The following is a 57,671-nucleotide window of genomic DNA, read 5'->3' on the forward strand; positions in this document are numbered from 1 at the left end:
GGAGATCGCCATCAAAGCCGCGCAGACAGGTCATCTGGTGCTCTCGACGCTGCATACCAACTCCACCGTCGAAACGCTGGTACGCCTCGAGCAAATGGGCGTGGCGCGCTGGATGGTGTCATCGGCACTCTTAATGGTCGTCGCACAGAGACTGGTTCGGCGACTCTGCCCACACTGCCGCCAGACATTGCCCGGTGAACAGCCGCTCCCACGGTCGCTATGGCCACGCCCGCTGCCGCACTGGACGGCACCAGGCTGCCCGCACTGTTACCATGGTTATCAGGGCCGTCTCGCGCTGTTTGAACTGCTGCCGCTCACGCCCACACTACGACAGGGGATCGTTAATGGACACAGTCCGGCGGAACTGATGCTACATGCTCGGGAAGCGGGTATGAAAACGCTGTTTGAAAATGGCTGCCGGGCCGTCGAGCAAGGGCTAACCACGCAGGAAGAATTACTGCGCGTGCTAGGGCTCCCACAGGATGCGTGAACAGCTTTGGTACTGGCGTGGGCTTGACCCCAACGGCATCGAGCATCGCGGTACGCTCTGGGCCAACCATCGGCCTGGCGCGCTGATGGCGCTCACGCAACAGAACATTATCGCCCTCTCGTTGAAGCGCCGTGCGATAAACCCGTCACTCTGGCGGGCACAGCACAGCTGTGCGGTGATCAGCCAGTTGGCAACCCTGTTGCAGGCTGGGCTCACGTTATCAGACAGCCTGGCGCTCCTCAGCCAGCAGCACCCGGCACCGCAATGGCGTGCCCTTCTCGACTCCCTGGCTAGCCGTCTGGCGCAAGGTGTCACGTTATCGGAAGGATTGAAACCGTGGCCGCAGGCTTTTCCCCCACTCTACCTGACGATGATTCGCACCGGTGAAATCACCGGTAAGCTGGAACAATGCTGTCTGGCGCTCTCTCAGCAACAGAAAGCGCAACTGCTGCTGACGGCAAAGGTGAAAAAGGCGCTGCGCTATCCGCTGATTATTTTATCGCTGGCCGTACTGGTGGTGGTGGCGATGGTCAGCTTTGTACTACCTGAATTTACCGCCATCTATCGCACCTTCAACACGCCGTTGCCCGCGTTGACACAGGCCGTCATGGCAAGCGCCGCCTTTATTGAGAGGTGGTACCTTCCTCTTTTGGTTTTTCTGCTGTTGCCTGTGATGCTAAGCGCCGCGTTAAAAAACCACCCGCCATGGCAGCGTATTCGTCAGCGGATATTGCTCGCGCTGCCGATCATGGGCAAGCTCAGGCGTGGCCAGATGCTCAGCCAGATTTTTACCGTCCTTTCGCTGACGCAGCGCGCAGGCATTGCCTTTTTGCAGGGGCTGGAGACCGTTGAGGAAACGCTTAGTTGCCCGTGGTGGCGTGAGGTTATCACCCGGCTACATCACGACGTGGCGCAGGGTTGCACTATCTGGCAGGCCATGGAAAACAGTGGCGTGTTTACACCTTTATGCTTACAGCTGGTAAGGACCGGAGAAGCGTCCGGGGCGCTGGATGAAATGCTGGAGAATCTGGCCCGGCATCACAATGAGAGCACTCAGAATCTGGCAGAAAACCTGACGTCGATGCTGGAACCGTTGCTGCTTATCGTCACGGGGTTAATTATCGGAACGCTGGTCGTCGCGATGTATCTGCCCATTTTTCATCTGGGAGACGCCATCAGCGGAGCGGGATAACGCTGGCGCATACGGCGCCAGCGTTAAAGGGGTTACAGGCTGTTGAACACGCGGTTCTCTTGTTCCTGTACCCGGATAAAGGTGGTGCGTTTAGTCAGCTCTTTCAGGCGAGAGGCCCCAACGTAGGTACAGGCTGAACGCAGGCCGCCAAGGATATCACGCGCGGTGTTATCGACCGGGCCACGCAGCGGCAGCTTCACGGTTTTGCCTTCTGCCGCGCGGTACTGAGCAACGCCGCCCACGTGGCGCTTCATCGCAGACTCAGAGCTCATGCCGTAGAACAGCATAAATTTCTCGCCATTCTCTTCGACAATCACGCCGCCGCTTTCATCGTGACCAGCCAGCATGCCGCCCAACATCACGAAGTCGGCGCCGCCGCCAAAAGCTTTGGCTACGTCGCCCGGCATGGTGCAGCCGCCATCGCTGACGATCTGGCCGCCAAGTCCATGCGCCGCATCAGCACATTCAATCACTGCGGACAGTTGCGGATAACCGACGCCAGTTTTCACGCGGGTTGTGCAGACGGAACCCGGACCGATACCCACTTTCACAATGTCTGCGCCAGACAGAATCAGCTCTTCACACATCTCGCCGGTCACCACGTTGCCTGCGCAGATAGTTTTCGTCGGCCATGCTTCACGCGCTTTCGCTACAAACTGTACAAAGTGCTCAGAGTAACCATTAGCCACATCAATACAGACAAAGTTCAGCGCTGAGTTCAGCTTGAGGATCTGCTGCGTTTTTTCGAAGTCGGCGTCGGAGGTCCCGGTAGAGACCATCACGTGCTTGAGCACGTCTTCAGACTCGGCCTGCACAAAGGCTTTCCACTCTTCAACGGAGTAGTGCTTATGTACGGCGGTCAGGATATCGAAAGAGGCAAGCGCTTTTGCCATCCCGAAAGTCCCCACGGAGTCCATATTCGCAGCAATAATCGGTACGCCTGACCAGCGTTGGCCTGAATGTTTAAAGGTGAATTCGCGTTCCAGTTCAACATCGGAACGGCTTTTAAGAGTAGAGCGTTTAGGGCGGATAAGAACGTCTTTGAAACCTAACTTCAGATCTTCTTCGATACGCATGTGCGAATTCCTGGGGTTAATGGCAATTAAATTGAGAGCACAACTCCAGTAATGCAATCATACGCACTAATCAGGTCTTCGCAAGACTGCGATTTTCACTTTTTTTAAGCTACAATCCCATAAATTTACCTGGCGAATAGTACCGTGCATCTTTGATTCGCACACTTCAGGCGTCAGTTTTTTAACCAAATGATTTTCATACTAAAATTCCAGGGCTAAGCGGTATGACTTACACAGTGGCGTTAACGGGCGGCATCGGCAGCGGCAAAAGCACGGTCGCAGATGCGTTTTCTTGCCTGGGAATTAACGTGATTGATGCCGATATTCTTGCCCGTCAGGTTGTCGAACCCGGCACGCCGGCGCTAGCAGCCATTACCGAACATTTCGGCCACCACATTCTGACCCCGGAAGGGGCGCTAAACCGCCGGGAGCTACGCGAACGTATTTTCGCCAACCCGGAGGAAAAAGCCTGGCTCAACGCCCTCCTGCATCCTTTGATTCAGCAGGAAACACAGCGTCAGCTTCGTCAGGCCACCTCGCCTTACGTGCTTTGGGTCGTTCCTCTGCTGGTGGAAAACAAACTCTATGAGCGGGCCGATCGCGTACTGGTCGTTGACGTATCACGCGAGACCCAGCTTCTTCGTACCATGCAGCGCGACAACGTGTCGCGAGAGCATGCGGAAAATATTCTTGCAGCCCAGGCCACGCGCGAAGCGCGTCTGGCCGTGGCTGACGACGTTATTAATAACAACGGCACACCAGATGCCATTGCATCGGATGTTGCTCGCCTTCACGCGCACTATCTTGAGCTCGCGGCACAGGCTGTATCACAGGAAAAATCGTAATGCACACCCACATCCTTTTTGAGCATCCGCTAAACGAAAAAATGCGTACCTGGCTGCGTATTGAATTTCTGACTGAGCAATTGAATGCCAATTTACCCATCAGAGATCACGCCAGCGCGCTGCACTTTTTTCGCAACGTCGGGGATTTACTGGATGTGTTCGAACGCGGCGATATCCGCACAGAACTGCTCAAAGAGCTGGAACGCCAACAGCGTAAACTGAACGCCTGGAGCGAAGTCCCGGGTGTTGATCTCAGCCGTATCGACGCCCTGCGTCAGCAATTGAAAAATAGCAGCAGTATCCTGATGGCGGCACCGCGTATCGGGCAGTTCCTGCGTGAAGATCGCCTGATTGCGCTGGTGCGTCAGCGTCTGAGTATTCCGGGAGGTTGCTGCAGCTTCGACCTGCCGACGCTGCATATCTGGCTACACGCTAAACAGCATCAGCGCGATGCGCTGGTGGAAACCTGGCTGGCAAGCCTGGAGCCGCTCAATCAGGCGTTGACGTTAATTCTCGATCTGGTACGCAATTCAGCGCAGTTCCGCAAGCAAACCAGCCTGAACGGTTTCTACCAGGACAACGGTGAAGATGCCGACCTGCTGCGTCTGAAGCTTGAACTGACCTCGCAGCTTTACCCGCAGATCTCCGGCCACAAGAGCCGCTTTGCTATCCGCTTTATGCCGCTGGACAGCGAGCACGGCGTGGTACCGGAGCGTCTGGATTTTGAACTGGCGTGCTGCTAAGGAGAGAAGATGTCTGACGTCACCACCGTAAACTGCCCCACCTGCAACAAACCGGTTGTCTGGGGCGAACAAAGCCCCTATCGCCCTTTTTGCTCCAAGCGCTGCCAGCTGATTGACCTTGGCGAATGGGCGGCGGAGGAGAAGCGAATCCCGAGCAGCGGCGATCTCTCCGATAGCGATGACTGGAGCGAAGAGCAGCAGTAAATCCGACGCCGGGAACGGCCCGGCGTCATCACATATCAACCCGCGATCAGCTTTTCAATCACCGGCACGTTCGCTGGCGGGAATTCGTCCGCCACCAAATCCTGTTGCGCAACCCAGCGTCCCGGCTGCCCTTCTTTGCCCCACGGCTCGCCTTCCCAGCTGTCAACCAGCCAGAACCACAGCGTAATGTGGCGATCGGGGAACTGATATTCCAGCTTATCAAACGGCTGCAGCGAGGTGGTCACGATCCCAACCTCTTCCTGCAGTTCACGGATAACCGCTTCCTGCGGTGACTCCCCCGCTTCAATTTTACCGCCCGGAAACTCCCATTTATGCGCCATGTGCGCATCGGCGGCACGCTGGGTGATATAAATTTCGCCTGCGGCATTGCGAATGATGCCGACGGATATTTGCAGTATTTTCATTTTGTCTTATCCATAAAAAAGGCGCAGAACTCTGCGCCTTTTGTTTTCTTATTATGGCCTTAGCTCAGACGACCATGGCACTGTTTGTATTTTTTACCGGAACCGCAAGGGCACGGATCGTTACGACCCACTTTGCGATCGCCGGTTTGTGCGGCCAGATCTTCCGCGACGGCTTCGTCATCGCTCTTATGGCTCAGCTGCTGCATCTGCGCCAGACGCTCGGCTTCTTCACGACGCTGCTGTTCCATGGCTTCAACTTCTTCCGGCATGCGTACCTGCACCTTGCTCAGGGTGCTGATCACTTCATACTTCAGAGATTCCAGCATTGCAGCAAACATGGAGAAGGATTCGCGCTTGTACTCTTGCTTCGGATCTTTCTGCGCATAGCCACGCAGGTGGATACCCTGACGCAGGTAGTCCATCGCCGCGAGGTGCTCTTTCCACAGGGAGTCGAGAGTTTGCAGCATCACGCCTTTTTCGAAGTGACGCATCATTTCAGCGCCAACCACTTCTTCTTTACGCTTGTAGACTTCAACCGCGCTTTCCAGAATACGCTCACGCAGCGTCTCTTCGTGCAGCTCAGGCTCTTTATCCAGCCATTCAGCAATCGGCAGTTCGAGATCGAAGTCATTTTTCAGACGTTCCTGCAGACCCGGAATATCCCACATTTCTTCCAGCGACTGTGGCGGAATGTGGGCATCGATAGTCGCTTTAAACACGTCTTCACGAATGCTGTTGATGGTTTCACTGACGTCAGTTACATCCAGCAGTTCGTTACGCTGGGTGTAGATAGCGCGACGCTGATCGTTGGCAACGTCATCGTATTCCAGCAGTTGCTTACGGATGTCAAAGTTGCGGCTTTCCACTTTACGCTGCGCGTTAGCAATCGCTTTGGTGACCCACGGGTGCTCAATGGCTTCGCCCGGTTTCATCCCCAGCTTACGCATCATGCCGGACACACGGTCAGAGGCGAAGATACGCATCAGGGCATCTTCCATCGACAGGTAGAAACGAGAAGAACCCGCATCACCCTGACGACCGGAACGGCCGCGCAGCTGGTTATCGATACGACGAGATTCGTGACGTTCGGTACCAATAATGTGCAGACCACCTGCCGCCAGTACCGCGTCGTGACGTACCTGCCAGTCAGCTTTGATTTGCGCAATTTGTTCTGGGGTTGGATCTTCCAGCTGTGCAACCTCAGCCTGCCAGCTACCGCCGAGCATAATATCGGTACCACGTCCCGCCATGTTGGTGGCGATGGTGACCGCTGCCGGGTAGCCCGCCTGCGCAACGATGTCTGCTTCGCTGGCGTGGAATTTGGCGTTCAGGACGTTATGTTTGATGCCCGCTTTGGTCAGCTCGTGGGAAACCACTTCAGATTTCTCGATGGAGATGGTCCCCACCAGCACCGGCTGGCCTTTCGCGGTACGCTCTTTGATATCTTCGATAATCGCCTGAATTTTTTCCGCTTCGGTCATGTAGACCAGGTCCGGCATATCTTTACGGATCATCGGACGGTTGGTTGGCACGACCACGGTATCCAGCTTGTAGATCGAGCTGAATTCAAACGCTTCGGTGTCCGCCGTACCGGTCATACCGGCCAGTTTTTCATACAAACGGAAGTAGTTCTGGAAGGTAATGGACGCCAGCGTCTGGTTTTCGTTCTGAATTTCAACGCCTTCTTTGGCTTCTACGGCCTGGTGCAGACCATCAGACCAGCGACGGCCCTGCATGGTACGACCGGTATGTTCGTCGACGATAATAACTTCGCCATCTTTGACGATGTAATCAACGTCGCGGGTGAACAGCACGTGGGCGCGCAGCGCGGCGGTCACGTGGTGCATCAGCATAATGTTGCCCGGAGAGTACAGCGACTCGCCCTCTTCCATAATACCTTCTTTCACCAGCAGCTCTTCAATCAGCACCAGACCGCGTTCGGTCAGGTTAACCTGACGCGCTTTTTCATCCACAGAGAAGTGACCTTCACCCTGGAAGGTGTCGGAATCTTCCTTCTCCTGGCGGACCAGGTGAGGAATGATTTTGTTCACTCTTTTGTACATTTCCGAGCTGTCTTCAGCCGGGCCGGAAATGATAAGCGGCGTACGCGCCTCATCGATCAGGATGGAGTCGACTTCATCGACCAGCGCATAGTGCAGTTTACGCTGTACGCGCTCTTCCGGGCTGAACGCCATGTTGTCGCGCAGGTAGTCAAAACCGTATTCGTTGTTGGTACCGTAGGTGATGTCGGCATTGTAGGCTTCACGCTTCGCAGGCGCTGGCAGGCCAGACATGTTAATACCAACGGTCATGCCGAGGAATTCGAACAGCGGACGGTTGTTTTCGGCGTCACGCTGGGCCAGATAGTCGTTGACGGTCACCACGTGCACGCCCTTGCCGGACAGCGCGTTCAGGTAAGCAGGAAGCGTTGCGGTCAGAGTTTTACCTTCACCGGTACGCATTTCCGCGATGCAGCGGTCGTTAAGCACCATACCGCCGAGCAGCTGGACGTCAAAGTGACGCATCCCAAACACACGCTTACTGGCTTCACGCACCACGGCAAACGCTTCAGGAATCAGGCTCTCAACGGTTTCGCCTTTTTCAATGCGCGCGCGGAATTCATTGGTTTTCGCTTTCAGCTCTTCATCGGAGAGTTTTTCCATCTCCGGTTCCATCGCGTTAATAATAGCGACAACTTTGCGCATGCGGCGCAGGGTACGATCGTTACGACTACCAAAAACTTTGGTCAATAATTTGATTAACATAATAAAATCTCAAACGCCCCGACATTTCGGAGTCAGAAAAATAAAGGAAATAAAGCGGTTATTTTCAGACGAGGCGCTGCGGCCCGGCGCGGATGCCCTGCACCTGGCTCACCCAGGCTGGGATACTAAAGACGTGAGGTGAGAGCGCAGGTAACGCTGCGTCCTGAGCAATAATAAGGGACGGCTGACTTTCAACGTTCAGCAACGCATTTAGCGTATCCAGCAGCGCCAGATGCTGCGCGGCCTGCAACGGAGATGTTGACTCAGCAACCGGTGACGCCGTCGGCGCCATGGCAAAAGAAAGGTGACGAATAACGGTGCGAATGGCGTGCTGATGCCAGTAGTCGACGCTGAATGAGGGACGACGGTTATTTTCCAGCCGCGCCAGTTGAGAGAAGTCGATTCTCTGCGTCGGATTATGATTACTGGTTGTTGCGCGGGCGGGAGAAGCTGGCTCGGTATTATTCGCAAGCGCAGGCAGGCCAAAACCGGCAGCAACCATCCCCAACAGGAGATGCGGCCAGAAGTAGCGTCTACCAAACTGTCGCCAACGCGTCAGCATTCCACTCACGTAAAGTTCCACCTTCGGTTTCAGTACCGTTATTCTATTTTAGCCCGGGAATATTACCATTAATGCCGCGCTACAGCAGCAGGAATGACGAAAACAGCAACGAAAAACGGGTTAAGAAAGCAGCGGTTGCACTGGAGTGTGATCTTTAAGCGGGCAACGGCAGGAAAACGGATTGACGGGGATAAAAAGAAAAAACGACTGGTTCCCTGACCGGAGAGAGTGCCAGGTTGCCAGTCGAATTTACGAAATGGTCAGGCTTATGCCAGAACCATTGTCGGTGCTTTGAACGCCAGAGGCAGTTCTGCGTCGTCTTCGAAGGTCACAAATTCCCAAGCTTCCTGTTTTGCCAGGACCGCCTGCAGAAGTTTGTTATTCAGTGCATGACCGGATTTGTACGCGGTAAATGCACCAATAATGTTGTGACCACACATGAACAAGTCACCGATGGCATCGAGCATTTTGTGACGAACGAATTCATCTTCAAAACGCAGGCCGTCTTCGTTCAGTACGCGATAATCGTCAACAACGATGGCACAATCGAAGCTACCGCCCAGGCACAGGCCGCGGGACTGCAGATATTCGATATCACGCATGAAACCGAAGGTACGTGCACGGCTGATCTGGCGCATAAAGGCGTCTGCGGAGAAATTCATCGCATAACGCTGGGTGCTGGAGTCAATCGCCGGATGGTTAAAGTCGATGGTGAAATCCAACGAGAAACCATTGTACGGTTTGAATTCAGCCCATTTGTCGCCATCTTCAACGCGAACGGTGTCTTTAATACGGACAAATTTCTTCGCACAGTTCAGTTCATCGATGCCGGCATCCAGCAACAGATAAACGAATGGCGCAGCACTACCGTCCATAATCGGGATTTCTGGCGCATCGACTTCAACAACGATGTTGTCGATACCCAGACCCGCCAGCGCGGCGTTCAGGTGCTCTACGGTAGAAATCCGCACGTCATGCTCGTTGACCAGGCAAGTACAGAGCATAGTATCACGCACAGATTTGGCATCAGCCGGAAAATCTACCGGTGGATTCAAGTCGGTGCGACGATAGATGACCCCGGTATTTGCCGGCGCAGGGCGTAGCGTCAGTGTGACCTTTTTGCCGGTGTGTAAACCGACGCCAGTCGCCTGAACGATACGTTTAAGTGTCCTTTGTTTGATCATCGTATAATCTCGCCAAATTAACTATCCAACCGAAGTGTACTACACATTCGGTGGGCCAGTTTAGCACAAAGAGCGCAGATTCCCAACTTCCAGCTAATTCTTAATCAGCTTGCTTACGCAGGAACGCCGGGATATCCAGATAATCCGGTTCTTTAGTGGTCTGCGGCGTATTGTCGTTTACCACTTTAGCTGCCGGTTTCTGCTCTTGCGTCAACGGTGCCATACCGTGCTGCTGATAACGATCCAGCGCCGGTTGCTGCGTCTGCTTGTTGGTCACCAGGGTAATCTCAGGACGTTTGTCCATGCCGATACCGGTGGCAACGACGGTAACACGCAGTTCGTCGTTCATATCCGGGTCAAGTGAAGTACCGATAACCACGGTCGCGTTATCCGATGCAAACGCACGGATGGTGTTACCCACGGTTTCGAACTCATCCAGACGCAGGTCGAAGCCCGCAGTAATGTTGACCAGAACGCCACGCGCGCCGGACAGGTCGATATCTTCCAGCAGCGGGGAAGAGATAGCCATTTCAGCCGCTTCTTCCGCACGGTCTTCACCACTTGCTACGCCAGAGCCCATCATCGCGTAGCCCATTTCAGACATCACGGTGCGCACGTCTGCAAAGTCGACGTTCATCAGGCCCGGACGGGTGATCAGCTCAGCGATACCCTGGACTGCACCTTTCAGTACGTCGTTCGCTGCGCCAAACGCGTCGAGCAGGGAAATACCGCGGCCCAATACTTTCAGCAGCTTGTCGTTCGGGATGGTGATCAATGAGTCAACGTGCTTGGACAGCTCGGTGATCCCCTGCTCCGCAAATGCCATACGCTTTTTGCCTTCAAAGTTGAAAGGCTTGGTCACGACGGCAACGGTCAGGATACCTAAATCTTTGGCCACTTCCGCAACCACTGGCGCTGCACCGGTCCCGGTACCGCCGCCCATACCGGCTGCGATAAACACCATGTCTGCACCGTCAAGTGCTGCACGCAGCGCTTCACGGTCTTCGTCAGCCGCATTACGGCCTACTTCCGGGTTGGCACCCGCACCCAGACCTTTGGTAATACCGCTACCGATCTGGATAGTCTGGCCAACAGCCGTTTTACGCAGTGCCTGCGCGTCGGTGTTAACTGCGAAGAATTCAACGCCTTCGATGCGCTCGCGCACCATGTGTTCAACGGCATTACCGCCGCCGCCACCGACGCCGATGACTTTAATCACCGCGTCGTTGGTCAGTTCCATAGGTTCAAACATAGTTTCTCTCTCCGTTGTGCCTGTCGCCTGAGACCATTAATGTGCGTTGGTCTCTTTAAAAAATTAAAACTCTTTGCGTAACCAGCTATTCAGTCGTTTGATCCACGAACCAACCGATGCAGTTACGCGCTTTTCTACTTCCGCTTCACCACTCAAATGGGACTCTTTCCCGTAGTGCAGCAGGCCCACTGCCGTGGAATAATACGGCTCCTGGGCATAGTCCGTCAGACCGGTAATGTTCAACGGCGCACCAATACGCACCTGCGTATGGAACACCCGCTGCGCGCAGGCCGCTAAGCCTTCAATTTGCGCCGCGCCGCCGGTCAACACAATCCCCGCCGCCAGGTGGTGTTTGACCCCTTGCTGACGAAGCTGTTCCTGTAACTGTAAAATCTCTTCATTGACGAGATTTAAGAGCTCGGTGTAACGCGGCTCAATGACCTCGGCCAATGTCTGGCGCTGCAGGCTGCGCGGCGGACGTCCACCCACGCTCGGCACTTCAACGCTCTCATCTTTGCCCACTATGGAGCCTAATGCGCAACCGTGGCGCACTTTGATCGCTTCGGCATCGCTTGGCGGCGTACCAAACGCATAGGCGATATCGCTGGTCACCACGTTCCCCGCGTATGGGATCACCTTGGTGTGGCGCAATGCACCGCCAGTATACACGGCGATATCCATTGTACCGCCACCGATATCCACCACGCAGACGCCCAGCTCACGTTCGTCTTCGGTCAGAACCGAATAACTTGACGCCAACCCGGCGAAAATCAGCTGATCGACCTTCAGACCACAGCGTTCAACCGCTTTGACGATGTTCTTCGCCATGTCGTTGTGGCAGGTAATCAGATGTACCTTGGCCTGCATTCGCACGCCGGACAAGCCGACCGGGTTTTTGATCCCTTCCTGGTAATCAATCGCGTATTCCTGCGGAATCACATGAAGAACACGGTGCTCATCACGCACGCGTACGGACTTCGCCGTATGCACCACGTTCTCAACGTCTTCCTGCGTGACCTCTTCTTCAGAGATAGGCACCATGCCTATCTCATTTTGACAGCTAATGTGTTTGCCGGAAAGCGCCAGATATACAGAAGAGATCTGGCAATCCGCCATCAGTTCCGCCTGATCGATAGCGCGCTGTACGCATTTGACTACCGACTCCAGGTCGTTAACCCCGCCTTTATCCATACCTCGGGATGGGCAACTGCCGACCCCAATGATATTAATCACTCCGTCGGGCAGAACTTCCCCTACTAAAGCGGCTACTTTTGCAGTGCCGATCTCCAGTCCAACTACCAGTTTTCTGTCCGTCGCCTTGATCATTGTTGTTCTGCCTGTGCCTGATTCTGTTGTTGATTAGTGTCCGCCGCAGGAGCAGGTTCCCAGCCTACTGCCGCCCCCGAGTCATAACGCAAATCAACATAGCTAATCCGATTACCCTCAGTTTGCGCCTGCTGTTCCAGAACCGGATACAGTTCCAGAAAACGCGCCAGCCGCTTCATCGTATCGCCCCGCCCCAGATTCAGCTTGATACCGTTATCAAGCGTCAGCTGCCACGAACGGCGCGCGGTCATCGCCGCAACCTTCAACGTGAACTTCCCTTTCGCGAGCACCGCGCCCATGTCGTGATAACCCTGCAAGACTTCGCTTGCGCTGCCTTCCGGGCCATAGAGCATAGGCAAATTCTGCTTGCTGGTTCGATCGGCCGGAATGCTGAAGGCCGTACCTTCCGCATCCACCATGTGCTGATCATTCCAACGCGCAATTGGCACATATTCAACCAGATGAATCTTCAATTCGTCCGGCCACTGCTTTCTTACGCTTGCCTGTTTAATCCACGGCAGGCGTTCAATCTGACTCTGAACGATGTTGACATCCTGAGTCATAAAGGTTCCCGGCGAGCCCAATGCCAGTATGGACTGGCGGATATCATCATTACGCGTGTAATGACGATCGCCGGTGACGACCAGTTTTGAGATGGGCAAACGCTGCGCATCTTCCATCCAGCCAAGCACGACCCAGCCGCTCACAAACACGGTACACAACACCGCCAGCAGGAACAAAATCCCCGCTAAATGCGTTCCATTATTGCGCCGTGAAGCCGCATACTCTTCTTCTTCACGGTTCCGCGTATTCAGCGCAGCCTGCGACATATCACCCCGCCAGGTCCAGAATTCGTACTACCAGCTGCGAGAAACTGATTCCCGCCTGACGCGCCGCCATCGGCACCAGACTGTGGCTGGTCATCCCCGGAGACGTATTCGCCTCCAGCAGATAATACTGCCCGTCGCTGTCCTGCATGACGTCGATACGACCCCACCCCTGACAACCTAAAACTTTCCAGGCTTTCAGCACCAGAGATTGCATTGCCGCTTCCTGGGCTGATTCTTCACAACCAGGGCAGAAATATTTTGTCTCATCAGACAGATACTTCGCCTCATAATCATAGAAGGTTCCGGCCGGTTGGATGCGAACTGACGGTAAAATTTCTTCACCAAGCACCGCGACCGTAAACTCAGGGCCACTGAGCCATTTCTCAATCAGAACTTCATCATCATGTTGAAACGCCTGCGCTAACGCAGGTGCCAGCTCTGCAATCTCGGTCACTTTCGACATGCCGACGCTGGAACCTTCACGGCTCGGCTTGACGATCAGCGGCAATCCCAGCCCGGCAATCTGCGCCTGAACATCCTCAGACAGCCCATTTTCAAAGGCCTGGCGCTCAATAGCGACCCACGGCGCGACCGGTAATCCGGCCCCCTGCCACAGCAATTTACTGCGCAGTTTATCCATCGAGATGGCCGATGCCATCACACCGCTGCCGGTGTAAGGCAGTTGAATCAGCTCCAGCAGCCCCTGCAACGTGCCATCTTCCCCGCCTCGACCGTGCAGCGCAATAAACGCTTTCTGAAAACCCATATTTTTCAACTGGGTAACATCGGTCTCTTTTGGGTCGACCGCATGGGCGTCAACACCAGCCTCACGCAGGCCGGCCAGCACCGCCGCGCCGGAGTTGAGCGACACATCGCGCTCGGCGGAAGTGCCGCCGAGAAGAACCGCGATTTTATCAGCCATGACGCGGTTCCTCCTGAGTTTGCGGCTTCAGTTTGATTTCAGCTAAGTTACGCGCGATTTTACCAATATTTCCCGCGCCTTGAATTAGAACAAGATCATTACCCGTCAGTACTGATGCCAGCATTTCAGCGACTTGCGCCGGGTCGGAGACCAGAATCGGGTCCACTTTTCCACGCCCGCGAATAGTACGGCACAGCGAACGGCTGTCCGCGCCCGGAATCGGCGCTTCGCCAGCCGGGTAAACGTCGAGCATCAGCAGCGCGTCGACCTGAGTCAGCACGTGCGCAAAATCGTCATACAGATCGCGCGTACGGGTATAACGGTGCGGCTGGAAGACCATCACCAGTTTTTTCTCCGGCCAGCCAGCGCGCGCGGCTTTAATCGTCGCGTCCACTTCCGTCGGGTGATGACCGTAATCATCCACCAGCATCGCCGAGCCTTCTTTACCATTCACTTCCGCCAGTGGGAATTCGCCCAGGAAATCGAAGCGACGACCGGTGCCCTGGAAGCTCTCAAGCGCGCGTAGAATCGCGTCATCTTCAATGCCCTCTTCCGTGGCCACTGCAACCGCCGCCGCCGCGTTTAACGCGTTATGGCGGCCCGGCGCGTTCAGCGTCACGCGCAGATCCTCTTTGTCCTGACGCACCAGCGTGAAGTGTCCCTGCGGGCCTATTTGCTGGTAGCCTTCGACGCGCACGTCGGCATCGTCGCTAAAACCGTAGGTAGTAATCTGACGACCCACGCGCGGCAACAGCTCGCGAATAACGGGATCGTCCACACACATCACGGCACGACCATAAAACGGCAAATTGTGCAGGAAATTAATGAACGTCTGCTTTAAATTTTCGAAGTCGCCCTGGTAGGTATCCATGTGGTCGGCTTCGATGTTGGTGACAATGGCCACCATCGGCTGCAAATGCAGGAACGACGCGTCGCTCTCATCGGCTTCCGCAATCAGATAACGGCTGTGACCGAGACGCGCATGTACACCTGCCGCTTTCACCAGGCCGCCGTTAACGAAGGTCGGGTCCAGCCCCGCTTCCGCGTAAATACTGGCCACCATTGCGGTGGTGGTGGTTTTGCCGTGCGTACCGGCAATGGCGATGCCATGACGAAAACGCATCAGTTCTGCCAGCATCTCTGCGCGGCGAATCACCGGAATGCGCGCTTCATGCGCCGCCACGATTTCCGGGTTATCGGCAGAAATCGCCGTCGACACCACAACAACGCTCGCATCGCGCACGTTTTCCGGGCGATGGTTGAAATAGATGGTGGCGCCCAGCTTGCTCAGCTGCTGCGTTACCGGGTTTGGCGCCAGGTCGGAACCGCTGATCTGATACCCTTCGTTGGCCAGTACTTCGGCAATACCGCCCATCCCGGCGCCGCCGATGCCAACAAAGTGAATGTGCCGGACGCGACGCATCTCGGGCACGATAGAACGCAGTTTCGCCAGTTGTTGTGTATTCATTCTTTAAACGCCATCACTTCTAAAATTCGGGCGACGCCAGCGCGCCGCAATGATTAAGCCTTTGCTGCCAGGCTCACTTCTTTTGCTACCCGCTCGGTAGCATCCGGGATCGCCGCCGCGCGCGCGCGTTCAGCCATCTCTAACAAGGTGTTGCGATCCCAGCTTGCCAGCGTGTCCGCGACCGCTTGTGCCGTAAACTGCGGCTGCTCGTAGATCTTTGCCGCGCCCGCTTTTTCCAGCGGCAACGCGTTCCAGTACTGCTGGCGGTCTTTATGCTGGAACGGCACGAAAATCGCCGGCAGCCCCGCCGCCGCAATCTCGCTCACCGTCAGCGCGCCGGAGCGACACACCACCACGTCAGCCCACGCATAGGCCGCCGCCATATCGTCAATAAACTCGGTCACTTTATGCTGAGCCTGACCGACATCGGCATAGGCTTGCTCCACGGTCTGTTGACCGCCTTTACCGCTCTGGTGCCAGATAGTCACCGCATCGCCCAGACGTTGCGCCACCTGCGGCATCGTCTGGTTCAGGATGCGCGCGCCCTGTGAACCGCCAACCACCAGCACGCGAATGGGGCCATCGCGCCCGACCAGACGCTGTTCCGGCAGTGGCAGCGCCAGCACGTCAACGCGTACCGGGTTGCCCACGACTTCAGCATTCGGGAATGCGCCAGGGAAGGCCTGCATCACTTTGCTGGCAATCTTCGCCAGCCATTTATTGGTCAGCCCGGCAATACCGTTCTGCTCGTGCAGTACCACCGGAATGCCCAGTGACCACGCCGCCAAACCGCCGGGGCCAGAGACGTAACCTCCCATTCCGAGCACCACGTCCGGCTTAAAACGTTTCATGATCGCCCGCGCCTGCCGCCAGGCGTTGAAGATACGCATCGGCGCCAGCAGCAGCGCCTTCACGCCTTTGCCACGCAGCCCGGAAATATGAATGAAATCAATCTCAATGCCGTGTTTCGGTACGAGGTCGGCTTCCATACGATCCGCGGTTCCCAGCCAGCGCACCTGCCAGCCCTGATCCATTAAATGGTGCGCAACCGCCAGCCCCGGGAACACATGTCCGCCGGTACCGCCCGCCATCACCATTAAACGCTTTGTTTGACCGCTCATCGAGAACCTCGGGTAAACGCCTGCGCTTTCTCCAGGCGTGTTTCATAATCAATTCGTAACAAGAACATAATGGCAGTCGACATAATCAGAAGACTGGAGCCACCGTAGCTGATCAGAGGCAGCGTCAGGCCTTTCGTCGGCAGCATACCGGCTGCCGCCCCTACGTTCACCAACGCCTGGAAACTGAACCATACGCCGATTGCGCAAGCCAGGAAGCCAGAAAAACGTTGGTTAATCTCCAGCGCTTTGCGACCGATGGACATGGCGCGGAAAGCGACGAAGAATACCATTAAAAGTGCCAGTACCACACCGATATAACCCAATTCCTCACCGATGATGGCGAAGATGAAGTCGGTGTGCGCTTCCGGCAGGTACTCCAGTTTCTGTACCGAGTTGCCTAAGCCCTGACCCCACATCTCACCGCGGCCAAAGGCCATCAGCGACTGGGTTAACTGGTAGCCGCTGCCGAACGGGTCTTCCCACGGGTTCCAGAAGGAGGTCACGCGGCGAATACGATACGGTTCGGCGAGGATCAGCAGCACCACCGCTGAAATGCCCATGCCGATAATGGCGATGAACTGCCACAGCTTGGCGCCAGCGAGGAACAGCATCGCCAGCGTCGTGACGAACAGCACCACCACGGTACCGAGGTCAGGCTGCGCCAGCAGTAAAATCGCCAGCACGAAAATCACGCCCATCGGCTTTAAGAAGCCGCGCAGGTTGTTGCGCACCTCGTCCGCTTTACGCACCAGATAGTTGGCGATATAGCAAAACAGCGAGAGCTTGGTCAGCTCGGCGGGCTGAATACGCAGCGGACCGAGCGCAATCCAGCGCGACGCCCCGTTAACCGAACTCCCCACCACCAGTACAATCAGCAGCATGCAGATGGACGCAATCAGCATAAAGGTACTGTGGCGCTGCCAGAACGACATCGGCAGACGCAGCGTGATCAGCGCCAGACAGAAGGCCAGAATCAGATACAAGCCATCACGTTTGGCGAACAGGAACGGATCGTTCGCCAGACGTTGCCCGACGGGCATGGACGCCGAAGTCACCATAATAAAACCAATCGCCGCGAGGCCGAGCGTCAGCCACAGCAGCGTGCGGTCGTACATAATCAGGCTATCGGTATCTTTTTCCCGCGAGCCCATCACCCAGCCCTTCAGCGCGGCGAACATCCAACCAAACAGCCATGCGAAAATGCGCATGCCCGGCAAACGCGGCAGCCTCAGTTGAGGCAGTCTCAGGCGCGGGAGCGATAAACGCATCAACCTAACTCCTTCGCCAGACGAGCAAACACGTCGCCGCGCTGCTCAAAGCTTTTGAACTGGTCAAGGCTGGCGCAGGCCGGAGACAGCAGCACCATATCGCCCGCCTTTACCTGCGGCGCAATCAGGCGCATCGCTTCTTCCATCGTTTCGGTCTGGGTGGCGATTTCCGGACGCAGCGCGGCCAGTTCACCGCCGTCGCGGCCAAAGCAGTACAGACGAATGTTGTCGCCGGTCAGATAACGCTGCAGCGGCGCAAAGTCGGCAGATTTGCCGTCGCCGCCTAGCAGCAGATACAGCGAACCCGCCACATGCAGGCCATTTAACGCCGCTTCCGTGCTGCCAACGTTGGTGGCTTTAGAATCGTTAATCCAGCGCACGCCGTTGTGCTCAAGCACAATCTGGAAGCGGTGAGCCAACCCGCTAAAGGTGGTCAACGCTTTCAGGCTGGTCGCGCGCGGCAGGCTGACGGCGTCTGCCAGCGCCAGCGCCGCCAGAGCGTTACTGTAGTTATGCTGCCCGGTAAGCGGCATCTCTTTGACGTTCAATACTTTTTCACCTTTTACACGCAGCCAGGTTTCGCCCTGCTGGCGGTTCAGGTGATAGTCGCCAACGTCAACGCCAAAGCTGACGCAGCGTTCGTCGGCACCGCGCACTGGCATGGTCAGGCCGTCGTCGGCGTTTACCACACATACTTTAGCGTTCTCATAGACCTTCAACTTGGCCGCGCGATATTGCTGCAGGCCCAGCGGGTAGCGGTCCATATGATCTTCGGTAACGTTAAGGATCGTGGCCGCCGCCGCGTGCAGGCTGGAGGTGGTTTCCAGCTGGAAGCTGGAAAGTTCCAGTACATACAGTTCGCGAGCCGGATCCAGCAGCATCAGCGCGGGCAGGCCGATATTGCCGCCCACGCCGACATTCACACCTGCCGCCTTCGCCATTTCGCCAACCAGCGTTGTGACGGTGCTTTTGCCGTTGGAACCGGTGATGGCGACAATCGGCGCCTGCGCTTCACGGCAGAACAGCTCGATATCGCCTACGATTTCAATGCCAGCGTCCGCGGCGCGGCTTAGCGCCGGATTCGCCAGCGCGATACCAGGGCTGGCGACGATCAGATCGGCCGCCATCAGCCAGTCTTCATTTAGCCCACCCACATAACGCTCTACCGCTTCCGGCAACTTATCCAGGCCGGGTGGGGTCGCTCGGGTATCCATCACGCGCGGCGTCACGTTCTGCGCGAGGAAGAAATCCACGCAGGACAGCCCGGTCAGTCCAAGACCAATGATGACGACGTTTTTACCCTGGTAATCTGCCATGATTAACGTACCTTCAGCGTTGCCAGGCCAATCAGCACCAGCATCAGCGAAATAATCCAGAAGCGCACAATGACGCGCGGCTCCGGCCAACCTTTCAATTCATAGTGGTGGTGAATCGGCGCCATACGGAAGATGCGCTGACCGCGCAGCTTGAAGGAGCCTACCTGCAGGATCACCGACAGGGTTTCCACCACGAAGACGCCGCCCATGATCACCAGCAGGAACTCCTGACGCAGCAGCACGGCGATAATGCCCAGCGCGCCGCCCAATGCCAGGGAACCCACGTCGCCCATGAAGACCTGCGCCGGATAGGTGTTGAACCACAAGAAGCCTAAGCCCGCGCCGACAATCGCCGTACAGACGATCACCAGCTCGCCCGCATGACGCAGGTAAGGAATGTGCAAATAGCTGGCAAAGTTCATGTTACCGGTCGCCCACGCCACCAGCGCAAAGCCAGCCGCCACGAATACCGTTGGCATGATCGCCAGGCCATCGAGCCCATCGGTCAGGTTCACCGCGTTGCCGGTGCCAACGATAACGAAGTAGGCCAGCAGGATGTAGAACAGACCCAGTTGCGGCATCACGTCTTTAAAGAACGGCACCACCAGCTCGGTGGCTGGCGTATCTTTACCGGCCAGATACAGCGCAAAGGCCACACCCAGTGCAATCACCGACATCCAGAAGTACTTCCAGCGGGCGATCAGACCCTTGGTATCTTTGCGCACCACTTTGCGGTAGTCATCGACAAAACCGATAATGCCGTAGCCGATCAGCACCGTCAGCACGCACCATACATATGGGTTAGACGGATAAGCCCACAGCAGTACAGACACCGTAATCGCGGTGAGGATCATGATCCCGCCCATCGTCGGCGTACCGCGTTTACTGAAGTGAGATTCCGGACCATCGTTACGTACGACCTGGCCGAACGACATTTTTTGCAAGCGGGCGATCATCCGCGGGCCCATCCACAGTGAGATGAACAGCGCGGTCAGCAGGCTGACGATGGCGCGAAACGTCAGATAGGAAAAGACGTTAAAGCCGGAATAATATTTGACCAGATGTTCGGCCAGCCACACTAACATGTCCCGTTCTCCTGTACAGCGCGTACGACCTGTTCCATGGCGGCACTGCGTGATCCTTTCACCAGAATGGTGATCGTTTTATGTTCATTAATGAGCGATTTCAGACGCGCAATCGCCGAATCTTTCTCGGTGAAGTGCTCCCCTGCCCCGCTCGCCGCGCTAATCGCCTGGCTTAATTTGCCAACGCTCAGCACACGGTCGATACCCGCCGCTTTCGCTGCTTCACCGACCTGGATGTGGCACGCTTCACTCTCAGCGCCCAGTTCCGCCATATCGCCCACCACCAGCACGCGGTAGCCCGGCATTTCAGACAGCACCTGCACCGCGGCGGTCATGGAACCGACGTTCGCATTGTAGGAGTCGTCCAGCAGCAGCTGGCTATCCGTCAGGTGAATCGGGAACAGACGCCCCGGCACCGCTTTCAACTGCGCCAGCCCGGCTTTTACCGCACTCAGGTCTGCGCCCACCGCCGTCGCCAGCGCGGTCGCCGCCAGCGCATTAGCGATGTTGTGACGGCCCGGCAGCGGCAGCAGCACATCCACGCTGCCCTTCGGCGTATTTAGCGTGAACTCAGTGCCTTGCGAGGTAATGCGCACGTTCGCGGCGCTAAAATCGCTACCCGCCGCATTTGGCGAAAAGCGCCATACGGTACGATCGCCAATCACCTGCTGCCAGTTGGCCCAGTCGTTGTTATCCGCGTTCAGAATTGCGATACCGTTTTCCGGCAGTCCGGTAAAAATCTCGCCCTTGGCTTTCGCTACGCCTGCCAGCGAGCCGAAGCCCTCAAGGTGCGCAGCCGCCAGGTTGTTCACCAGCGCCGCTTCCGGACGGGTCAGGCTGACGGTCCAGGCGATTTCGCCCTGATGGTTGGCGCCCAGTTCAATCACCGCATACTGATGCTCTGCCGTCAGACGCAGTAATGTCATCGGCACGCCGATGTCATTATTTAGGTTGCCCGCGGTATAAAGCGTGTTGCCGCACTGGCTAAGAATCGCCGCGGTCATCTCTTTAACCGAGGTTTTACCGGAAGAACCGGTCAGCGCCACCACGCGCGCTGGCACCTGCTGACGTACCCAGGCTGCCAGTTCGCCAAAGGCGAGGCGGGTATCGGCGACCACCAGCTGCGGCAGGTCGATATCCAGCTTGCGGCTGACCAGCAGCGCGCCCGCGCCGCCATCTTTCGCCGTTTGCGCAAAGTCGTGCGCGTCAAAACGTTCACCCTTCAGCGCCACAAACAGGCAACCCGGGGTTAATTTACGCGTGTCGGTCGTGACATCGGCAATCAGACGATCGTCGCCATGCAGTTCGCCGCGCAGAATGTCGGCCAGTTGCTTCAACGTGACGTTAATCATGCCACCACTCCCAGCAGACGGGCTGCGGTCACGCGGTCGGAATAGTCGAGACGACGGTTACCAACGATTTGATAATCTTCGTGGCCTTTACCGGCCAGCAGCACCACGTCGTTCTCTTTAGCCTGCATGATGGCGTTGGTCACCGCTTCCGCGCGGCCTTCCATCACTTTCGCATGCCCGGCATCGACCATCCCGGCCAGAATATCGTTGATAATCGCGCGCGGCTCTTCGGTGCGCGGATTGTCATCGGTGACAACGGCGACGTCGGCGAACTCTTCGGCAATCGCCCCCATCAGCGGACGTTTGCCCTTATCGCGATCGCCGCCGCAACCAAAGACGCACCACAGTTTGCCCGCGCAGTGCAGGCGTGCGGCTTGTAACGCTTTCTCCAGCGCATCCGGAGTGTGAGCGTAATCGACCACCACAGTCGGCTTGCCCGGCGCGCTAAACACTTCCATACGACCGCAAACCGGCTGTAAGCGCGCGGCGGTTTTCAGCAGATCGCTCAGGGAATAGTCCAGCGCCAGCAGCGTTGCCAGCGCCAGCAGCAGGTTGCTGACGTTAAAGGCGCCCATCAGACGGCTTTCAATTTCGCCTTCGCCCCAGCTGGAGTCAAAGCGGATGGTCGCGCCGCTGTCGTGGTAGTTTACGGCGGTGGCTTTCAGCCAGCGACCATGACAATTCGGATTAATATGGTCTTCCATCGACACCGCCACCGCATCCGGCAGACGGCTGAGCCAGCGACGGCCCACCTCGTCATCGGCGTTAACAATCGCCTGGCCGCAGTGATGCGTGGAGTACAGCAGCCATTTCGCTGCTTCGTAGTGCTCCATATCACCATGATAATCAAGGTGATCGCGACTCAGGTTGGTGAACACGGAAGCGGCAAACTTGAGCGCCGCGACGCGATGCTGTACCAGACCATGGGACGACACTTCCATCGCCGCCATCGTTGCGCCTTCGGCCACCAGGCCGGAGAGCACGTGCTGAACATCAACCGCCGAACCGGTGGTGTTTTCCGTCGGGATCACTTTGCCCAGCAGGCCATTGCCTACCGTGCCCATCACCGCGCTGGTTTCGCCCAGCAGCTGGCACCACTGTGCGATTAGCTGCGTCGTGGTGGTTTTACCGTTGGTACCGGTCACGCCCACCAGACGCAGGCTGTCGGACGGTTCATGATAGAAACGCCCGGCCAGCGCCGATAAACGTTCGTTTAACTGGCTGAGGTAAATAACCGGCACGCCGTGCATTTCACGGATTTCACCGTCGGTCGCTTCATCTTTTGCCTCGGCGACAATGGCAGCAACACCCTGCGCAATTGCCTGCGGGATATAACGACGCCCGTCCGCCTGATGACCCACTACCGCTACGAACAGATCGCCCGATGCAGCCACACGGCTGTCGAGCGTCATCTCTCGCAGTACTCGCTCCGGTGCATTCGGCACCCACGGAGCAAGAAGGTCGCGCAAATTACGATCTGCCACCTGATCCCTCGCCTTGATTTGTCACAAATTCACTCTTGTCGCCCGTTGCCAGCGCATCCGGCTCAATGTTCATCGTGCGCAGTACGCCGCCCATGATGGCACCAAACACCGGCGCGGAAACGGCGCCACCGTAGTATTTACCCGCCTGCGGGTCGTTAATCACCACCACCAGCGCAAAGCGCGGCTGGCTGGCTGGCGCGACGCCCGCGGTGTAAGCAATGTATTTGTTGATATAGCGCCCGTCCGGACCGACTTTTTTCGCCGTACCGGTTTTAATCGCAATACGGTAGCCTTTGATCGCCGCCTTCACGCCGCCGCCGCCAGGCAGCGCCACGCTTTCCATCATATGGACGACGGTGCGAACGATCGATTCCGGGAACACGCGCTCGCCGGGAACCGGCGGGTCAACTTTGGTTATCGACAGCGGACGGTAGATCCCATAGCTGCCAATCGTTGCGTAGACTCGCGCTAACTGTAACGGCGTTACCATTAGCCCGTAGCCGAAAGAGAAGGTGGCCCTCTCTATGTCAGACCACCGTTGTTTTTGAGGATATAAGCCACTGCGTTCTCCGACCAACCCCAAATTGGTCGCTTTTCCCAGCCCAAAACGTGAGTAAGTATCTACTAACGCTGAGGACGGCATCGCTAACGCCAGCTTGGAAACACCGACGTTACTCGACTTCTGTAGTACCCCGGTCAGGGTCAATTCGCTGTAGCGCGCCACGTCTTTGATTTCGTGGCCGTTAATACGGTATGGAATGGTATTCAGCACGGTGTTTTCACGCACCACGCCGCGCTGAAGCGCGGTCATCACCACCATCGGTTTGACGGTTGAACCCGGTTCGAAAACGTCGGTGATCGCCCGGTTACGCATGGTGTCTTTCGCCGTGCCGGTGAAGTTGTTCGGGTTGTAAGACGGGCTGTTGGCCATCGCCAGCACTTCACCCGTGCTCACGTCGACCAGCACGGCACTACCGGATTCCGCTTTGTTAAACGCCACGGCGTTATTCAGTTCACGGTAAACCAGCGCCTGCAGACGTTCATCAATGCTCAACGCCAGGTTGTGCGCGGCCTGGCTATCGGTGGAGGAGATATCTTCAATCACCCGGCCATAGCGGTCTTTACGCACGATACGCTCGCCCGGCTGGCCGGTGAGCCATTTATCGAAACTCTTCTCAACCCCTTCAATCCCCTGGCTATCGACGTTGGTGAAGCCAATGAGGTGAGCAGTCACTTCCCCTGACGGGTAGTAACGGCGCGACTCTTCACGCAGATAAATCCCCGGCAGCTTCAGCTTTTTGATGTAATCGGCCATATCAGGGTTTACCTGACGGGCCAGATAGATAAAGCGCATGCGCGGGTTGGTGTTGATGCGGTTAGCCAGCTGATCGAGCGGCATATTCAGCGCGTCGGCCAGCGCCTTCCAGCGGTTGTTCAGCACCACGCCACCCGCTTCGTGCAGCTCTTTCGGGTCGGCCCAGATGGCTTTTACCGGCACGCTCACCGCCAGCGGACGCCCGGAGCGGTCAGTAATCAAGCCGCGGGAAGTGGAGACCTGCTGGACGCGTAAAGAGCGCATGTCGCCCTCGCGCACCAGCTTATCAGGGGCAATAATTTGCAACCAGGCCGCGCGTCCCAGCAGGAACGCGAGCGCCATAAAAATACAGCCGCAAAGCAACGCAAAACGCCAACTGATAAAGTTGGCCTGTTCTTCCTGACGTTTTGGCTTAAGCGTTTTTGCCGCCGGTTTCATGCGTTGCAATAATCCTTATTTCTGAACAACAATGTTTTCTTTTGATGGATCAACATGTTGCATCTGCAACTTTTCAGTAGCGATACGTTCGACTCGGCTATGATCGCCAAGAGCATTCTCTTCGAGGATCAGGTTTCGCCATTCAATGTCTAACGCATCGCGCTCCAGCACCAACTGTTCGCGTTGGGCCGTTAACAGACGGGTATGGTGGGCGGTTGTCACCACCGTCACCGCCGTCACAATAATGCAAATGAACAGACAGAGTGGCAGCTTCCCAAACTGCAAAAGGTCGTCGCGAATTACGCCAGGCAAGGCATGACGTTCGCCATTTCCTAACGACCCGGTTACTTTGCTCAGGGCCTCTGTCACTCTGCTGATCATGCGTTCGTCCTCTCTGCAATACGCAGAACTGAACTACGAGCTCGTGGATTTTCAGCCACTTCTTCTTCGCCCGGCATCAACTTGCCTAATGCTCGTAAATGACGGCCGCCCAGTTTCCTGAGTTGCTCTTCGGTCATCGGGATCCCCGCCGGAACCTGTGGACCGCGGCTCTGCTCACGCATAAAGCGTTTCACGATGCGGTCTTCCAGCGAATGGAAGCTGATAATGGAAAGCCGCCCACCCGGGGCCAGCACGCCAAGCGAGCTTTTTAGCGCCTGCTCTATCTCCTCCAGCTCACTATTCACCCAAATGCGCACCGCCTGGAAGGTACGGGTTGCGGGGTGTTTGAATTTGTCTTTCACCGGCATCGCGGCGGAAATGACTTCCGCCAGCTCTTTAGTACGGGTCATCGGTTCCACGCGGTTGCGCTCAACGATGGCGCGGGCGATACGTTTACCAAAGCGCTCTTCACCGAAGGTTTTAATCACCCAGGCGATATCGGCTTCTTCAGCCGTTTGCAGCCATTCAGCGGCAGACTGGCCGCGAGTTGGGTCCATACGCATGTCCAGCGGGCCATCGCGCATAAACGAAAAACCGCGCTCGGCATCGTCAAGTTGCGGTGAAGAAACGCCAAGATCGAGAAGAATCCCGTCGATCTTACCAACGAGATCGCGCTCGGCGACGTAGTCCGCCAGCGCAGAGAAAGGGCCATGCACGATGGAAAAGCGTGGATCATCGATGGTCTTCGCCACCGCAATCGCTTCTGGATCGCGATCGATCGCAATCAAACGCCCCTGCTCGCCAAGCTGCGAGAGGATCAGGCGCGAGTGACCACCGCGACCAAAGGTGCCATCAATATAGATACCGTCCGGACGAATATTCAGGCCGTTAACCGCTTCGTCCAGCAGTACCGTGGTGTGTTTAAAGTTTTCCATCATATTTATAAGGACAAATCCTGCAATCGCTCCGACAGCGCCCCTGAAGCAGATTGCTCAGCGTCGATATCTTCCTTGACCCGTTGATACCAGGCCGTCTCATCCCACAGTTCAAACTTGTTGAACTGCCCGACCAGCATCACTTCTTTGGTCAATCCGGCGTGTTGCCGTAAAACCGGCGCGATTAACAACCGCCCGGCATTATCCATCTGACATTCGCTGGCATGCCCTAACAGCAGCCGCTGCACGCGGCGCTCAACGGGATTCATGCTCGACAAACGCGATAGCTTTTGCTCGATAATTTCCCATTCGGGCAGAGGATAAAGCAGCAGGCAGGGGTGATGGATGTCAATGGTACAAACCATTTGACCGGTAGCGCTCTCGATCAACGTGTCCCGATATCGGACAGGGACGGCTAAACGCCCTTTGTTGTCGAGATTGACTAACGTTGCCCCTCGGAACATGCCAGCCTCACCCCTTATTACCACTTTAACCCACAAATTCCCACTCAAAGGAGTTTACGGAGCAGAGGAAAAGCTTGTCAAGCCAGCATGAATGCCAACAGAGTCCAAAATACCGCTATTTAAGGCCGACAATAGCTCTGATTAAAAATTATCCAACAGACGAGGCAAATTAACGTCATGAATACCCGCAAGAAAAATACAAAGGGATTCACATCACGTTAACGCGACTAAATATCATCAAAAGAATATATAAAGTGTCAGTTTGCGACGCGAGCGGCATTTTAGGACATTATGATGCGCGTTAACAGTCCCCTGTGGCGCGCCCCGGAGGGGAATGACGTCCCCTGGGCTCGCCCATTCTGGTAGGAGAGTTGAGAAGTGTTTGTTATTTCGGCAATCCGCACGGCGAATGTAACAAAATAATACACAAATAATATATTTTTACTTTGTGTTCACAATAATAAGCGCGGAAGGGGGACAAATGAGGCGTATTAAATAGAGTGCTAACCAAAAATGAGGAATAATCTGAATATCCACATAAGAATAATGTTTTATGCAATGAAGGCGACATTCCGCCGCCTCCATCATGAAAAGCTTATCGACGGCTCAGGCTACCACGACGATACAGATTACGGCGAATACGGCTCAAACCTGGTTTTGGCTTGCGCGGTTCATCAAGGCTTGCCAGCACAATCTCCAGCACGCGTTCAGCCACATCACGGTGACGCTGGGCAACCGCCAGCACCGGACACTGCAGGAAATCGAGCAGCTCGTTATCGCCAAAGGTGGCAATGGCCAGATCGGTCGGCAACTTACCCTCACGGCGCAGCGTCACATCCATCACGCCCTGTAACAGCGCAAACGACGTGGTAAACAACGCCTGCGGCATTGGGTGCGTCTCAAGCCATTTCTCGAACAGCTGCGCCGAGGCTTCACGTTCATAGCTATTGGCATAGAGGAAGTGCACTTCGCGCGGATCGTCTTTCCAGGCGGTACGGAACCCCTGCTCGCGCAGATAGCTGACCGACAGTTCCGGCAGCGCGCCGAGATAAAGTACGGTTTCAGCCGGGAAGGTACGCAGCTCGGCGGCAAGCATTTCAGCGTCATCCTGGTCGGCGCCCACGACGCTGGTGAAGTGTTCGCGGTCAAGGGCACGGTCAAGGGCAACAATCGGGAACGCATCGTTCGCCCAGCGCTGATAGAACGGATGCTCCGGCGGCAATGAGGTAGAAACAATGATCGCATCAACCTGACGCTGCAACAGATGCTCAATGCAGCGCATCTCATTATCTGGCTGATCTTCCGAGCAGGCAATCAGCAGTTGATAGCCGCGCTGGCGCGCCTGACGCTCAAGATAGTTGGCGATGCGGGTATAGCTGGTGTTTTCCAGATCCGGGATGACTAACCCGATAGAACGCGTGCGTCCTGCACGCAGCCCAGCGGCGACCGCGTTAGGATGGTAGTTGTGCTCGCGCACGACCGCCATCACCTTTTCGACAGTTTTATCACTGACGCGGTACTGCTTCGCTTTGCCGTTAATCACATAGCTGGCGGTGGTTCGGGAAACACCGGCAAGCCGGGCGATCTCATCCAGTTTCACAATTGCCCCTTGCTTTATAAGTATAATCCGTAACATCTAAACGCAGAATGATCCGATCGGCAATAGGTTTTGTTCGCACTTATTGCTGATTTCGCAAAAAAAAGCCCGACTTCAGGCCGGGCTACGATTAAGCGATGAGTTGTAGACCGGATAAGCAAAGCGCCATCCGGCGAAACCGCGCAAGTTGCCGGATGGCGGCGTAAACGCCTTATCCGGACTACCGTTGCTGGTTACGGCTTCAGCACAACACAATTAACGCATAATCTTGTCGCCACGCGACAGGCCAACTACACCCGAACGCGCCACTTCAACGATTCGCGCCACGTCGCGCAGCGATGCCAGGAAGGCATCCAGCTTATCGCTGGTGCCCGCCAGTTGGACGGTATAGAGCGACGGCGTAACGTCGATAATCTGTCCACGGAATATCTCCGTGTTCCGTTTCACTTCGTCACGACCATAGCCGCTGGCCTGTACCTTCACCAGCATGATTTCACGCTCGACGTGCGCCCCCTGCCCCAGCTCGTTGACCCGCAGCACGTCCACCAGCTTATGCAGCTGTTTTTCGATCTGTTCAATGGTCTTCTCGTCGCCGACCGTCTGAATGGTCATGCGCGACAGCGTCGGATCGTCGGTAGGCGCAACGGTCAGGCTCTCAATGTTGTAGCCGCGTTGTGAGAAAAGCCCAATCACGCGCGACAGCGCCCCGGACTCGTTTTCCAGCAGTACAGATAATATCCGGCGCATAATCAGGTTCTCTCCGTTTTGCTCAGCCACATCTCGTCCATCGCCCCGCCGCGAATCTGCATCGGGTAGACGTGCTCGCTACCGTCGACGGCGACGTCGACAAACACCAGGCGGTTATTGCGCACCTGCTCCAGCGCCTCAGCGAGCTTACTCTCCAGCTCGTCCGGGCGGGTAATGCGAATGCCCACATGACCATAAGCTTCCGCCAGGCGCACGAAGTCCGGCAGCGATTGCATATAGGACTGGGAGTGACGGCCGGAGTAAATCATGTCCTGCCACTGTTTCACCATCCCCAGATAGCCGTTGTTCAGATTCAGCACCAGCACCGGTAGTTCGTATTGCAGCGCAGTCGACAGCTCCTGAATGTTCATCTGGATGCTGCCATCGCCGGTCACACAAATGACGGTTTCTTCCGGAAGCGCCATTTTGACGCCCAGTGCAGCGGGAAGGCCAAAGCCCATGGTGCCAAGACCGCCGGAGTTGATCCAACGACGCGGCTTATCAAACGGGTAGTACAGCGCGGCAAACATCTGATGTTGGCCCACGTCGGATGTCACGTAGGCGTCGCCCTGGGTCAGTTTCCAGACGGTTTCGACCACCGCCTGGGGCTTAATTTGTTCGCTCTTGTCGTCATACTTCAGGCAGTGACGGGCGCGCCACTGTTCAATCTGCTGCCACCAGTCGCGAATGTCATCCAGCGGCTGGGCGACGCTTTCTTGATCCAGCAACTCGAGCATTTGATCGAGCACCAGACCCGCGTCACCGACGATCGGAATATCCGCCGGTACCGTTTTGGAGATCGACGTCGGATCGATATCAATGTGCAGCACCGTGGCATCCGGGCAGTACTTCGCGAGATTGTTGGTGGTACGGTCATCAAAGCGCACCCCAACAGCGAAAATCACGTCGGAATGATGCATGGTCATGTTGGCTTCATAGGTACCGTGCATACCCAACATGCCTAGCGCCTGACGATGGGTCGCCGGGAAGCCGCCGAGCCCCATTAATGAGGAAGCGACCGGCAGGTTGAGTTTTTCTATCAACGTCCGCAGTTGCGTGTGGCACTCGGCATTAACCACCCCGCCACCGACGTATACCACCGGCTTTTTCGCTGCAATCAGCGTTTGCAGCGCGCGCTTGATCTGCCCTTTATGGCCAGTCGTGGTTGGATTGTAAGAACGCATACTGACCGCGTCCGGCCACACGTACGGTAGTTTGTTCGCCGGGCTAAGAATATCTTTCGGCAGATCGACCACCACCGGGCCAGGACGACCGCTGGCCGCCAGCCAGAACGCCTTCTTCAATACCGTGGGAATATCTTCAGTCTGTTTCACCAGGAAGCTGTGCTTCACCACCGGACGGGAGATCCCGACCATGTCGCACTCCTGAAATGCGTCATAACCAATCAGAGAGGTTGCCACCTGGCCAGAAAGTACCACCAGCGGGATGGAATCCATGTAGGCAGTGGCAATCCCGGTGATGGCGTTCGTCGCCCCCGGACCAGAAGTGACCAGCACCACCCCCACTTCACCGGTGGCGCGCGCCAGACCGTCAGCCATGTGCACCGCCGCCTGTTCGTGGCGCACCAGCACGTGGTCAATGCCGCCTACCGTGTGTAGCGCGTCATAAATATCGAGGACCGCGCCCCCCGGGTAGCCAAATACCTGCTTTACGCCCTGATCGATCAACGATCGGACGACCATCTCGGCTCCTGACAACATCTCCATGATTTGCCTCCAGGCTTTACTTTCTTGATGACCGGGGAAGTCATTTTCCGACGGTCATGCGTCGACGGCGCGTCAGCCATCCACCGGCGCTGAATTAAGGTCACGACCTAACATAACCGCTCGCCACCAGGCAGGCAATTCACCCATCCGGCGTAGATGCAGTACCCAGAAGATAAAAAATAAAGAGAAAGGGGAAAATGATGGTGGATTACTTCAGCGATAAGAAAAGGAGAGCGTAGATACTCGGACGAATGGCGGCATTACAGCAAAACCTGCATTTTTCACTTTATCGATGCCAATACTACCGGAAGACAACAGAATAATATTTTAATTTTTTAATCACTGACAAGATAAACAGGATGCCAATGCATCCTGTTTATCGCGACGACATTATTGCTGGCGACAGGCATTAACCAGCAGTTCTTCCATCCACTGGTGGCCCTTATCCCGCCCGGCCGCTTCATGCCAGGAAAGATAGCAGGTACGGCTATTTAACTTCAACGGCAGCGGTAATACCTGCAGGTTCAGCTGTTCGGAAAACTCTTCCGCTAAACGGCGCGGCGCAATGGCGACCAGATGAGTTTGGGACACCACATTTAATACGCTGACCAGCGCCATCCCCTGATAGGCAATACGGCTTTGTTTATCCACCGAGTCGTACCACGGTTGACTAAAGGACGCATAGCGATCCAGAGAAACCACCGCATGTTCTTCCTGATAAAGCTCAGATTCCGAAACCGGACCATTAATACGTGGGTGTTTCTTGCTGACCACCAACACCATTTCGTCATTAAATAACGGAACACAAGCAAATTCAGGGCGACGGAACTCTTCATAACCCAGAACAAACTCAATTTCCTGATAACGCAGTTGATGTTCAGTATTTTGATTTAAGGATGATTTAAACACCATATGAATATGTGGCGCGACTTCATTCACCTTATTTAAGATAATAGAGGTCAGATAATTATCCAGCGGGCTGCACACGCACAGATTAAATACGCGTTCGCTGCTCAGTGGCTCAAAACCGGAACCCGGCAGTTCATTCTGCACCAGTTGCAGCGCCTGACGGATAGAGCCGAAGAGCTGAAAAGCGCGCGCCGTCGGCTGAATGCCGCGACCATAGCGAACAAAAAGCTCGTCGTTAAACATGACCTTCAAACGGGCGACAGCATTACTTACCGCCGGTTGCGACATACCCAGCATATGCGCAGCGCGGGTAATATTTTGCTCCTGCATCACCGCATCGAAAACCGTCAGTAAATTTAAATCGACCATTCGCAGTTGTGGTTTCGTTCCTTCGTTTGTCGATACACGCGGCTTCTCCGGCGCGTTAATTACGTTATCAGACTCCATGATCATACAAAACTCCCTTTGCGGAAACGCAATAATATGTTGAGGCTATATGATTTACCATGCATATAAGATCCAAGAAAGAGAATTAAATAAAAATAGGAATATATAAAGATACAAAGAGCGCCTTTAACTCAATAAAGTCTCTCTTATTTATATCACCAAACGAATGACACTTAGTTTACCAATAGATACCGCGAATACACAACAGACAGAAAAGGACTGTAAAAAATGAGGCTTTATTAAATTGTTTTATTTTTTCTACTATCAGAATTAACAATTATGTATCAGCATAAGCTGCTTTACCTTCACAGATATACGTATACACAAATTTAAATTCAATATTATCATAATGATAGAACCCGCACAGAGAAGTAACAGAGCCATGAGCGGTTGCGAATATTGGTATGCAAATGCGACAAAATATTAAAATCATGAATAACCATAACGGATCATTCACTATAAAGTGAGACATCCATCAGCACAATTAGCTAATTCCACTCACTGAAATTCTTCCCCGGTGCCCCCTCTTTTCACGATTCAGGGTTGACATCAGAAAGCATATCCAGTACCACTAAAAGCATATCGAATTCATCTGGAGAATGATGACATGTTCCGCACCACTCGTTTCAACGGCCTACTACTACTAAACGCCTCTTCTGTGCGCGGTAGGCTGGTGTGCGACGTTCAGCGTTAGTCATCATCAGTAAAACTATAAACCCGCGCCGCTGCGCGGGTTTTTTTATGCTCGTAGCAAGGCGCCCAAGTTAACCAAGGACCTAAACCATGAGCCAGCAAGTCATTATTTTTGATACGACCTTACGTGATGGTGAACAGGCATTACAGGCAAGCCTGAGCGTGAAAGAGAAGCTGCAAATTGCTTTTGCCCTCGAGCGTATGGGCGTTGACGTGATGGAAGTCGGGTTTCCGGTCTCTTCTCCGGGCGATTTCGAATCCGTCCAGACCATCGCCCGCAACATTAAAAACAGCCGCGTCTGCGCGCTGGCCCGCTGCGTAGAGGCGGATATTGATGTTGCCGCCGAGTCATTAAAAGTCGCTGAAGCATTCCGTATTCATACTTTTATCGCCACCTCACCGATGCACATCGCCACCAAGCTGCGCAGCACCCTGGACGAAGTCATCGAGCGCGCGGTCTACATGGTGAAACGGGCGCGTAACTACACCGACGACGTTGAGTTTTCCTGTGAAGATGCTGGCCGTACTCCAATTGACCAACTGGCGCGCGTCGTCGAAGCGGCGATTAATGCCGGTGCCACTACGATCAACATTCCAGACACCGTCGGTTACACCCTGCCATTTGAATTCTCCAACATTATTACCGGCCTGTACGAACGCGTACCAAACATCGATAAAGCGATTATCTCCGTTCACACCCACGACGACCTGGGCATGGCGGTAGGTAACTCTCTGGCCGCGGTCCATGCCGGTGCTCGTCAGGTTGAGGGCGCAATGAACGGCATCGGCGAGCGCGCGGGCAACTGTTCGCTGGAAGAAGTCATCATGGCGATCAAAGTGCGCAAAGACATCATGAATGTGCACACCCGCATCAACCACAACGAAATCTGGCGCACCAGCCAGACCGTCAGCCAGATCTGCAATATGCCGATTCCGGCCAACAAAGCCATCGTCGGCACCGGCGCCTTCGCCCACTCCTCTGGTATCCACCAGGACGGCGTGCTGAAGAACCGCGAAAACTACGAAATCATGACCCCGGAATCCATCGGTCTGAACCAGGTACAGCTGAACCTGACCTCCCGCTCTGGCCGCGCTGCCGTGAAGCACCGCATGGAAGAGATGGGTTACAAAGATACCGATTACAACATGGACCATCTGTACGACGCGTTCCTGAAGCTGGCGGACAAAAAAGGCCAGGTCTTCGATTACGACCTGGAAGCGCTGGCGTTCATCAACAAGCAGCAGGAAGAGCCAGAACATTTCCGCCTGGACTACTTCAGCGTGCAGTCCGGCTCCAGCGATATCGCCACTGCATCGGTGAAGCTGGCCTGTGGTGAAGAGACTAAAGCCGAAGCGGCGAACGGTAACGGTCCGGTTGACGCCATTTACCAGGCGATTAACCGTATCACCGGCTACGACGTCGAGCTGGTCAAATACGATCTGAACGCCAAAGGCCAGGGTAAAGACGCGTTGGGCCAGGTGGATATCGTGGTGAACTACAACGGTCGCCGCTTCCACGGCGTGGGCCTGGCGACGGATATCGTCGAATCCTCCGCCAAAGCGATGGTGCACGTACTGAACAATATCTGGCGTGCCGCCGAAGTTGAAAAAGAATTGCAACGCAAGATCAAGAATAAAGAAAACAACAAGGAAACCGTGTGATGTCGAAGAATTATCATATTGCTGTGTTACCAGGTGACGGAATTGGCCCGGAAGTGATGGCACAGGCATTGAAAGTCCTGGAAGCCGTGCGTCAACGTTTTGACATGCGCATTACCACCAGCCACTACGACGTCGGCGGCATCGCCATTGACCGCCATGGCGAACCACTGCCGCAGGCAACGGTGGACGGCTGCGACCAGGCCGACGCCATTCTGTTTGGTTCCGTGGGGGGGCCGAAATGGGAAAACCTGCCGCCGAACCAGCAGCCGGAGCGTGGTGCACTGCTGCCGCTGCGTAAGCACTTCAAACTGTTCAGCAACCTGCGCCCTGCGAAGCTGTATCAGGGGCTGGAAGAGTTCTGCCCGCTGCGTGCCGACATCGCCGCTAACGGCTTCGACATCCTGTGCGTGCGCGAACTGACCGGCGGCATTTACTTCGGCCAGCCGAAGGGTCGCGAAGGCAGCGGCCAGCACGAGAAGGCATTCGATACCGAGGTGTATCACCGCTTTGAGATCGAACGTATCGCTCGCATCGCCTTTGAGTCCGCGCGCAAACGTCGTCACAAAGTGACCTCGATTGATAAATCTAACGTGCTGCAGTCTTCCATTCTGTGGCGTGAAATCGTCAGCGAAATCGGTAAAGAGTATGCGGACGTTGAGCTGGCGCACATGTACATCGACAACGCCACCATGCAGTTGATTAAAGACCCGTCGCAGTTTGACGTCGTGCTGTGCTCTAACCTGTTCGGCGACATCCTCTCCGACGAGTGCGCGATGATCACCGGCTCCATGGGCATGCTGCCGTCCGCCAGCCTGAACGAAGAAGGCTTTGGCCTGTATGAACCTGCGGGCGGCTCCGCGCCGGATATCGCCGGCAAGAACATCGCCAACCCGGTGGCGCAGATCCTGTCGCTGGCGCTGCTGCTGCGCTACAGCCTGGACGCCAACGACGCGGCCACCGCCATTGAAAGCGCCATCAATCGCGCGCTGGAAGAAGGCGTACGTACCAGTGATTTAGCCCGCGGCGGCGCGGCGGTCAGCACCGATGAAATGGGCGATATCATTGCCCGCTATGTTGCCGAAGGGGTGTAACCATGGCGAAGACCTTATACGAGAAGTTGTTTGATGCCCACGTGGTCTATGAAGCGCCGAACGAAACGCCGCTGCTGTATATCGACCGCCATCTGGTGCACGAAGTGACCTCGCCGCAGGCGTTTGACGGCCTGCGTGCGCACAACCGCCCGGTGCGTCAGCCGGGCAAAACTTTCGCCACCATGGATCACAACGTCTCCACGCAGACCAAAGACATCAACGCCTCCGGCGAGATGGCGCGTATCCAGATGCAGGAGCTGATTAAGAACTGCAACGAGTTCGGCGTCGAGCTGTATGACCTGAACCATCCGTACCAGGGCATCGTGCACGTAATGGGGCCGGAACAGGGCGTTACCCTGCCGGGTATGACCATTGTCTGCGGCGACTCCCACACTGCCACCCACGGCGCGTTTGGCGCGCTGGCGTTCGGGATCGGGACTTCAGAGGTTGAGCACGTGCTGGCAACGCAGACCCTGAAACAGGGCCGCGCCAAAACCATGAAGATTGAAGTAAAAGGCAAAGCTGCGCCGGGCATCACCGCCAAAGACATCGTGCTGGCGATTATCGGTAAAACCGGCAGCGCTGGCGGCACCGGGCACGTGGTGGAGTTCTGCGGTGAAGCGATTCGCGACCTGACCATGGAAGGCCGCATGACCCTGTGCAACATGGCGATTGAGCTGGGCGCGAAAGCGGGCCTGGTCGCGCCGGACCAGACCACCTTCAACTATGTCGAAGGCCGTCTGCACGCGCCGAAAGGCAAAGATTTTGACGATGCCGTCGCCTACTGGAAAACCCTGCAAACGGATGAAGGCGCCACTTTCGACAGCGTCGTCACCCTGCAAGCGGAAGAGATTGCCCCGCAGGTCACCTGGGGGACTAACCCGGGCCAGGTTATCTCCGTGAATGACAACATTCCGGATCCGGCCTCATTCAACGATCCGGTCGAGCGCGCCAGCGCCGAGAAAGCATTGGCTTACATGGGCCTGAAGCCGGGGATCCCGCTGACCGACGTGGCGATCGATAAAGTCTTTATCGGATCCTGCACCAACTCACGCATTGAAGATCTGCGCGCGGCGGCGGAAATCGCCAAAGGCCGTAAGGTGGCGCCGGGCGTGCAGGCGCTGGTGGTGCCGGGCTCCGGCCCGGTGAAAGCGCAGGCGGAAGCGGAAGGTCTGGATAAGATCTTTATCGAAGCCGGTTTTGAATGGCGTCTGCCGGGCTGCTCAATGTGCCTGGCGATGAACAATGATCGCCTGAATCCCGGCGAGCGCTGCGCCTCTACCAGCAACCGTAACTTTGAAGGCCGTCAGGGCCGCGGCGGTCGAACGCACCTGGTAAGCCCGGCGATGGCGGCGGCAGCCGCGGTAACCGGCCATTTCGCCGACATTCGTAGCATGAAATAAGGAAACCATCATGGCAGAGAAATTTACCCAACATACGGGACTGGTGGTGCCGCTGGATGCCGCGAACGTCGATACCGATGCCATCATCCCGAAGCAGTTTTTGCAGAAAGTGACCCGCACCGGCTTTGGCGCGCACCTGTTTAACGACTGGCGCTTCCTCGACGATAAAGGCGAGCAGCCGAACCCTGAGTTCGTGCTGAACTTCCCGGAGTTCAAAGGGGCGTCGATTCTGCTGGCGCGTGAAAACTTCGGCTGCGGCTCATCCCGTGAGCACGCGCCGTGGGCGCTGACCGACTACGGTTTTAAAGTGGTTATCGCCCCGAGCTTCGCCGACATTTTCTACGGCAACAGCTTCAACAACCAGCTGCTGCCGGTGACGTTAAGTGACGCGCAGGTCGATGAGCTGTTCAAGCTGGTACAGGCGAATCCGGGCATTAAATTTGAAGTGGATCTGGAAGCGCAGCTGGTAAAAGCGGGCGATAAATCGTACAGCTTTAAAATCGACGACTTCCGCCGCCACTGCATGCTCAACGGTCTGGACAGCATTGGCCTGACCTTGCAACACGAAGACGCCATCTCGGCCTACGAGAACAAACAGCCGGCGTTTATGCAGTAATCTCTCCCGCTGGTCACCGCACGGTGGCCAGCCTCTTCTTTCCGCCTACAGCGTATCGCCGTAATAGATCTGGTAACCGAGGTTGACGCTGCCCGGCGCATCTTTCCCGTTCAAGCGCTTAATCAAAATATCCGCCGCCGTTTTACCAATCTCAAAGCGCGGCGTAATCACGCTGGCAATTTTTTGCAGCCGCGCGCGGCCAATTTCCAGCCCATGGAAGCCAGCAATCGCCATTTTTCCCGGCACGTCGAACTGCTGCGCCTGACACTCCAGTAGCACGCCGACGGCAAGGTCATCGTTGGTACAGAAAATCGCGTCAATATCCGCTTTTTCCGCCATCGCCTGCTGGAACATCTTGCGGCCCAGCGCCACCGACGAAATCGTTTTTGGCGCCAGGTGATAAGCTTCCAGCCCCTGTGCCGCCAGCGCCTTCTCGGTACCATGGTAACGGCTAAGGTCGCGGGGGTCATCCATCGAACCAAAGAACGCAATGTTGCGTTTACCGCTGTCAATAAAGGCCTGCGTCATTTCGTACGCCGCTTTTTCGTTATCAAAGCCAACCTGAATATCGAGATACTGTCCGCTTATATCCATCAACTCTGCGACCGGAATGCCGCTGGCGCGCACGTACTGCACCATCCGTTCGGTATGCAGTTTTCCGGTGAGGATCAGGCCGTCGATATTGTAGGAGAGCAGGTTAAGCACCTCGCGCTCCTCGCGCTCGGCGTCATATTCGTAGTTGGCGATCAGCGTCTGGTACTGGCAGGCCGAGGTGACGGATTCAATCCCCGCCAGCACATCGGCAAAGATCTGGTTGCGAAACGAGGGGATCAGTACGCCAATGGTTTTACTGCGGGCGTTGAGCAGAATTTCCGGGGCGCGGTTGGGAATGTAGTTGTTCTCTTCCATGACTTTCGAAATCAATTCGCGGCTGCGTTGCGACACCTGATTCGGGTCGCGCAGATAACGGCTGACCGTCATCTTATTCAGCCCGGCCAGCGCGGCAATATCCTGTAATGTCATCCGATTGTTTTTCATGAGGTTCTCTACGACCAACAGCCCATTATGCTCGCAGAGAACCTTATCACAGCCGGTTAGCGACTGCACTCCTCGCTCAACCTTAACGCGTGGCCATCTCAGCCGCCGGCGAGGTAGTTTCATTTTGCGCGCGAACGCAGTACATCAGCACCACCGACGCCAGCAGGGCGATTGCCATAAAGGTGTAGGAGACACCCGGCCCGCCGGTCACGCCGTTGAGGTACCCCACCAGCCACGCGCCGAGGAATGCACCTAACGCGCCGAAGCTGTTGATCATCCCCATCGACACGCCGGAGACGTTGCGCGGCAGCAGTTCGGGAATCAGCGCAAAGAACGGTCCATAAGGCGCATACATACAGGCGGCAGCCACGACCAGCAGCGCGTAGGAGAGCCAGAAAGACTGGTTGCCCAGCATCCACGAGGCGAAGAACGCGATGGCGGCAATCAACAGCAGCGGCCAGATAAACAGCTTACGGTTCTGGAACTTATCGGACAGCCAGGAGACGGTCAGCATCAGGCAGATTGCCGCCAGATACGGCACCGCCGCCAGCCAGCCCACTGCCACAATGTCCATCTGCGCCGCGTTTTTCAGAATCGACGGCATCCACATCATGAAGCCATACACGCCGATGCTCCACAGCGCATGCACCGCACAAAGCATAATGACGCTGCGCGAACGCATTGCTTCACCGTAGTTACGCATCGGCTTAATGTCGCGCTGCTCGCGATCCATCGCCTGCTGTAACGCCTCTTTTTCCTGCGCGCTTAACCAACCCGCATCTGCCGGTTTATCACGCACCAGAATCACCCAGCAGAACGCCCAAATCACCGCCGGAATGCCTTCGAAAATAAACATTTCACGCCAGCCCCAGGCTTCAATCAGGTAGCCGGAGACAATCGACATCCACAGCACCGTAACGGGGTTACCGAGAATCAAAAAGGTATTGGCGCGCGAACGTTCGGTTTTGGTAAACCAGTTGCTGATATAAATCAGCATCGCGGGCATCACCGCCGCCTCAACGATCCCAAGAATAAAGCGAATAGCCATCAGCGTGGGAATGTTACTCACAAAGCCGGTCGCCGCGGCGCAGAGCCCCCAAAGGATCAGACTGCAAAAGATCATTTTGCGCACGCTATGCTTAACGGCATACATCGCGCCCGGCACCTGGAAGAAGAAATAGCCCAGGAAGAACAGCGCGCCAATTAACGATGCGGTTCCCTGAGTAATTCCTAAATCATGTTCTATACCGGCGGCAGCGGCAAAGCCGTAATTGGCGCGGTCGAGATAAGCTAAGCTGTAGGTAATAAAAATAATCGGCATTAAATACCACCAGCGACGCGCCGGCAGTTTTGCGAGCATATTCATACTCACTCCTTGGATTATTGTTTTATCGCTCAGGCCGCGCGTAGCGGCCCATTATTGATCAGACCGCGGCCAGCATGCCGCCGTCCACAAACAGAAGATGTCCATTAACAAAGTCAGAGGCCGGCGCGGCAAGATAGACCGCCGCGCCAATCAACTCTTCCGGCTTACCCCAGCGGGCGGCGGGCGTGCGTTGGAACAGCCAGGCGGAGAACGCCTCATCGTTGACCAGCGCGGTGGTCATCTCAGTGGCGAAATAGCCGGGGGCAATGCCGTTGACCTGAATATTGTATTCCGCCAATTCCACGCACATCCCACGGGTTAACATTTTGACCGCGCCCTTTGACGCCGCGTACGGAGTAATGGTTTTGCGGCCTAACTCGCTCTGCATCGAGCAGATATTAATAATCTTCCCGCGGCGGCGTTGCACCATGTAGCGGGAAACCTGCTGCGACACCAGAAAGACCGATTTCTGGTTTACATCAATCACTTTGTCCCACTCCGCTTCCGGGAATTCAGTGAAAGGATAACGACGCTGGATACCGGCGTTGTTAATCAAAATATCAATCGATCCAACCTCCCTTTCGATTTGCGCGACCGCGCGCGCCACCTCTTCCCCATTGGTCACGTCAAAACCATAGCCAACCGCGCGATAGCCCTCGGCTACCAGCTTGTCCGCCGCCGCCTGCGCACGCTGCTGGGTGATGTCGTTAATCACAATCTCCGCGCCGTGCGCCGCCAGCCCGCTGGCCAGCAGGTTGCCAATCCCCTGCGCGGAGCCGGTAATCAGCGCGCGTTTACCGCTCAGGTCGAATAGGTTTTTCATAAAAAACTCCTTTTTTGATAGCTGTTACGCGTAACTGTATACGCGTAACAGTAGAAAAAAGAAGATCCAGGAGAGGGAAAATGATCGTTCTGTGATCAAGTCGGCACTTACGCACAAGATGAGAACGTCGCGCAATTTTCATGTAACAAAGCAACATGTGAACTGGCTGGCATTTTTGACATCTATCACACTTTATAGTGAGCGCCATCATCAGGAGGAGTCATTTAACCATCATGGCATCGATTAAAGACGTCGCGAAAAAGGCCGGTGTATCGACCGCTACCGTGTCCAGAGTGCTCAATAATCACCCCAGCGTGATCCCGGAGACCCGCAAAGCGGTACGCGACGCAATGGATTATCTTTGCTACGTGCCAAACAAGAGTGCGTTTCAGCTCACTGGCAAATGTTCAGGGCTGATTGGCGTGGTGCTCCCTAATCTGGTCAACCCACACTTTTGTGAATTGCTGGCGACCTTCGAGGAAGAGGCAAGATATATCGGTAAATCGGTGATTGTGAAAACGCATCAGAATCAGCCACAGCAGGATAAACAGCTGCTGCAAACCCTGGTGGGGATGGGCATTGACGGCTTGCTGTGGGTGCCGACCGAAGCCGAAAGAGAACTGGCGGAATGGTTAACGATCACCAACATTCCGGTCGCGGTGGTCACCCAGGTTTCGCGCTTTTTCAATTCGGTGTCGATTAACGAAAGCAAGGGCGCTGAGAGTATTGCTGAACATTTTATCCATACCGGGCATACCTCATTTGGCTTTATTGCCCAGGATGGCGTCGATAACAGAAAAGTCTCTGCCTATAGCAAAAAAATAACCCGCCATGGTTTAACCGTCGCCGACGAAAACCAGTTCTGGATACCAAAAGGCGAAGGGGAGAAAATATCTGAACATATCGCCACCCTTGATATCATCATTGAAAAACTGACGCAGCCGAATACCACCTGCTCCTGCCTGCTAATTTATAATGACGTGGCCGCTAACTATGTGATTGATGGACTCAAAAAGAAAGGTCTCTCTCTGCCGCAAGATATTGCCATCGCGAGTTTCGATAATACGCTGCTGGCTCAAACAAAAAAAATAACCAGCGTCGCACAGCCTATTAATGAAATCGCCCACCTGGCGTTTCAAATGGTCAACCATAAAAAGAAGCAGGACAATATAGAAATGTATGAAATTGTCTCACGACTGATTATTCGCGAGAGTAGTGTCAATATTAATATAACGGCCCTATAAACTACTTATAACCCCTCAGCACATTTAATTGTGCCAGGAATTTTATCGCTAAAATTATTTTATCTCTATCATCGGCCATCCCGGCCCATGTCGTTTATTTATCACTGCGCTACCGCGCAATAATGAGGTGTGTACTAATGCATACTGAAACAATAGTTCGGCGAGATCCGTACGAAAAACTCAGCCTGAAAGAAAAAATAGGTTACGGCATGGGTGACGCCGGTTCGGGGATGATCTGGAGCGTTCTGGCGCTATATCTGACCTGGTTTTATACCGATGTCTACGGGCTTGATGCCGGGTTAGTCGGCACGCTGTTTCTGGTTATCCGTGTATTTGACGCGTTTAGCGACCCAGCCATGGGCGCTATTTGCGACCGAACCCGAACCCGTTGGGGCAAGTTCCGTCCATGGTTGCTGTGGATGGCGGTGCCGTTCGGCCTGTGTGCCGTCCTGATGTTTACCACCCCAGATTTGAGTATGAACGGTAAAATTATTTACGCCTGGATTACCTATCTGATTATGTCCTTAATTTATACCGCTATTAACATTCCCTATTGCTCGGTAGGCGGCGTGATTACGCTTAACCAAAAGGAACGCATGGGATGTCTGTCCTGGCGTTTTTTCCTGAATGGGTTGGCAACTTTAATTATCTCATCGTCTATTCTGCCATTAACCGATTGGCTGGGTAATGGCGACCGCGCCTCGGGTTTTCAGATGACCATGATGATCATGGGCGGTGCCGCAACCTTAATGTTCCTGTTTTGCTTTTCCAGCATTAAAGAACGCGTAGTTTCCATCAAGGAAAATGAATCGTTAATAAAAGATCTGAAGGATATTGCCAGGAATGATCAGTGGCTGCTGATGATTTCCATCACCTTCCTCAACGTCTTCCCGGCCTTTATTCGCGGCGGCGTCACCATCTATTACGCCACCTACGTGATGAAAGAATCCGTTGGCTTTATTACTTTCTTTATGGCGCTGGGCGTTGCCTGCAATATGTTAGGCAGCGTCATTGCAAAACCGCTGACCGACCGTTTCGATAAGGTGGTGCTGTTCCGCGTTATCAACATTATTCTTGGCCTGCTATCGCTGGCGCTGTGGTTTATCGACCCAACGTCGCTGACGCCGCTGCTGTCACTGTTCATCGTGATTAACATTCTGCATTTAATCCAGTCCGGCCCCATTCTGTGGGCGATGATGTCGGATGTTGACGACTACGGCGACTGGAAATTTGGTAAACGTCTGACGGGGATTTCCTTCGCCGGCAATCTGTTTATGTTGAAGATGGGCTTAGCCGTTGCGGGCGCTATCGTCGCCTGGATCCTGGCCTACACCGGCTACGTTGCCAACAAACCCGAGCAAAATCCGCAAACCATCAACGGCATCATCATGATGTTCTCATTGCTGCCCATGGCCAGCTATTTCATCAGCGCGTTTATGGTGCGCTACTTCAAGCTCAATAACACGTTCCTCGAGAAAATTAAAAGCGACCTCGCGAAACGCGAACTGGAAAAGGGTCGTAACCTACCGCAGGAGTTAAAAGATGTCCCTGTCGTTTGATATTAAAAAAGGCCAGCGTATAGATCTGTGGCTGAAAGAGACACTGCCGACAACGCAGCCGTTATTGGTTATTAACGTGAACGGCACAATGGTGTTTAAAATTCAGGAAGCATCGCGCTACTACCAATATTTTACCTGGACGGCGTGGCAGGATGGCGTCGCCCATCTGGAGTGGCTGTCGGAGCACAGCGAAATATCGCTGTGCTATACCTGGCACCCGGATTCACTCTCGAAAGACGGCGTCTCTTTTATTGCTACACAGGCAGATGACTTCCGCTTACTGAATAACAATGATCTCGCCGCCTGGTATCAGCAGGAGCCGCTGCGCCCGGCGCTACACTTTTCCCCGCGCACCGGCTGGATGAACGATCCTAATGGCCTGCATTACCAAAACGGTGAATGGCATCTGTTCTACCAGTATCATCCGCACTCAACGCAGTGGGGGCCGATGCACTGGAACCATGCCGTTAGCCGCGATCTGTACCACTGGCGGCACTACCCTATTTTTCTCCAGCCAGAGCAAAATTTAACGGCACTGGGCGCGACAGGCGGGGCCTTCTCCGGTAGCGCCTACACCGACAAACAGGGCCAAACTCGTTTCTGGTATACCGAACGCCTCCCGGCTTATGACCTGTATCGTGGCTATCGCGAAGTGCAAAAAATGGCCGTGCCGGGCAAATATAACGATAAGCCCGCAATGGTAAAAACCGTCCTGACCGATCTCCCTCCAGGCGTGGACTGCGACTTCCGCGATCCCAAAGTCTGGTATGAAGAGGCCGATAAGACGTTCTATATGATCCTCGGCGCGTCGGTCAACGGCGATCCCGCCATGCTGTTGTTCCACTCCGATGACAGCGAAAACTGGGCATTCCATCATGTGCTGTACGTCGCCCCCGCCTACTTCCGTGAGAACGGCGGCCGTTGCATTGAGTGCCCCGACTTCTTTTGCCTCGACGGGGTATGGGTGTTGCTCATTGGTGTTGTTGGCTACACGGAACCGACTACAGGACGGCATAATCTGCTGTTTGCGCAAACCGGGGAATTCCGCAACGGCAACTTCATCCCCTCAACGCAGCCGCTGCAAACTCTCGATTTTGGGACGGATTTCTATGCGCTGCAAACCTGGGGTGAGGCTGACCAACGCATCGGCTTTGCCTGGCTGTATAACTGGGCGACGCAGAAAACCGTCGATTCGGCATACTGCGGTGAAATGTCGCTGCCGCGCCGCTTCCATCTGAATAACAAGCAGCAGCTGTGCATGACGCCGGTACGCCCGCCGGAATCACTGGAGATTAGTCAACATACGCTGAAGGACCGTCTCGCCTGGTCTGCCTCCGAAGGCGTTAAGGCCTGCGCGATCGATTTCACCGCCACCGCGCCTTTCTGCCTGACATTGACCGGCGATAGCGGCCAGCAAATTACCCTGGCACATGACGGCACAACCCTGACCCTCAGTGAACAAGGCCAGGACGATGGGCGCTACAGCACGCCGCTGGCCGATGTCGGTGACATTACGTTGTTCTTCGACGCCGGTATTGTTGAAGTCTTTGCTCTACAGGGCAGCGTTTGCGGTACACGCCGCTATTACTCCTGTAGCCATCTGACTCAAGTACAGATAACGGGGGCTCCGGCAACGCTCACACACTATCAGTCAACGTATTCCCAGAAATAATAACGGGTTTTATTTTCGAGAAGGATTTATTTATGACGAGCAATAACCACTACGACGTCACTCAATGGCACGTTGGGAATTCCTATAAAGATATCGGCGAAGTCATCAACAGCATCATTGCAGATATTAAAAGTCGACAAACGGAAACCGATATTAATGATGGCGGCAAACCCGGTGCGGCTATCTATATCCCGCCGGGAGACTATCACCTGACAACCCAGGTATTGATTGATATCAGCTATCTGAAAATTATGGGGGCAGGCCACGGCTTTGTTTCTTCCAGCATTCGTTTTAATACTCCGGCGAATGAATGGGAAAATTTACACGATCTCTGGCCGGGCGGTAGCCGTATTCTGGTCGATCTCGCCCCCCAATCAGGTGATGAGGAATGGGCCGGTGCGGCGTTTTACGTGAAGCGCAGCGGCGCGCCCCGCATTAGCTCGGTGGCCTTTGAAAATTTCTGCATTGATGGCCTGCACTTTGTCGATGATGGGTCGGGCAATAATGACCCCGAGAACACCTACACCAATGGTAAAACAGGAATTTATATCGCCACGGCGCAAGATTCCTTCCGCATCACGGGCATGGGCTTTATCTATCTGGAGCATGGTCTCACCACCTATAATAGCGATGCGATGGCGATTCATAATAACTTTATTGCCGAGTGCGGGAACTGCATTGAGCTACGCGGTGCCGGACAGGCATCGAAAATAACCGATAACCTGATCGGCGCAGGTTATAAAGGTTACTCCATTTACGCACAGAACTTCGGCGGACTGCTGATCGCCACCAACAATATATTCCCCCGCGGTTCAAGCAGCGTGCATTTATCTGGCGTGGTGCGTTCTTCAATCACCAGCAACCGCTTCCATTCGTTCTATCCCGGAATGCTAGTGCTGGAAGAAAATTGCGCTGAAAATCTGGTTTCCGCTAACCATTTCTTACGTGACCACGAGCCCTGGCCGCCGATGCAAGGTTACGACAACGGTTTAGAAGATTCATACGGCTTGCTGCGTATCAACGGTAGCAATAACTCGATAATATCCAACCATATTTCGGAGACTATCGATACGCAGTATCTCAAACCGGCGCAGACAAAACCGGTCATCATTCGCGTCGTTGCCGGGAAAGGAAACTATATTGCCAACAACCATATTGTCGCCACGACCGAAGCATCAACCTCGCAGCCGTCAACCTCAGAAGAAGACGCCTGCTTTGCAGCACAGGTCGAGGCCCTGCTAACCACCGCCAGCCTGAAACCGCTGGATGTTACCGCGGTGCTGGTGGAGCAGACATCTCAGCACAACACGATCCTCGATTCAGGCACCGATTCACAGGTGATGCTGGACAGAACGGCTAACGCCTTCCGGGCTACGCCTACGTTCAACGCGTTGCAGTAGGGAGAGCGCGATGAATCACAACAAGATTGCCTGTATCGGTGAGATGCTCATTGATTTTGTGTGTACCGATATCGGCATTGACCTGAAGAATGGCGAAAACTTTCTAAAAAAAGCCGGCGGCGCACCGGCCAACGTCGCCATTGCCATCAACCGTAGCGGTGGGCAGGCAAAGCTGGCGACGAAAGTGGGTCTCGATCCTTTTGGCGATTTTTTGATGGAGACCCTACGGCCTGACAACATCGATATGTCAGGGCTAGCGCGCAGCATCACGCCCACCACGCTGGCCTTTGTGGCTCTGCAAAGCGACGGCGAGCGCGATTTTACCTTCTGCCGCGGTGCGGACGCCGAACTGGCCTGGCAGGATCTGCCCAATGATTTTCTCGACGATGTCGGCATCGTTCACTTTGGGGCCGCAACCGGGCTGCTGGATGGCGAACTTTATTCCACCTACCAGCGCCTTTTGCAGGAAGCCCGCCAACGAAATATCATCATCTCATTCGACCCCAACTACCGGGATGGACTCTGGGGCGACAATCCACAGGAGTTTATCACGCGTTGTAGACCCTGGTTCCACCAGGCGGATATCGTCAAAGTCAGCGAAGAGGAGCTTGCCTTCCTCACCGGCGAAGAAACGAATAAGAAGGGCTGTGAGCAACTGCACCAGGCGGGCGTCAGCTATGTCACCGTCACCTGCGGACACCGGGGGACATGGCTCAGCCATCGCTCAGGCAGGCAACAGTTGGTTCCGTCTATCGCCATTGCCTCCATTGATTCAACCGGAGCCGGCGACGCTTTTATTGGCGCATTGCTACAGCAAATAGCAAAACCAGATTGTCAGTTTGATAACTACGATCACATGCAGAAAGCCGTTCTCTGGGCCAACGTCTGCGGCGCGCTAACCTGCACCCGCTTTGGCGCGATCGACGCAATACCTCATGCCGCCGAGGTCAACACCTGTCTCGACCGGGAAGCATAAGGCGGACGACGTTGCCGGGCCACGATCGAGTGGCCCGGTCTACCGGGCTTATACGTCCTTAACCCGCGCCGTCATCGCCAGCGTTACCACCGAAATCCCCGCAATCACCCAGTACACCGAGAAGTGGCCAAAGTTTTGCGCCAGCGCGCCCTGAATGATCCCGGCCAGGATCACCCCGGTCGAAATGCTGTTGGTAAACAATGTGGTCGCCGCCCCGGCGCGTCCCGGCATCAGGTCCTGGAACCACAGCATACCAATCCCGGCGACAATGCCGATAAACACGGCGTTAAACAGCTGCAATATCAGCAGCGCGGTATGGCTGTGGAAGAAGATAAGCCCAACGTAGAACAGCACCCCGGCGGCCACTGCAGTGACCATCATCCGACGCTTACCGAAGTGCTTCACGTAGTAGCCCGCAATGATCATCGCCGGAATCTCCAGACCCGCGGCGGTGCCCATCAGGATCCCCGCCAGGCTATCCGGTAGACCAAGATCGCTGCTGATCCACAACGGCATATCGATGATATACATCGTGTTACAGGTCCACATCAGCGTGGAAGCGATAAACAGCATCCGTACGTTGCTGTCTTTCCAGCCGCTAATCTGATTCTGCACCGCATCAGCCGGCTGCTCGACTCGCGCCACCGAGGGTAACGTTAGCGCAATCAGCGTCAGGCTCAGGATAAAAATCCCCGCCGCGATGGCGAACATGGTGGTAAAGCCGTAGTTCAGCGCCAGCATAAACGCCAGCGGCGGGCCAATCACCCACGCCAGCGACAGCTGGGCACGCATCACCGAGCTAAACATCACCACCTCGCGCGCCGAGCTGTCGGCGTACTCACGGGCGAGCGCAAACAGCTGCGGCATCGCGGCGTTGGCGATGGATGCCAGCATCACGCCGCAGGTAATCAGCGTCAGGTAGTGGCGGTTGAAGGCAAACAACAGCGCGTTACCTACCGCCATCAGGCAGCAAAACATGATCAGCTTGCGTCGGTCACCCCGGCTGTCGGATCGCCTGGCCAGCGCCAGGCTGACCGCGATCCCGGCGATCGCGTTAACGGTGTAAAACAGGCCGACCCAGAACGGCTGGACGCCCACTTCACGGCTGAGAAACAGGCTCAGCGTCGGCGCCTGTAGCGCCCCCGCCACGCCCATCATAAATGCCACCAGCATAAAAGCGGCGTACACACCGTTGAGACGTCGTCCCATCGTCATTAACCAGAGCATGTGAAATCCTTTAAGCACGCGAAAGAATAAAAAAAAGCCAGCAGATGATACCTGCTGGCAAATACTCAGTCACACATGATTTGGCGAATTAATGCTCAGAGGCCGATTTCGTAACTTCCCATTGCATCAGAGAGTTCAGCACTTCAAGCCGCTGTGCCGTTGCCTGGCGGGCCAGCCAGGAAACATTTTTGGTCGCTGCGAAATAACGCTGGTAAAACTGATGGATGGTAGACCTCTTCATACACACCTCCTCGCTTCATCGAAATCCATTATTGGCCTAATATAGGGATTAATAAATTGCTGAGTTTTTACCAGGAGTTCCCCTTTTATGCCTTCAGGTCGCTTACAGCAGCAGTTCATCCGTTTATGGCAGTGCTGCGAGGGAAAATCGCAGGAGACGACGCTTAACGATCTGGCGGCGCTACTGAGCTGTTCACGTCGTCATATGCGGACATTACTCAACACCATGGAGGCTCGGGGCTGGCTCACCTGGGAAGCGGAAGCCGGGCGCGGCAAGCGTTCCAGACTCACGTTCCTCTATACCGGGCTGGCGCTTCAGCAGCAGCGCGCGGAGGATCTGCTGGAGCAGGATCGCATCGATCAACTGGTGCAACTGGTCGGCGATAAAGCGGCGGTACGCCAGATGCTGGTCTCGCATCTGGGGCGCAGCTTCCGTCAGGGTCGGCACATTCTGCGGGTGCTCTACTATCGCCCAATGCACAACCTGCTGCCTGGCACCGCGCTTCGCCGCTCGGAAACCCACATTGCCCGGCAGATTTTCAACGCCTTAACGCGGGTAAATGAGGCAAATGGGGAACTGGAAGCCGATATTGCTCACCATTGGCAGGAAATTTCCCCCTTACACTGGCGTTTTTATTTGCGTCCCGGCATCCATTTCCATCATGGGCGCGAACTGGAGATGGAAGACGTTATTGCCTCACTGGAGCGCAGCATGACGCTGCCGCTGTTCTCCAACATCACGCAGATCCACTCTCCTACCGCCTGGGTGCTGGACGTGCATCTGACCGAGCCTGACCGCTGGCTGCCGTGGCTGCTGAGCCAGGTGTCGGCGATGATTCTGCCGCGCGAATGGCAAACGCTGCCTAATTTCTCGCGGATGCCGGTAGGGACCGGCCCCTACTCGGTCGCGCGCAATAACCTTAACCAACTGAAGATCCTCGCCTTTGATGACTATTTCGGTTTCCGGGCGTTGATTGACGAGGTTAACGTGTGGGTGCTGCCAGAAATCAGCGAAGCGCCAAACGGTGGCCTGACGCTTGAAGGCTCTACCGAAAGTGAAAAAGCCGTCGAAAGCCGGCTGGAAGAAGGGTGCTATTACCTGCTGTTCGATGCGCGGAGCACATTGGGCCGTAACCCAACGGTACGCCAGTGGCTGAGCCACCTGTTTCATCCCAACAACCTGCTCTACCGCGCGGGCGAGCAGCATCAGAGCCACTGGTTTCCCGCCTACGGCCTGCTGCCGCGCTGGCACCATGCGCGCAGCCGCGCCTGCGACAAACCGGCCGGGCTGGAGTCCGTCACCCTCACCTATTATCGGGATCACGTCGAGCACCGGACCATCGGCCAGATTATGGAAACGCTGCTGGCAGAACATCAGGTCAAGCTCAACATTCAGGAAGTGGACTACGACGAATGGCATCGCGGCGAGGTGGTCAGCGATATCTGGCTTAACAGCGCCAACTTTACGCTGCCGCTCGATTTTTCACTGTTCGCCTATCTGTATGAAGTGCCGATGATTCGCCATTGTATCCCCATTGACTGGGAACAGGACGCGCGGCGCTGGCGCGCGGGCAACCTGCAACAGGCCGACTGGTGCCAGCAGTTGCTCGCTAATCAGTCGGTGGTGCCGCTGATTCATCACTGGCTGATGCTCCAGGGGCAGCGCAGTATGCGCGGCGTACGGATGAATACGCTGGGCTGGTTTGACTTTAAATCCGCCTGGTTTGCACCGCCGGAACCGTAGGGCTTTTGATTTATTCACGTAATCATTACAATGTGCCGTTCTCAACGGGGTGCTGTGCGTCGTGCGCGGCTGAGAGAGACCCGTCGAACCTGATCCGGATAATCCCGGCGAAGGGATTTGAGGCTAACTCAAAATCCTTTGCCACCCATTTACTGAGGTGCAAAGTGCTCAAGAAATTACTCCCCCTGCTGGTGCTGGTTACCGCGCCCGCGTTCGCGAAACCCGTGCTGACGGTCTATACCTACGACTCCTTTTCTGCCGATTGGGGCCCAGGCCCGGCGGTGAAAAAAGCGTTCGAAGCCGACTGCGACTGCGAGTTGAAATTCGTGGCGCTGGAAGATGGCGTCTCGCTGCTCAACCGTCTGCGCATGGAAGGGAAAAACAGTAAAGCGGACGTCGTGCTGGGGCTGGATAACAACCTGCTGCAGGCCGCGACCGATACCAAACTGTTCGCCAAAAGTAACGTTCCGGCCAGCGCCGTCAACGTGCCGGGCGGCTGGAACAACGACACCTTTGTGCCATTCGACTATGGCTACTTCGCTTTTGTCTACGATAAAAACAAGCTGAAAAACCCGCCGAAAAGCCTGAAAGAGCTGGTTGAGAGCGAGCAGAAATGGCGCGTTATCTACCAGGATCCGCGCACCAGCACGCCAGGCTTAGGCCTGCTGCTGTGGATGCAAAAAGTGTACGGCGATAAAGCGCCGGAAGCCTGGCAGAAACTGGCGGCGAAGACCGTCACCGTTACCAAAGGCTGGAGCGAAGCCTACGGCCTGTTCCTGAAAGGGGAAGGCGACCTGGTGCTGAGCTATACCACCTCCCCGGCCTATCACATCATTGAAGAGAAGAAAGACAACTACGCGGCGGCGCCGTTTGCCGAAGGCCACTACCTGCAAGTCGAAGTGGCGGCAAAAACCGCGGCCAGCAAGCAGCAAAAACTGGCGGACAAATTCCTGCAATTTATGGTCTCTCCAGCTTTCCAGAACGCTATCCCGACCGGCAACTGGATGTATCCGGTAACCCAGGTTGCGCTGCCGGAAGGCTTTAACAGCCTGGTGAAACCGCAGACCTCGCTTGAGTTCACGCCGCAGCAGGTCGCCAGCGAACGTCAAAACTGGATTAATACATGGCTCCGCGCCGCCAGCCGCTAATTCCGGGTTGGCTCTACCCAGGGCTTACGGCCACCACATTGATGGTGGCCGTCGCTCTGGCGGCTTTTCTGGCGCTGTGGCTAAACGCCCCCGAAACGTCGTGGTCAACGCTGCTCGGCGATAGCTATCTGTGGCACGTGGTGCGCTTCTCCTTCTGGCAGGCGTTTCTCTCTGCGCTGTTATCGGTGCTGCCCGCCATTTTCCTTGCCCGCGCGCTCTATCGACGCCGTTTCCCCGGCCGTCAGCTGTTGCTGCGCCTGTGCGCGATGACCCTCATCCTGCCGGTGCTGGTCGCCGTCTTCGGCATTCTGACCGTCTATGGCCGTCAGGGATGGCTGGCGCAACTGTATGCCTGGCTCGGCTGGCAGTGGAATTTCTCCCCCTACGGCCTGCAGGGCATTCTTCTGGCGCACGTCTTTTTCAACATGCCGATGGCGACCCGTCTGCTGCTGCAAGCGCTGGAGCAAATCCCCGGCGAGCAGCGCCAGCTTGCCGCTCAGCTTGGAATGCGCGGCTACCCGTTCTTCCGCTACGTGGAATGGCCCTGGATGCGGCGACAGATTCTGCCCATCGCCACGCTGATTTTTATGCTCTGCTTCGCCAGCTTCGCCACCGTGCTGTCGCTGGGCGGCGGGCCTTCCGCCACCACCATTGAGCTGGCGATCTACCAGGCGCTGAACTTTGATTACGATCCGGCGCGAGCGGCAATGCTGGCGTTGATTCAGATGACCTGCTGTCTGGCGCTGGTGCTGCTTAGCCAGCGTATGAGCCGGGCCATTGCGGTGGGCAATAGCCAGATTCAAGGCTGGCGTGACCCGGACGATCGCTGGCATAGCCGCATCGCCGATGGTGTACTCATCTTCCTGACCCTGCTGTTACTGCTGCCGCCGCTACTGGCGGTGGTGGTGGATGGCATTCACCCGTCGATGCTCTCCGTCTTTAGCCAGCCGATTTTATGGCAGGCGCTGGGCACGTCGCTGCGTATTGCTCTCGCCGCAGGTCTGCTTAGCGTGACGCTCACCATGATGCTGCTGTGGAGCAGTCGCGAGCTGCGGGCGCGTAACCAGCCGCTGGCCGGTCAGACGATGGAACTGAGCGGGATGCTGATTCTCGCGATGCCGGGCATCGTGCTGGCCACCGGCTTCTTCCTGCTGCTTAATAACACCATCGGCCTGCCCGACTCCGCCGACGGGATTGTCATCTTCACCAACGCGCTGATGGCGGTACCCTACGCGCTGAAGGTGCTGGAAACGCCGATGCGCGACATCACTGCACGCTACAGCATTCTCTGCGAGTCGCTGGGGCTTAGCGGGTTTACTCGCCTGCGGGTAATTGAATTACGCGCGCTCAAAAGACCGCTGGCGCAAGCGCTGGCGTTTGCCTGCGTGCTGTCGATCGGCGATTTCGGCGTGGTGGCGTTATTCGGCAACGAGAATTTCCGCACGCTGCCGTTTTATCTTTACCAGCAGATTGGCGCCTACCGCAGTCAGGACGGCGCGGTGACGGCGCTGATACTGTTACTGCTCTGCTTCCTGCTCTTTACCGTGATTGAAAAGTTACCCGGACGCCATGCTAAAACTGAATGATGTGACCTGGCTGTATCAGCACCTGCCGATGCGCTTTAGCGCCACGATTGCCCAGGGCGAGAAAATTGCGGTGCTCGGCCCAAGCGGCGCGGGGAAATCGACGCTGCTCAATCTGATCGCTGGATTTCTGACGCCCGCCAGCGGCACCATCATGCTGGAAGGCCGCGTCCATACGCATACGCCGCCGTCCCAGCGACCGGTGTCGATGCTGTTTCAGGAAAATAATCTCTTCAGCCACCTGACGGTGCGCCAGAACATCAGCCTGGGGATGAGCCCGCGCCTCAAGCTCACCGACGATCAGCAACGCAGGCTACAGGTCATCGCCGGACAAATGGGGATTGAATCAATGCTGGAAAGGCTACCGGGCGAGCTTTCCGGCGGCCAGCGCCAACGCGCCGCGCTGGCCCGTTGCCTGGTGCGGCAGCAACCCATTCTGCTACTGGACGAACCCTTTTCCGCGCTCGATCCGGCGCTACGTCAGGAGATGCTGCAATTAGTCGACGACGTGTGTCAGCGCCAGAATCTGACGCTGCTGATGGTGTCGCACAGCGTTGAAGACGCGGCGCGAATTGCGGCGCGGGCAATGGTGGTGGCGGAAGGGCGAATCGCCTGGGATGGTAAGACCGAAGCGCTGCTGAGCGGTAAGGCCAGCGCTTCGGCATTGTTAGGTATCGCTGAGTGAGGGATTGCCGGATGGCGGCTACGCCTTATCCGGCCTACAAATGGGTACGCACGTAGCCGCCATCAGGCACGTTACAGCCCGACCACCTTACGCAAAATCTCGATATACACCGGCATCAGCGGATGACGAATCACGCTGACCAGCGCCACCACGCCAACGCCCAGAATCAGCGGCGCCAGAATCAGTAAACGCTGACGCGTCAGCACGTTGCTGAGACGGTCGTGATTCTCCTTTGCGCTACGCCACAGTCGCCAGCACAGCCACGCGCCGAGCCACAACAGCAACGCCGCCGCCAGCAGCAGCCACTTAAAGCTGGCGCTATTTTCATCGGCGGGAATATCAATCGCCGCGCCGGCGAGGATCCCCGGAAGGAAATAGAGCGGCGGCCACAGCAGGCAACCAATGATATTCGGGGGAATAAACCGGGCAATCGGCAGATCGAGCATGCCCGCCACCATGGGCACCACGGGGCGAGTGGGCCCAATAAAGCGGCCAACCAGAATCGTAAACATACTGTGCTGATGCAGCGCGTATTCGGTTTTATCGAGCAGCGCTTTGTTTTTCTTCATAAACGACCAGCGGTGCAGCGGCTTTTTAAAGCGCCAACCCAGCCAGAAGGAGATCCAATCACCCAGCAGGCAGCCCACGATCCCCGCCAGCCACGCCTGCCAGAAGTTCACCTCGCCGCCGCCAATAAGCGCGCCCAGGCCTGCCATCATCACGGTGCCCGGCAAAATCAGCCCCACTAACGCCAGTGATTCCAGAAACGCCACCAGCGCCACCGCAATCAGCGAGTAGGTCGTGGACTGCGTAATAAAGTGTTCCAGCAATGCTTGCATAGTGTGCCCGGTTTGAAAACGAAGCAGGGATTCTCCAGAGCCCCCTCTGCATCGTCAAGCCATCAATTGTCTAAATAGTTTACTGGCAAAGACAAAAGCCGACACAGTGCATTTCCTTTTCTTTACTTTTTATTCACAGCCGGCGCGGAATTCGCTGGGGCTGGCGCCGGTACATTTTTTAAAGACCCGGGAGAAATAGAGCTGATCTTCAAAGCCGACATTGCGCCCGACGCTGGCAATCGGCATGCGCGTGGTGCTCAGCAGCAGCTTGGCCTGGCTGATGCGCTGATCTTCACGCCAGCTCAGCACGCTAACGCCCAGTTGCTGGCGGAAAAGATGCGACAGCCTTGATGGCGACAGGCAGACGTGCTGGGCCACACTGGCAATATCAAACTGACTATCGGCAAGATGATCGCTGATGTACTGGCAGGCATCGCGTACGCGGTTATCCATGGGCGGATGCAGCGATTCGTTGATCGCCTCCATGCGCCGCAGCAGCAGTTGCTCAAGCAGGTTGATGGCCAGCAGTTCGGAATAGCGCCCTACGCCCTGTCCGGCGTCGATAATTTTACCGAACAGCTCGGAAATTTCGCTCTGGTGCGCTTCATCCGGGCGATAAAAACCGGTTTGCGCCACGATGGCGGGCCAGTTTAGCCACTCGTGCCAGTAGGCGCGCGGGCGGAAATAGACCCACTGGTGATACCACTCGCTGGCGTCCGGGTGGCGGCCATAGTGGTGAATTTCGCCCGGCGGGAACAGCAGCATGTCACCCTGGCGGCAGACAAACTGCTTGCCCTGGTTTTCAATCACCCCTTCACCGCGCACCGTCAGGTTCAGAATAAACCCCTTCATGCCCAGCGGTCGGTCGATGAAAAAGTCCAGGTAACCACCGGCTTCAATCGGCGTTAACCCCGCCACCAGATGGGCGTTAAAGGAATAACCAGGCAGCAGGGGATCGTTTTGCATTTCAGCCATTTCTGCACGCTCTCACTGATATTTAAAGAAACCAATTATCCATATTCGGCTTTTTATCGGCACGGCCGCCGCGCTCAATGAATAACAGAACCGACGCGGCTGTCAACCCTGTTATTTCAAAGCACTTAGAGAATAAAGCCGCAAGAGAAGCCGGCTCATAACCACAACTGAAGTGTCTATAAAGACGACAGAAAAGTCCACATTGATTATTTGCACGGCGTCACACTTTGTGAAGTCACAGCAAGATCATCCATAAGATTAGCGGTTCCAGCCTGACGTTTTTTTGCGGGGATATCTACTGTTTCACTATCACGTTTTCATTGAGATGGAGTAACACGATGGCAATCGCAATTGGCCTCGATTTTGGCAGTGACTCAGTCCGCGCCCTGGCAGTAGATTGCGCGACGGGGGAAGAAATCGCGACCAGCGTTGAGTGGTATCCGCGCTGGCAGGAAGGGCGTTTCTGCGACGCGCCGAACAACCGTTTCCGCCACCACCCGCGCGACTATATTGAATCCATGGAAGCGGCGCTGAAGGGCGTGCTGGCCGAACTCTCCAGCGCACAGCGCGCGGACGTGGTCGGCATCGGCGTCGACAGCACCGGCTCCACCCCGGCGCCGATTGACGCCGACGGCAACGTGCTGGCGCTGAAAGAGGCGTTCGCCGACAACCCGAACGCCATGTTCGTCCTGTGGAAAGATCACACCGCAGTAGAAGAGGCAGAGGCCATCACGCGCCTGTGCCACCAGCCGGGCAAAGAAGATTACTCTCGCTATATTGGCGGTATTTACTCCAGCGAATGGTTCTGGGCCAAGATTCTTCATGTCACTCGCGAAGACCCCGCCGTGGCGCAAGCCGCAGCATCGTGGATTGAGCTGTGCGACTGGGTTCCCGCGCTGCTTTCCGGCACCACCCGTCCGCAGGATATCCGCCGCGGTCGCTGCAGCGCCGGGCATAAATCGCTGTGGCACGAAAGCTGGGGCGGCCTGCCGCCGGCGTCGTTCTTCGACGAACTGGATCCCATTATCAACCAACATCTGCCCTGCCCGCTGTTTAACGAAACCTGGACTGCCGACGTGCCGGTCGGCACGCTAACCGCCGAATGGGCGGAGCGCCTGGGGCTTTCTACCCAAGTCGCTATTTCCGGCGGCGCATTCGACTGTCATATGGGCGCGGTTGGCGCAGGCGCACAGCCTAATGCGCTGGTGAAAGTCATTGGCACTTCAACCTGCGACATTCTGATTGCTGATAAACAGAGCGTTGGCAGCCGTACCGTGAAAGGTATCTGCGGCCAGGTTGACGGTAGCGTAGTGCCGGACTTTATCGGTATGGAGGCAGGTCAATCCGCATTCGGCGACATCTATGCCTGGTTTGGTCGCGTACTTGGCTGGCCGCTGGAGCAGCTTGCCGCACAGCACCCGGAGCTGAAAGAGCAGATCAAAGCCAGCCAGAAACAGCTGTTACCTGCATTGACCGAAGCCTGGGCCGCTAACCCGTCGCTCGACCATCTCCCGGTGGTGCTCGACTGGTTTAATGGTCGCCGCACCCCGAACGCGAATCAGCGCCTGAAAGGGGTCATTACTGATTTAAACCTCGCCACCGACGCTCCGGCACTGTTTGGCGGGCTGATTGCCGCCACCGCCTTTGGCGCGCGCGCCATCATGGAGTGCTTCACCGACCAGGGTATTGCAGTGAACAACGTCATGGCGCTGGGCGGCATCGCGCGTAAAAACCGCGTCATCATGCAGGCCTGCTGCGACGTGCTGAACCGTCCGCTGCAAATCGTCGCCTCCGACCAGTGCTGCGCGCTGGGTGCC

The 57,671-nt window shown here is 55.8% G+C and carries 51 protein-coding genes and 1 riboswitch (2 of these 52 cut by a window edge); of the genes, 20 read left to right on the forward strand and 31 right to left on the reverse strand.

Features of this window, described 5'->3' with window-relative positions:
* Both gspE and hofC read left to right on the forward strand, forming a co-directional pair.
* Positions 1-490, forward strand: partial view of a type II secretion system protein GspE gene (gspE, locus tag GY169_RS19485; protein WP_167576784.1) — the 3' portion only. 896 nt of this gene lie to the left of the window's left edge; the window shows 490 of its 1,386 coding nt (coding positions 897-1,386); the start codon falls outside the window, past its left edge; its stop codon occupies positions 488-490.
* Positions 483-1,682: a protein transport protein HofC gene (gene hofC, locus GY169_RS19490; RefSeq protein ID WP_167576786.1), complete on the forward strand. Its 1,200-nt coding sequence runs from the start codon at positions 483-485 to the stop codon at positions 1,680-1,682. The genes gspE and hofC overlap by 8 nt, the downstream gene beginning before the upstream one ends.
* 32 nt (positions 1,683-1,714) lie before the next feature.
* Here hofC and GY169_RS19495 read toward each other — a convergent pair whose 3' ends face one another.
* A complete protein-coding gene (locus GY169_RS19495) occupies positions 1,715-2,758 on the reverse strand; it encodes a GMP reductase (RefSeq protein ID WP_064547460.1) in 1,044 nt (347 codons plus the stop codon).
* A gap of 224 nt (positions 2,759-2,982) precedes the next feature.
* On the opposite strand from GY169_RS19495, the gene coaE reads away from it, so the two are divergent.
* From coaE to yacG, 3 genes are read left to right on the forward strand one after another with little or no spacing between them, the layout of a single operon-like run.
* Complete coding sequence (gene coaE, locus GY169_RS19500; protein WP_163448051.1) at positions 2,983-3,603, forward strand: dephospho-CoA kinase; 621 nt, start codon at positions 2,983-2,985, stop codon at positions 3,601-3,603.
* The gene (gene zapD, locus GY169_RS19505) at positions 3,603-4,346 is read left to right on the forward strand and encodes a cell division protein ZapD (RefSeq protein WP_167576788.1); all 744 of its coding nucleotides are present in this window, start codon (positions 3,603-3,605) and stop codon (positions 4,344-4,346) included. The genes coaE and zapD overlap by 1 nt, the downstream gene beginning before the upstream one ends.
* Before the next feature lie 9 nt (positions 4,347-4,355).
* Entirely contained in the window at positions 4,356-4,550 is a 195-nt protein-coding gene (gene yacG / locus GY169_RS19510) for a DNA gyrase inhibitor YacG (RefSeq protein ID WP_163448053.1), read from the forward strand.
* A 35-nt stretch (positions 4,551-4,585) separates the two neighbouring features.
* On the opposite strand, the gene mutT is transcribed toward yacG, so the two are convergent.
* From mutT to leuO, 23 genes are all read right to left on the reverse strand, one after another.
* Positions 4,586-4,975 carry an 8-oxo-dGTP diphosphatase MutT gene (gene mutT, locus GY169_RS19515; protein ID WP_064547452.1) on the reverse strand — a complete coding sequence of 130 codons (390 nt, stop codon included), beginning with the start codon at positions 4,973-4,975 and terminating at the stop codon, positions 4,586-4,588.
* A 59-nt stretch (positions 4,976-5,034) separates the two neighbouring features.
* Positions 5,035-7,740, reverse strand: a complete 2,706-nt coding sequence (gene secA / locus GY169_RS19520; RefSeq protein ID WP_163448054.1) for a preprotein translocase subunit SecA — start codon at positions 7,738-7,740, stop codon at positions 5,035-5,037.
* Between the two features lie 64 nt (positions 7,741-7,804).
* Positions 7,805-8,311, reverse strand: a complete 507-nt coding sequence (gene secM / locus GY169_RS19525; protein ID WP_223882117.1) for a secA translation cis-regulator SecM — start codon at positions 8,309-8,311, stop codon at positions 7,805-7,807.
* Positions 8,312-8,568: 257 nt separating this feature from the next.
* Positions 8,569-9,486, reverse strand: coding sequence for a UDP-3-O-acyl-N-acetylglucosamine deacetylase (gene lpxC, locus GY169_RS19530; RefSeq protein ID WP_064547446.1), 918 nt, complete (start codon positions 9,484-9,486; stop codon positions 8,569-8,571).
* Positions 9,487-9,586: 100 nt separating this feature from the next.
* A complete protein-coding gene (ftsZ, locus tag GY169_RS19535; RefSeq protein ID WP_035893043.1) occupies positions 9,587-10,738 on the reverse strand; it encodes a cell division protein FtsZ in 1,152 nt (383 codons plus the stop codon).
* Between the two features lie 63 nt (positions 10,739-10,801).
* The gene (gene ftsA / locus GY169_RS19540; protein WP_064547444.1) at positions 10,802-12,064 is read right to left on the reverse strand and encodes a cell division protein FtsA; all 1,263 of its coding nucleotides are present in this window, start codon (positions 12,062-12,064) and stop codon (positions 10,802-10,804) included.
* Positions 12,061-12,894: a cell division protein FtsQ gene (gene ftsQ / locus GY169_RS19545; protein WP_064547442.1), complete on the reverse strand. Its 834-nt coding sequence runs from the start codon at positions 12,892-12,894 to the stop codon at positions 12,061-12,063. Before ftsQ ends, ftsA begins: the two co-directional genes overlap by 4 nt.
* A 1-nt stretch (position 12,895) precedes the next feature.
* Complete coding sequence (locus tag GY169_RS19550; protein ID WP_064547440.1) at positions 12,896-13,816, reverse strand: D-alanine--D-alanine ligase; 921 nt, start codon at positions 13,814-13,816, stop codon at positions 12,896-12,898.
* Complete coding sequence (murC, locus tag GY169_RS19555; protein ID WP_163448055.1) at positions 13,809-15,284, reverse strand: UDP-N-acetylmuramate--L-alanine ligase; 1,476 nt, start codon at positions 15,282-15,284, stop codon at positions 13,809-13,811. Before murC ends, GY169_RS19550 begins: the two co-directional genes overlap by 8 nt.
* A 53-nt stretch (positions 15,285-15,337) precedes the next feature.
* Positions 15,338-16,405, reverse strand: a complete 1,068-nt coding sequence (gene murG / locus GY169_RS19560) for an undecaprenyldiphospho-muramoylpentapeptide beta-N-acetylglucosaminyltransferase (RefSeq protein WP_167576790.1) — start codon at positions 16,403-16,405, stop codon at positions 15,338-15,340.
* Complete coding sequence (gene ftsW, locus GY169_RS19565; RefSeq protein WP_064547433.1) at positions 16,402-17,673, reverse strand: cell division protein FtsW; 1,272 nt, start codon at positions 17,671-17,673, stop codon at positions 16,402-16,404. Before ftsW ends, murG begins: the two co-directional genes overlap by 4 nt.
* Positions 17,673-18,989: a UDP-N-acetylmuramoyl-L-alanine--D-glutamate ligase gene (murD, locus tag GY169_RS19570; protein WP_167576791.1), complete on the reverse strand. Its 1,317-nt coding sequence runs from the start codon at positions 18,987-18,989 to the stop codon at positions 17,673-17,675. The genes ftsW and murD overlap by 1 nt, the downstream gene beginning before the upstream one ends.
* Positions 18,990-18,991: 2 nt before the next feature.
* On the reverse strand, positions 18,992-20,074 hold the full coding sequence (gene mraY / locus GY169_RS19575; protein WP_106925400.1) for a phospho-N-acetylmuramoyl-pentapeptide-transferase: 1,083 nt from the start codon (positions 20,072-20,074) through the stop codon (positions 18,992-18,994).
* Positions 20,068-21,426, reverse strand: coding sequence for a UDP-N-acetylmuramoyl-tripeptide--D-alanyl-D-alanine ligase (gene murF / locus GY169_RS19580; protein ID WP_163448058.1), 1,359 nt, complete (start codon positions 21,424-21,426; stop codon positions 20,068-20,070). Before murF ends, mraY begins: the two co-directional genes overlap by 7 nt.
* Positions 21,423-22,910, reverse strand: coding sequence for a UDP-N-acetylmuramoyl-L-alanyl-D-glutamate--2,6-diaminopimelate ligase (gene murE / locus GY169_RS19585; RefSeq protein ID WP_167576792.1), 1,488 nt, complete (start codon positions 22,908-22,910; stop codon positions 21,423-21,425). The genes murF and murE overlap by 4 nt, the downstream gene beginning before the upstream one ends.
* A complete protein-coding gene (locus GY169_RS19590) occupies positions 22,897-24,663 on the reverse strand; it encodes a peptidoglycan glycosyltransferase FtsI (protein ID WP_163448060.1) in 1,767 nt (588 codons plus the stop codon). The genes murE and GY169_RS19590 overlap by 14 nt, the downstream gene beginning before the upstream one ends.
* A 15-nt stretch (positions 24,664-24,678) precedes the next feature.
* The gene (ftsL, locus tag GY169_RS19595; RefSeq protein ID WP_163448061.1) at positions 24,679-25,044 is read right to left on the reverse strand and encodes a cell division protein FtsL; all 366 of its coding nucleotides are present in this window, start codon (positions 25,042-25,044) and stop codon (positions 24,679-24,681) included.
* Positions 25,041-25,982 (reverse strand): 16S rRNA (cytosine(1402)-N(4))-methyltransferase RsmH, encoded by a 942-nt coding sequence (gene rsmH, locus GY169_RS19600; RefSeq protein ID WP_163448062.1) that lies wholly within the window; start codon positions 25,980-25,982, stop codon positions 25,041-25,043. The genes ftsL and rsmH overlap by 4 nt, the downstream gene beginning before the upstream one ends.
* Before the next feature lie 2 nt (positions 25,983-25,984).
* A complete protein-coding gene (gene mraZ, locus GY169_RS19605) occupies positions 25,985-26,443 on the reverse strand; it encodes a division/cell wall cluster transcriptional repressor MraZ (RefSeq protein ID WP_064547419.1) in 459 nt (152 codons plus the stop codon).
* A 595-nt stretch (positions 26,444-27,038) separates the two neighbouring features.
* Entirely contained in the window at positions 27,039-28,043 is a 1,005-nt protein-coding gene (gene cra, locus GY169_RS19610; protein ID WP_163448063.1) for a catabolite repressor/activator, read from the reverse strand.
* A 252-nt stretch (positions 28,044-28,295) separates the two neighbouring features.
* On the reverse strand, positions 28,296-28,787 hold the full coding sequence (gene ilvN / locus GY169_RS19615; RefSeq protein WP_035893016.1) for an acetolactate synthase small subunit: 492 nt from the start codon (positions 28,785-28,787) through the stop codon (positions 28,296-28,298).
* A 2-nt stretch (positions 28,788-28,789) separates the two neighbouring features.
* Positions 28,790-30,514, reverse strand: coding sequence for an acetolactate synthase 3 large subunit (gene ilvI, locus GY169_RS19620; RefSeq protein ID WP_163448064.1), 1,725 nt, complete (start codon positions 30,512-30,514; stop codon positions 28,790-28,792).
* A gap of 390 nt (positions 30,515-30,904) precedes the next feature.
* Complete coding sequence (leuO, locus tag GY169_RS19625) at positions 30,905-31,870, reverse strand: transcriptional regulator LeuO (RefSeq protein ID WP_163448066.1); 966 nt, start codon at positions 31,868-31,870, stop codon at positions 30,905-30,907.
* A 607-nt stretch (positions 31,871-32,477) separates the two neighbouring features.
* On the opposite strand from leuO, the gene leuL reads away from it, so the two are divergent.
* The 5 genes from leuL to leuD all read left to right on the forward strand — a co-directional run bounded on the left by leuL (position 32,478) and on the right by leuD (position 37,335).
* Positions 32,478-32,564, forward strand: a complete 87-nt coding sequence (leuL, locus tag GY169_RS23655) for a leu operon leader peptide (protein ID WP_100249930.1) — start codon at positions 32,478-32,480, stop codon at positions 32,562-32,564.
* Positions 32,565-32,653: 89 nt separating this feature from the next.
* Entirely contained in the window at positions 32,654-34,225 is a 1,572-nt protein-coding gene (gene leuA, locus GY169_RS19635; protein WP_065356506.1) for a 2-isopropylmalate synthase, read from the forward strand.
* Positions 34,225-35,316: a 3-isopropylmalate dehydrogenase gene (gene leuB, locus GY169_RS19640; protein WP_163448264.1), complete on the forward strand. Its 1,092-nt coding sequence runs from the start codon at positions 34,225-34,227 to the stop codon at positions 35,314-35,316. The genes leuA and leuB overlap by 1 nt, the downstream gene beginning before the upstream one ends.
* Positions 35,317-35,318: 2 nt before the next feature.
* Positions 35,319-36,719 (forward strand): 3-isopropylmalate dehydratase large subunit, encoded by a 1,401-nt coding sequence (gene leuC, locus GY169_RS19645; protein ID WP_163448263.1) that lies wholly within the window; start codon positions 35,319-35,321, stop codon positions 36,717-36,719.
* 10 nt (positions 36,720-36,729) lie between these two features.
* Complete coding sequence (gene leuD / locus GY169_RS19650) at positions 36,730-37,335, forward strand: 3-isopropylmalate dehydratase small subunit (protein WP_163448262.1); 606 nt, start codon at positions 36,730-36,732, stop codon at positions 37,333-37,335.
* Positions 37,336-37,380: 45 nt separating this feature from the next.
* On the opposite strand, the gene idnR is transcribed toward leuD, so the two are convergent.
* From idnR to idnO, 3 genes are all read right to left on the reverse strand, one after another.
* On the reverse strand, positions 37,381-38,373 hold the full coding sequence (gene idnR, locus GY169_RS19655; RefSeq protein WP_167576794.1) for a DNA-binding transcriptional regulator IdnR: 993 nt from the start codon (positions 38,371-38,373) through the stop codon (positions 37,381-37,383).
* 82 nt (positions 38,374-38,455) lie between these two features.
* Positions 38,456-39,739 carry an MFS transporter gene (locus tag GY169_RS19660; RefSeq protein ID WP_167576795.1) on the reverse strand — a complete coding sequence of 428 codons (1,284 nt, stop codon included), beginning with the start codon at positions 39,737-39,739 and terminating at the stop codon, positions 38,456-38,458.
* Between the two features lie 58 nt (positions 39,740-39,797).
* Entirely contained in the window at positions 39,798-40,562 is a 765-nt protein-coding gene (idnO, locus tag GY169_RS19665; protein ID WP_167576797.1) for a gluconate 5-dehydrogenase, read from the reverse strand.
* A 233-nt stretch (positions 40,563-40,795) separates the two neighbouring features.
* On the opposite strand from idnO, the gene GY169_RS19670 reads away from it, so the two are divergent.
* From GY169_RS19670 to GY169_RS19690, 5 genes are all read left to right on the forward strand, one after another.
* Positions 40,796-41,806, forward strand: coding sequence for a LacI family DNA-binding transcriptional regulator (locus tag GY169_RS19670; protein WP_167576799.1), 1,011 nt, complete (start codon positions 40,796-40,798; stop codon positions 41,804-41,806).
* A gap of 137 nt (positions 41,807-41,943) precedes the next feature.
* On the forward strand, positions 41,944-43,365 hold the full coding sequence (locus tag GY169_RS19675) for a glycoside-pentoside-hexuronide (GPH):cation symporter (protein WP_163448257.1): 1,422 nt from the start codon (positions 41,944-41,946) through the stop codon (positions 43,363-43,365).
* Complete coding sequence (locus tag GY169_RS19680) at positions 43,349-45,037, forward strand: glycoside hydrolase family 32 protein (RefSeq protein ID WP_167576801.1); 1,689 nt, start codon at positions 43,349-43,351, stop codon at positions 45,035-45,037. Before GY169_RS19675 ends, GY169_RS19680 begins: the two co-directional genes overlap by 17 nt.
* Before the next feature lie 32 nt (positions 45,038-45,069).
* Positions 45,070-46,437 carry a NosD domain-containing protein gene (locus tag GY169_RS19685; protein WP_167576803.1) on the forward strand — a complete coding sequence of 456 codons (1,368 nt, stop codon included), beginning with the start codon at positions 45,070-45,072 and terminating at the stop codon, positions 46,435-46,437.
* A 10-nt stretch (positions 46,438-46,447) separates the two neighbouring features.
* On the forward strand, positions 46,448-47,413 hold the full coding sequence (locus GY169_RS19690) for a carbohydrate kinase family protein (protein WP_167576806.1): 966 nt from the start codon (positions 46,448-46,450) through the stop codon (positions 47,411-47,413).
* Between the two features lie 48 nt (positions 47,414-47,461).
* Here GY169_RS19690 and GY169_RS19695 read toward each other — a convergent pair whose 3' ends face one another.
* Together GY169_RS19695 and sgrT are read right to left on the reverse strand one after the other, a co-directional pair.
* Complete coding sequence (locus GY169_RS19695) at positions 47,462-48,640, reverse strand: sugar efflux transporter (RefSeq protein ID WP_167576808.1); 1,179 nt, start codon at positions 48,638-48,640, stop codon at positions 47,462-47,464.
* An 88-nt stretch (positions 48,641-48,728) separates the two neighbouring features.
* Positions 48,729-48,881: a glucose uptake inhibitor SgrT gene (sgrT, locus tag GY169_RS19700; RefSeq protein ID WP_074398820.1), complete on the reverse strand. Its 153-nt coding sequence runs from the start codon at positions 48,879-48,881 to the stop codon at positions 48,729-48,731.
* An 87-nt stretch (positions 48,882-48,968) separates the two neighbouring features.
* Here sgrT and sgrR point away from each other — a divergent pair, with 87 nt between their 5' ends.
* From sgrR to thiQ, 4 genes are all read left to right on the forward strand, one after another.
* Entirely contained in the window at positions 48,969-50,624 is a 1,656-nt protein-coding gene (gene sgrR / locus GY169_RS19705; protein ID WP_167576810.1) for an HTH-type transcriptional regulator SgrR, read from the forward strand.
* 35 nt (positions 50,625-50,659) lie between these two features.
* A riboswitch (TPP riboswitch) is annotated at positions 50,660-50,758 on the forward strand.
* A gap of 30 nt (positions 50,759-50,788) precedes the next feature.
* The gene (thiB, locus tag GY169_RS19710; RefSeq protein WP_167576812.1) at positions 50,789-51,772 is read left to right on the forward strand and encodes a thiamine ABC transporter substrate binding subunit; all 984 of its coding nucleotides are present in this window, start codon (positions 50,789-50,791) and stop codon (positions 51,770-51,772) included.
* On the forward strand, positions 51,748-53,358 hold the full coding sequence (gene thiP, locus GY169_RS19715) for a thiamine/thiamine pyrophosphate ABC transporter permease ThiP (RefSeq protein WP_167576815.1): 1,611 nt from the start codon (positions 51,748-51,750) through the stop codon (positions 53,356-53,358). Before thiB ends, thiP begins: the two co-directional genes overlap by 25 nt.
* Positions 53,342-54,040: a thiamine ABC transporter ATP-binding protein ThiQ gene (thiQ, locus tag GY169_RS19720; protein WP_163448249.1), complete on the forward strand. Its 699-nt coding sequence runs from the start codon at positions 53,342-53,344 to the stop codon at positions 54,038-54,040. The genes thiP and thiQ overlap by 17 nt, the downstream gene beginning before the upstream one ends.
* Before the next feature lie 71 nt (positions 54,041-54,111).
* On the opposite strand, the gene GY169_RS19725 is transcribed toward thiQ, so the two are convergent.
* Together GY169_RS19725 and araC are read right to left on the reverse strand one after the other, a co-directional pair.
* Positions 54,112-54,879 (reverse strand): DedA family protein, encoded by a 768-nt coding sequence (locus tag GY169_RS19725; RefSeq protein ID WP_163448248.1) that lies wholly within the window; start codon positions 54,877-54,879, stop codon positions 54,112-54,114.
* A gap of 129 nt (positions 54,880-55,008) precedes the next feature.
* Positions 55,009-55,854 carry an arabinose operon transcriptional regulator AraC gene (araC, locus tag GY169_RS19730; protein ID WP_163448247.1) on the reverse strand — a complete coding sequence of 282 codons (846 nt, stop codon included), beginning with the start codon at positions 55,852-55,854 and terminating at the stop codon, positions 55,009-55,011.
* A gap of 338 nt (positions 55,855-56,192) precedes the next feature.
* Here araC and araB point away from each other — a divergent pair, with 338 nt between their 5' ends.
* On the forward strand, positions 56,193-57,671 hold the 5' portion of the coding sequence (araB, locus tag GY169_RS19735; RefSeq protein ID WP_167576817.1) for a ribulokinase. It continues 228 nt past the right edge of the window; the window shows 1,479 of its 1,707 coding nt (coding positions 1-1,479); it begins with the start codon at positions 56,193-56,195; its stop codon lies off the right edge, out of view.

The sequence above is a fragment of the Kluyvera genomosp. 3 genome (genome assembly GCF_011765685.1).
Taxonomy (GTDB): domain Bacteria; phylum Pseudomonadota; class Gammaproteobacteria; order Enterobacterales; family Enterobacteriaceae; genus Kluyvera; species Kluyvera georgiana_A.

Coding starts and splice junctions, on each gene's coding strand:
- hofC (WP_167576786.1), top strand. CDS start 483: ATGCGTGAACAGCTTTGGTACTGGCGTGGGCTTGACCCCAACGGCATC.
- GY169_RS19495 (WP_064547460.1), bottom strand. CDS start 2,758: ATGCGTATCGAAGAAGATCTGAAGTTAGGTTTCAAAGACGTTCTTATC.
- coaE (WP_163448051.1), top strand. CDS start 2,983: ATGACTTACACAGTGGCGTTAACGGGCGGCATCGGCAGCGGCAAAAGC.
- zapD (WP_167576788.1), top strand. CDS start 3,603: ATGCACACCCACATCCTTTTTGAGCATCCGCTAAACGAAAAAATGCGT.
- yacG (WP_163448053.1), top strand. CDS start 4,356: ATGTCTGACGTCACCACCGTAAACTGCCCCACCTGCAACAAACCGGTT.
- mutT (WP_064547452.1), bottom strand. CDS start 4,975: ATGAAAATACTGCAAATATCCGTCGGCATCATTCGCAATGCCGCAGGC.
- secA (WP_163448054.1), bottom strand. CDS start 7,740: ATGTTAATCAAATTATTGACCAAAGTTTTTGGTAGTCGTAACGATCGT.
- lpxC (WP_064547446.1), bottom strand. CDS start 9,486: ATGATCAAACAAAGGACACTTAAACGTATCGTTCAGGCGACTGGCGTC.
- ftsZ (WP_035893043.1), bottom strand. CDS start 10,738: ATGTTTGAACCTATGGAACTGACCAACGACGCGGTGATTAAAGTCATC.
- ftsA (WP_064547444.1), bottom strand. CDS start 12,064: ATGATCAAGGCGACGGACAGAAAACTGGTAGTTGGACTGGAGATCGGC.
- ftsQ (WP_064547442.1), bottom strand. CDS start 12,894: ATGTCGCAGGCTGCGCTGAATACGCGGAACCGTGAAGAAGAAGAGTAT.
- GY169_RS19550 (WP_064547440.1), bottom strand. CDS start 13,816: ATGGCTGATAAAATCGCGGTTCTTCTCGGCGGCACTTCCGCCGAGCGC.
- murC (WP_163448055.1), bottom strand. CDS start 15,284: ATGAATACACAACAACTGGCGAAACTGCGTTCTATCGTGCCCGAGATG.
- murG (WP_167576790.1), bottom strand. CDS start 16,405: ATGAGCGGTCAAACAAAGCGTTTAATGGTGATGGCGGGCGGTACCGGC.
- ftsW (WP_064547433.1), bottom strand. CDS start 17,673: ATGCGTTTATCGCTCCCGCGCCTGAGACTGCCTCAACTGAGGCTGCCG.
- murD (WP_167576791.1), bottom strand. CDS start 18,989: ATGGCAGATTACCAGGGTAAAAACGTCGTCATCATTGGTCTTGGACTG.
- mraY (WP_106925400.1), bottom strand. CDS start 20,074: ATGTTAGTGTGGCTGGCCGAACATCTGGTCAAATATTATTCCGGCTTT.
- murF (WP_163448058.1), bottom strand. CDS start 21,426: ATGATTAACGTCACGTTGAAGCAACTGGCCGACATTCTGCGCGGCGAA.
- GY169_RS19590 (WP_163448060.1), bottom strand. CDS start 24,663: ATGAAACCGGCGGCAAAAACGCTTAAGCCAAAACGTCAGGAAGAACAG.
- ftsL (WP_163448061.1), bottom strand. CDS start 25,044: ATGATCAGCAGAGTGACAGAGGCCCTGAGCAAAGTAACCGGGTCGTTA.
- rsmH (WP_163448062.1), bottom strand. CDS start 25,982: ATGATGGAAAACTTTAAACACACCACGGTACTGCTGGACGAAGCGGTT.
- mraZ (WP_064547419.1), bottom strand. CDS start 26,443: ATGTTCCGAGGGGCAACGTTAGTCAATCTCGACAACAAAGGGCGTTTA.
- ilvN (WP_035893016.1), bottom strand. CDS start 28,787: ATGCGCCGGATATTATCTGTACTGCTGGAAAACGAGTCCGGGGCGCTG.
- ilvI (WP_163448064.1), bottom strand. CDS start 30,514: ATGGAGATGTTGTCAGGAGCCGAGATGGTCGTCCGATCGTTGATCGAT.
- leuO (WP_163448066.1), bottom strand. CDS start 31,870: ATGGAGTCTGATAACGTAATTAACGCGCCGGAGAAGCCGCGTGTATCG.
- leuL (WP_100249930.1), top strand. CDS start 32,478: ATGTTCCGCACCACTCGTTTCAACGGCCTACTACTACTAAACGCCTCT.
- leuA (WP_065356506.1), top strand. CDS start 32,654: ATGAGCCAGCAAGTCATTATTTTTGATACGACCTTACGTGATGGTGAA.
- leuB (WP_163448264.1), top strand. CDS start 34,225: ATGTCGAAGAATTATCATATTGCTGTGTTACCAGGTGACGGAATTGGC.
- leuC (WP_163448263.1), top strand. CDS start 35,319: ATGGCGAAGACCTTATACGAGAAGTTGTTTGATGCCCACGTGGTCTAT.
- leuD (WP_163448262.1), top strand. CDS start 36,730: ATGGCAGAGAAATTTACCCAACATACGGGACTGGTGGTGCCGCTGGAT.
- idnR (WP_167576794.1), bottom strand. CDS start 38,373: ATGAAAAACAATCGGATGACATTACAGGATATTGCCGCGCTGGCCGGG.
- GY169_RS19660 (WP_167576795.1), bottom strand. CDS start 39,739: ATGAATATGCTCGCAAAACTGCCGGCGCGTCGCTGGTGGTATTTAATG.
- idnO (WP_167576797.1), bottom strand. CDS start 40,562: ATGAAAAACCTATTCGACCTGAGCGGTAAACGCGCGCTGATTACCGGC.
- GY169_RS19670 (WP_167576799.1), top strand. CDS start 40,796: ATGGCATCGATTAAAGACGTCGCGAAAAAGGCCGGTGTATCGACCGCT.
- GY169_RS19675 (WP_163448257.1), top strand. CDS start 41,944: ATGCATACTGAAACAATAGTTCGGCGAGATCCGTACGAAAAACTCAGC.
- GY169_RS19680 (WP_167576801.1), top strand. CDS start 43,349: ATGTCCCTGTCGTTTGATATTAAAAAAGGCCAGCGTATAGATCTGTGG.
- GY169_RS19685 (WP_167576803.1), top strand. CDS start 45,070: ATGACGAGCAATAACCACTACGACGTCACTCAATGGCACGTTGGGAAT.
- GY169_RS19690 (WP_167576806.1), top strand. CDS start 46,448: ATGAATCACAACAAGATTGCCTGTATCGGTGAGATGCTCATTGATTTT.
- GY169_RS19695 (WP_167576808.1), bottom strand. CDS start 48,640: ATGCTCTGGTTAATGACGATGGGACGACGTCTCAACGGTGTGTACGCC.
- sgrT (WP_074398820.1), bottom strand. CDS start 48,881: ATGAAGAGGTCTACCATCCATCAGTTTTACCAGCGTTATTTCGCAGCG.
- sgrR (WP_167576810.1), top strand. CDS start 48,969: ATGCCTTCAGGTCGCTTACAGCAGCAGTTCATCCGTTTATGGCAGTGC.
- thiP (WP_167576815.1), top strand. CDS start 51,748: ATGGCTCCGCGCCGCCAGCCGCTAATTCCGGGTTGGCTCTACCCAGGG.
- thiQ (WP_163448249.1), top strand. CDS start 53,342: ATGCTAAAACTGAATGATGTGACCTGGCTGTATCAGCACCTGCCGATG.
- GY169_RS19725 (WP_163448248.1), bottom strand. CDS start 54,879: ATGCAAGCATTGCTGGAACACTTTATTACGCAGTCCACGACCTACTCG.
- araC (WP_163448247.1), bottom strand. CDS start 55,854: ATGGCTGAAATGCAAAACGATCCCCTGCTGCCTGGTTATTCCTTTAAC.